This is a genomic window from Brevundimonas sp. S1H14 (assembly GCF_047716865.1).
Classification (GTDB): Bacteria; Pseudomonadota; Alphaproteobacteria; order Caulobacterales; family Caulobacteraceae; genus Brevundimonas; species Brevundimonas naejangsanensis.
In genome coordinates, this window is the sequence record NZ_CP136679.1 from 2,596,621 (window position 1) to 2,651,315 (window position 54,695).

General features: G+C 67.1%; 58 protein-coding genes and 1 pseudogene (2 of these 59 only partly in view). 33 read left to right on the forward strand and 26 right to left on the reverse strand.

What is annotated here, in order from left to right:
- The 12 genes in view from RSD66_RS12590 to RSD66_RS12645 are tightly spaced (at most 28 nt apart) and all read left to right on the forward strand, a layout consistent with a single transcriptional unit that may run on beyond the window.
- Positions 1–993, forward strand: the 3' portion of a protein-coding gene (locus RSD66_RS12590; RefSeq protein ID WP_017504272.1) for a VirB4 family type IV secretion/conjugal transfer ATPase. The gene continues 1,383 nt to the left of window position 1, outside the view; the window shows 993 of its 2,376 coding nt (coding positions 1,384–2,376); the start codon falls outside the window, past its left edge; it ends in the stop codon at positions 991–993.
- Complete coding sequence (locus tag RSD66_RS12595) at positions 990–1,718, forward strand: type IV secretion system protein (protein WP_017504273.1); 729 nt, start codon at positions 990–992, stop codon at positions 1,716–1,718. Before RSD66_RS12590 ends, RSD66_RS12595 begins: the two co-directional genes overlap by 4 nt.
- Positions 1,715–1,939 (forward strand): hypothetical protein, encoded by a 225-nt coding sequence (locus RSD66_RS12600; protein ID WP_017504274.1) that lies wholly within the window; start codon positions 1,715–1,717, stop codon positions 1,937–1,939. Before RSD66_RS12595 ends, RSD66_RS12600 begins: the two co-directional genes overlap by 4 nt.
- 2 nt (positions 1,940–1,941) lie before the next feature.
- The gene (locus RSD66_RS12605) at positions 1,942–2,862 is read left to right on the forward strand and encodes a type IV secretion system protein (RefSeq protein ID WP_017504275.1); all 921 of its coding nucleotides are present in this window, start codon (positions 1,942–1,944) and stop codon (positions 2,860–2,862) included.
- A 1-nt stretch (position 2,863) separates the two neighbouring features.
- Positions 2,864–3,070, forward strand: a complete 207-nt coding sequence (locus RSD66_RS12610) for a hypothetical protein (protein WP_017504276.1) — start codon at positions 2,864–2,866, stop codon at positions 3,068–3,070.
- Positions 3,067–3,750, forward strand: a complete 684-nt coding sequence (locus RSD66_RS12615) for a VirB8/TrbF family protein (protein WP_017504277.1) — start codon at positions 3,067–3,069, stop codon at positions 3,748–3,750. The genes RSD66_RS12610 and RSD66_RS12615 overlap by 4 nt, the downstream gene beginning before the upstream one ends.
- Positions 3,747–4,568, forward strand: coding sequence for a TrbG/VirB9 family P-type conjugative transfer protein (locus tag RSD66_RS12620; protein WP_017504278.1), 822 nt, complete (start codon positions 3,747–3,749; stop codon positions 4,566–4,568). The genes RSD66_RS12615 and RSD66_RS12620 overlap by 4 nt, the downstream gene beginning before the upstream one ends.
- Positions 4,565–5,695: a type IV secretion system protein VirB10 gene (virB10, locus tag RSD66_RS12625; protein ID WP_155965850.1), complete on the forward strand. Its 1,131-nt coding sequence runs from the start codon at positions 4,565–4,567 to the stop codon at positions 5,693–5,695. The genes RSD66_RS12620 and virB10 overlap by 4 nt, the downstream gene beginning before the upstream one ends.
- The gene (virB11, locus tag RSD66_RS12630) at positions 5,695–6,699 is read left to right on the forward strand and encodes a P-type DNA transfer ATPase VirB11 (RefSeq protein WP_017504280.1); all 1,005 of its coding nucleotides are present in this window, start codon (positions 5,695–5,697) and stop codon (positions 6,697–6,699) included. The genes virB10 and virB11 overlap by 1 nt, the downstream gene beginning before the upstream one ends.
- Positions 6,665–8,515 carry a type IV secretory system conjugative DNA transfer family protein gene (locus tag RSD66_RS12635; RefSeq protein ID WP_017504281.1) on the forward strand — a complete coding sequence of 617 codons (1,851 nt, stop codon included), beginning with the start codon at positions 6,665–6,667 and terminating at the stop codon, positions 8,513–8,515. Before virB11 ends, RSD66_RS12635 begins: the two co-directional genes overlap by 35 nt.
- Complete coding sequence (locus RSD66_RS12640) at positions 8,512–9,153, forward strand: LPD7 domain-containing protein (protein ID WP_017504282.1); 642 nt, start codon at positions 8,512–8,514, stop codon at positions 9,151–9,153. Before RSD66_RS12635 ends, RSD66_RS12640 begins: the two co-directional genes overlap by 4 nt.
- A gap of 28 nt (positions 9,154–9,181) precedes the next feature.
- Positions 9,182–10,036: a hypothetical protein gene (locus RSD66_RS12645; protein ID WP_155965853.1), complete on the forward strand. Its 855-nt coding sequence runs from the start codon at positions 9,182–9,184 to the stop codon at positions 10,034–10,036.
- On the opposite strand, the gene RSD66_RS12650 is transcribed toward RSD66_RS12645, so the two are convergent.
- Positions 10,033–10,872, reverse strand: coding sequence for a relaxase/mobilization nuclease domain-containing protein (locus RSD66_RS12650; protein ID WP_336970935.1), 840 nt, complete (start codon positions 10,870–10,872; stop codon positions 10,033–10,035). The genes RSD66_RS12645 and RSD66_RS12650 overlap by 4 nt on opposite strands.
- 161 nt (positions 10,873–11,033) lie before the next feature.
- Positions 11,034–11,555 (reverse strand): plasmid mobilization relaxosome protein MobC, encoded by a 522-nt coding sequence (locus RSD66_RS12655; RefSeq protein WP_017504285.1) that lies wholly within the window; start codon positions 11,553–11,555, stop codon positions 11,034–11,036.
- A 199-nt stretch (positions 11,556–11,754) separates the two neighbouring features.
- On the opposite strand from RSD66_RS12655, the gene RSD66_RS12660 reads away from it, so the two are divergent.
- Entirely contained in the window at positions 11,755–12,912 is a 1,158-nt protein-coding gene (locus RSD66_RS12660) for a hypothetical protein (protein WP_017504286.1), read from the forward strand.
- Between the two features lie 3 nt (positions 12,913–12,915).
- Here RSD66_RS12660 and RSD66_RS12665 read toward each other — a convergent pair whose 3' ends face one another.
- The 3 genes from RSD66_RS12665 to RSD66_RS12675 all read right to left on the reverse strand — a co-directional run bounded on the left by RSD66_RS12665 (position 12,916) and on the right by RSD66_RS12675 (position 15,085).
- Positions 12,916–13,806 (reverse strand): ArdC family protein, encoded by an 891-nt coding sequence (locus tag RSD66_RS12665; protein WP_026108285.1) that lies wholly within the window; start codon positions 13,804–13,806, stop codon positions 12,916–12,918.
- Positions 13,807–13,878: 72 nt separating this feature from the next.
- Entirely contained in the window at positions 13,879–14,172 is a 294-nt protein-coding gene (locus RSD66_RS12670; protein ID WP_026108286.1) for a DUF736 domain-containing protein, read from the reverse strand.
- A gap of 334 nt (positions 14,173–14,506) precedes the next feature.
- Positions 14,507–15,085: an SOS response-associated peptidase gene (locus tag RSD66_RS12675; protein ID WP_017504289.1), complete on the reverse strand. Its 579-nt coding sequence runs from the start codon at positions 15,083–15,085 to the stop codon at positions 14,507–14,509.
- 152 nt (positions 15,086–15,237) lie between these two features.
- Between RSD66_RS12675 and RSD66_RS12680 the strand changes: the two genes are divergently transcribed.
- The 6 genes from RSD66_RS12680 (at position 15,238) to RSD66_RS12705 (ending at position 21,219) form a co-directional block, all read left to right on the forward strand.
- Positions 15,238–15,996, forward strand: coding sequence for an ImuA family protein (locus RSD66_RS12680; protein WP_017504290.1), 759 nt, complete (start codon positions 15,238–15,240; stop codon positions 15,994–15,996).
- Positions 15,911–17,431 (forward strand): Y-family DNA polymerase, encoded by a 1,521-nt coding sequence (locus tag RSD66_RS12685; RefSeq protein WP_026108287.1) that lies wholly within the window; start codon positions 15,911–15,913, stop codon positions 17,429–17,431. Before RSD66_RS12680 ends, RSD66_RS12685 begins: the two co-directional genes overlap by 86 nt.
- Positions 17,432–17,547: 116 nt before the next feature.
- Complete coding sequence (locus RSD66_RS12690) at positions 17,548–18,552, forward strand: ABC-three component system protein (protein WP_017504292.1); 1,005 nt, start codon at positions 17,548–17,550, stop codon at positions 18,550–18,552.
- The gene (locus RSD66_RS12695; protein WP_017504293.1) at positions 18,540–19,040 is read left to right on the forward strand and encodes an ABC-three component system middle component 2; all 501 of its coding nucleotides are present in this window, start codon (positions 18,540–18,542) and stop codon (positions 19,038–19,040) included. The genes RSD66_RS12690 and RSD66_RS12695 overlap by 13 nt, the downstream gene beginning before the upstream one ends.
- Before the next feature lie 50 nt (positions 19,041–19,090).
- Positions 19,091–20,884, forward strand: coding sequence for a hypothetical protein (locus RSD66_RS12700; RefSeq protein WP_038293500.1), 1,794 nt, complete (start codon positions 19,091–19,093; stop codon positions 20,882–20,884).
- 65 nt (positions 20,885–20,949) lie between these two features.
- Positions 20,950–21,219, forward strand: coding sequence for a PHP domain-containing protein (locus RSD66_RS12705; RefSeq protein ID WP_415288052.1), 270 nt, complete (start codon positions 20,950–20,952; stop codon positions 21,217–21,219).
- On the opposite strand, the pseudogene RSD66_RS12710 reads toward RSD66_RS12705, so the two are convergent.
- From RSD66_RS12710 to RSD66_RS12745, 8 genes and pseudogenes are all read right to left on the reverse strand, one after another.
- A pseudogene (locus RSD66_RS12710) lies at positions 21,165–22,100 on the reverse strand (IS3 family transposase); the annotation flags it as partial. The gene RSD66_RS12705 and the pseudogene RSD66_RS12710 sit on opposite strands and share 55 nt — an antisense overlap.
- Positions 22,085–22,351, reverse strand: a complete 267-nt coding sequence (locus RSD66_RS12715; protein ID WP_003170335.1) for an IS3 family transposase — start codon at positions 22,349–22,351, stop codon at positions 22,085–22,087. The gene RSD66_RS12715 and the pseudogene RSD66_RS12710, both read right to left, overlap by 16 nt.
- Before the next feature lie 27 nt (positions 22,352–22,378).
- A complete protein-coding gene (locus RSD66_RS12720; RefSeq protein WP_415288054.1) occupies positions 22,379–23,563 on the reverse strand; it encodes a DUF3800 domain-containing protein in 1,185 nt (394 codons plus the stop codon).
- Positions 23,564–23,765: 202 nt separating this feature from the next.
- Complete coding sequence (locus RSD66_RS12725) at positions 23,766–24,779, reverse strand: hypothetical protein (RefSeq protein ID WP_017504434.1); 1,014 nt, start codon at positions 24,777–24,779, stop codon at positions 23,766–23,768.
- Between the two features lie 12 nt (positions 24,780–24,791).
- Positions 24,792–25,016 (reverse strand): hypothetical protein, encoded by a 225-nt coding sequence (locus tag RSD66_RS12730; RefSeq protein ID WP_017504435.1) that lies wholly within the window; start codon positions 25,014–25,016, stop codon positions 24,792–24,794.
- Positions 25,013–25,351, reverse strand: coding sequence for a hypothetical protein (locus RSD66_RS12735; RefSeq protein ID WP_017504436.1), 339 nt, complete (start codon positions 25,349–25,351; stop codon positions 25,013–25,015). Before RSD66_RS12735 ends, RSD66_RS12730 begins: the two co-directional genes overlap by 4 nt.
- Entirely contained in the window at positions 25,344–26,258 is a 915-nt protein-coding gene (locus tag RSD66_RS12740) for a nucleotidyltransferase domain-containing protein (protein ID WP_017504437.1), read from the reverse strand. Before RSD66_RS12740 ends, RSD66_RS12735 begins: the two co-directional genes overlap by 8 nt.
- 90 nt (positions 26,259–26,348) lie before the next feature.
- A complete protein-coding gene (locus tag RSD66_RS12745; RefSeq protein WP_017504438.1) occupies positions 26,349–26,918 on the reverse strand; it encodes a hypothetical protein in 570 nt (189 codons plus the stop codon).
- Positions 26,919–27,234: 316 nt separating this feature from the next.
- Between RSD66_RS12745 and RSD66_RS12750 the strand changes: the two genes are divergently transcribed.
- A complete protein-coding gene (locus RSD66_RS12750; RefSeq protein ID WP_017504439.1) occupies positions 27,235–27,372 on the forward strand; it encodes a hypothetical protein in 138 nt (45 codons plus the stop codon).
- 69 nt (positions 27,373–27,441) lie between these two features.
- On the opposite strand, the gene RSD66_RS12755 is transcribed toward RSD66_RS12750, so the two are convergent.
- The 3 genes from RSD66_RS12755 to RSD66_RS12765 all read right to left on the reverse strand — a co-directional run bounded on the left by RSD66_RS12755 (position 27,442) and on the right by RSD66_RS12765 (position 33,767).
- A complete protein-coding gene (locus tag RSD66_RS12755; RefSeq protein WP_017504440.1) occupies positions 27,442–29,496 on the reverse strand; it encodes a ParB/RepB/Spo0J family partition protein in 2,055 nt (684 codons plus the stop codon).
- Between the two features lie 270 nt (positions 29,497–29,766).
- On the reverse strand, positions 29,767–32,748 hold the full coding sequence (locus tag RSD66_RS12760; protein ID WP_017504441.1) for a TrlF family AAA-like ATPase: 2,982 nt from the start codon (positions 32,746–32,748) through the stop codon (positions 29,767–29,769).
- A gap of 119 nt (positions 32,749–32,867) precedes the next feature.
- Positions 32,868–33,767: an endonuclease/exonuclease/phosphatase family protein gene (locus RSD66_RS12765; protein ID WP_017504442.1), complete on the reverse strand. Its 900-nt coding sequence runs from the start codon at positions 33,765–33,767 to the stop codon at positions 32,868–32,870.
- 321 nt (positions 33,768–34,088) lie between these two features.
- On the opposite strand from RSD66_RS12765, the gene RSD66_RS12770 reads away from it, so the two are divergent.
- Positions 34,089–34,367, forward strand: coding sequence for a hypothetical protein (locus RSD66_RS12770; protein WP_017504443.1), 279 nt, complete (start codon positions 34,089–34,091; stop codon positions 34,365–34,367).
- A gap of 13 nt (positions 34,368–34,380) precedes the next feature.
- On the opposite strand, the gene RSD66_RS12775 is transcribed toward RSD66_RS12770, so the two are convergent.
- Positions 34,381–34,686, reverse strand: a complete 306-nt coding sequence (locus tag RSD66_RS12775) for a hypothetical protein (RefSeq protein WP_155965908.1) — start codon at positions 34,684–34,686, stop codon at positions 34,381–34,383.
- 180 nt (positions 34,687–34,866) lie between these two features.
- Here RSD66_RS12775 and RSD66_RS12780 point away from each other — a divergent pair, with 180 nt between their 5' ends.
- From RSD66_RS12780 to RSD66_RS12795, 4 genes are all read left to right on the forward strand, one after another.
- Positions 34,867–36,681: a hypothetical protein gene (locus RSD66_RS12780; RefSeq protein ID WP_415288058.1), complete on the forward strand. Its 1,815-nt coding sequence runs from the start codon at positions 34,867–34,869 to the stop codon at positions 36,679–36,681.
- A gap of 165 nt (positions 36,682–36,846) precedes the next feature.
- Entirely contained in the window at positions 36,847–37,200 is a 354-nt protein-coding gene (locus RSD66_RS12785) for a helix-turn-helix domain-containing protein (RefSeq protein ID WP_017504446.1), read from the forward strand.
- A complete protein-coding gene (locus tag RSD66_RS12790; RefSeq protein ID WP_017504447.1) occupies positions 37,197–38,495 on the forward strand; it encodes a type II toxin-antitoxin system HipA family toxin in 1,299 nt (432 codons plus the stop codon). Before RSD66_RS12785 ends, RSD66_RS12790 begins: the two co-directional genes overlap by 4 nt.
- Positions 38,496–38,535: 40 nt before the next feature.
- Positions 38,536–39,945, forward strand: a complete 1,410-nt coding sequence (locus tag RSD66_RS12795; RefSeq protein ID WP_017504448.1) for an RES family NAD+ phosphorylase — start codon at positions 38,536–38,538, stop codon at positions 39,943–39,945.
- A 374-nt stretch (positions 39,946–40,319) separates the two neighbouring features.
- Here the strand turns inward: RSD66_RS12795 and RSD66_RS12800 are convergent, their stop codons facing one another.
- The 7 genes from RSD66_RS12800 to RSD66_RS12830 all read right to left on the reverse strand — a co-directional run bounded on the left by RSD66_RS12800 (position 40,320) and on the right by RSD66_RS12830 (position 46,940).
- Positions 40,320–41,603 (reverse strand): hypothetical protein, encoded by a 1,284-nt coding sequence (locus RSD66_RS12800; RefSeq protein ID WP_017504449.1) that lies wholly within the window; start codon positions 41,601–41,603, stop codon positions 40,320–40,322.
- 167 nt (positions 41,604–41,770) lie between these two features.
- Positions 41,771–43,177, reverse strand: a complete 1,407-nt coding sequence (locus RSD66_RS12805) for a M28 family peptidase (protein ID WP_415289595.1) — start codon at positions 43,175–43,177, stop codon at positions 41,771–41,773.
- 122 nt (positions 43,178–43,299) lie between these two features.
- The gene (locus RSD66_RS12810; protein ID WP_003169732.1) at positions 43,300–43,539 is read right to left on the reverse strand and encodes a DUF3297 family protein; all 240 of its coding nucleotides are present in this window, start codon (positions 43,537–43,539) and stop codon (positions 43,300–43,302) included.
- A gap of 100 nt (positions 43,540–43,639) precedes the next feature.
- Complete coding sequence (locus RSD66_RS12815) at positions 43,640–44,500, reverse strand: MotE family protein (protein ID WP_415288062.1); 861 nt, start codon at positions 44,498–44,500, stop codon at positions 43,640–43,642.
- Positions 44,501–44,585: 85 nt separating this feature from the next.
- A complete protein-coding gene (locus RSD66_RS12820; protein WP_415288064.1) occupies positions 44,586–45,206 on the reverse strand; it encodes a DUF6468 domain-containing protein in 621 nt (206 codons plus the stop codon).
- A gap of 1 nt (position 45,207) precedes the next feature.
- The gene (gene fliM / locus RSD66_RS12825) at positions 45,208–46,290 is read right to left on the reverse strand and encodes a flagellar motor switch protein FliM (RefSeq protein ID WP_415288067.1); all 1,083 of its coding nucleotides are present in this window, start codon (positions 46,288–46,290) and stop codon (positions 45,208–45,210) included.
- Complete coding sequence (locus RSD66_RS12830; protein ID WP_415288069.1) at positions 46,290–46,940, reverse strand: flagellar basal body-associated FliL family protein; 651 nt, start codon at positions 46,938–46,940, stop codon at positions 46,290–46,292. Before RSD66_RS12830 ends, fliM begins: the two co-directional genes overlap by 1 nt.
- Positions 46,941–47,118: 178 nt before the next feature.
- Between RSD66_RS12830 and flgF the strand changes: the two genes are divergently transcribed.
- The 8 genes from flgF to RSD66_RS12870 all read left to right on the forward strand — a co-directional run bounded on the left by flgF (position 47,119) and on the right by RSD66_RS12870 (position 53,690).
- On the forward strand, positions 47,119–47,856 hold the full coding sequence (gene flgF / locus RSD66_RS12835) for a flagellar basal-body rod protein FlgF (protein ID WP_415288071.1): 738 nt from the start codon (positions 47,119–47,121) through the stop codon (positions 47,854–47,856).
- 14 nt (positions 47,857–47,870) lie between these two features.
- The gene (gene flgG / locus RSD66_RS12840) at positions 47,871–48,659 is read left to right on the forward strand and encodes a flagellar basal-body rod protein FlgG (protein ID WP_024354814.1); all 789 of its coding nucleotides are present in this window, start codon (positions 47,871–47,873) and stop codon (positions 48,657–48,659) included.
- Positions 48,660–48,662: 3 nt separating this feature from the next.
- Entirely contained in the window at positions 48,663–49,454 is a 792-nt protein-coding gene (gene flgA, locus RSD66_RS12845) for a flagellar basal body P-ring formation chaperone FlgA (protein WP_415288072.1), read from the forward strand.
- 14 nt (positions 49,455–49,468) lie between these two features.
- Positions 49,469–50,191 carry a flagellar basal body L-ring protein FlgH gene (gene flgH, locus RSD66_RS12850; protein ID WP_024354816.1) on the forward strand — a complete coding sequence of 241 codons (723 nt, stop codon included), beginning with the start codon at positions 49,469–49,471 and terminating at the stop codon, positions 50,189–50,191.
- Between the two features lie 124 nt (positions 50,192–50,315).
- Positions 50,316–50,792, forward strand: coding sequence for a hypothetical protein (locus RSD66_RS12855; RefSeq protein WP_415288074.1), 477 nt, complete (start codon positions 50,316–50,318; stop codon positions 50,790–50,792).
- A gap of 37 nt (positions 50,793–50,829) precedes the next feature.
- On the forward strand, positions 50,830–51,333 hold the full coding sequence (locus tag RSD66_RS12860) for a hypothetical protein (RefSeq protein ID WP_415288076.1): 504 nt from the start codon (positions 50,830–50,832) through the stop codon (positions 51,331–51,333).
- 8 nt (positions 51,334–51,341) lie between these two features.
- Positions 51,342–51,842: a hypothetical protein gene (locus tag RSD66_RS12865; protein WP_415288078.1), complete on the forward strand. Its 501-nt coding sequence runs from the start codon at positions 51,342–51,344 to the stop codon at positions 51,840–51,842.
- 63 nt (positions 51,843–51,905) lie between these two features.
- Positions 51,906–53,690 (forward strand): DUF885 domain-containing protein, encoded by a 1,785-nt coding sequence (locus tag RSD66_RS12870; RefSeq protein WP_415288079.1) that lies wholly within the window; start codon positions 51,906–51,908, stop codon positions 53,688–53,690.
- Positions 53,691–53,709: 19 nt separating this feature from the next.
- Here RSD66_RS12870 and RSD66_RS12875 read toward each other — a convergent pair whose 3' ends face one another.
- A complete protein-coding gene (locus RSD66_RS12875) occupies positions 53,710–54,063 on the reverse strand; it encodes an MmcQ/YjbR family DNA-binding protein (protein WP_024354821.1) in 354 nt (117 codons plus the stop codon).
- Positions 54,063–54,695, reverse strand: the 3' portion of a protein-coding gene (gene msrA / locus RSD66_RS12880; RefSeq protein WP_415288080.1) for a peptide-methionine (S)-S-oxide reductase MsrA. Its footprint extends 18 nt past the window's final position; only the last 633 of its 651 coding nucleotides appear in the window; the start codon falls outside the window, past its right edge — the gene reads right to left on this strand; the stop codon is at positions 54,063–54,065. The genes RSD66_RS12875 and msrA overlap by 1 nt, the downstream gene beginning before the upstream one ends.

Consider the following 54,695-nt stretch of genomic DNA (forward strand, 5'->3'; position numbering starts at 1 on the left):
TTCGGCGCCCAGCAGATCTTCATCGACAAGGATCGCGGCGCCGAGATCTTCGTGCGGGCCAGCGGCGGAACCTACCTCGCCCTGCGCAACGGAGAGCCGACGGGTTTCGCGCCCTTCAAGGCGCTGTCTCCCTCACCCGCCAACCGCGCCTTCCTCGTCCGATTGGTTCGGACGCTGGTCGCCCGCGGCGACGACAGCCTCTCGGTCGCCCAGGCCCGGGCGATCGACGAGGGCGTTTCGGCGCTCGAGGCCCTGCCGCGCGAGCGGCGCTCCATCGCCGCCCTCCGCAGCCTATTGGGCCAGGCCGACGCCGGCGGGATCGGCGCGCGGCTGGAGCGCTGGCAGAAGGGCGGTCCACTCGGCTGGGTGCTCGACAACGACGAGGACGCGCTCCGTCTGGACGCTCGCTTCGCCGGTTTCGACATGACCCACGTTCTGGATCACGACGAGGTCCGGACCCCGGCGATGCTCTATCTGTTCCATCGCATCACCGAGCGTGTCGATGGTCAACGGTTGGTCCTCGATATCGACGAGTTCTGGAAGGTTCTGGGCGACCCGGCTTTCACCGATCTGGCCCAGGACGGTCTGAAGACCTGGCGAAAGCAGAACGCCTTCATGGTGTTCGGCACCCAGTCGCCGGCCGATGTCCTTCGCTCGCCGATCGCCCACGCCATCCTGGAGCAGTGCGCCACCCAGATCTTCCTGCCGAACGCCCACGGGCAGGCGCGGGACTATGTCGACGGCTTCGGCCTGACGCAGGAGGAGTTCCGCCTCGTGCGCGAGGAGCTTACGCCGGAGTCCCACCGCTTTCTGGTCAAGCAGGGCCACGACAGCGTGGTGGTGGAGCTCGATCTCGGCGGCATGGACGACGCCCTGGCGATCCTGTCCGGTCGCGCCTCCACGGTCGCCCTTCTGGACCGCATCCGCGCCGAGGTCGGCGACGACTACGCGCACTGGCGCGCCCCCTTCCATGCCCAAAGGAGAACGTCATGACCCTTCGTCATCTGGCGTCGGCCGCCTTGGCCGGCGCCCTGCTGCTCGCCGCCCCCGCCGCCCAGGCCCAGTATGTCGTGCACGATCCTCGCGCCCTGGTGCAGATGATCGAGGACGCCCGCACCAGCCTGCAGCAGTTGCAGGCCCTGCAGGCGCAGATCGAGGAACAACGCGCCCTCTTCGACAGCCTGAACGATCTGTCCGACGTCAACGGCCTGGCTCAGGCTCTGGGCCTGCCCGAGGTGCGCAATCCGATGCCGGATGCGCGCTCACTGCGCGCCGCCGCCGAAGGCGACCTGTCGGCTCTGGGGGCCCTGGCCGACCGGGCCGATGCGATCCGTCGCGAAACACGGCTGTTCACGCCGTCTGCCGGCGAGCTGTCCGAGGCCGATGCCTATTACCGCGACAGCCTGGAGCGGGCCGGCGCGCGCACGGCCCGTGATCTGGCCATCGGAGAGGCCGTCGGCGAAGCGTCCGACCGCCGACTGGAGGGGCTGGAGACGCTGCGCCGCGCCCTGGACACCGCACCCAATGCGCGGGCGGTGATGGACCTGGAAGCCCGCCTCGCCGCCGAACAGGCGCTGATCCAGAACGAGCAGTTGCGCCTTCAGGGCCTGGCCGTCACCCAGGCCGCAGAAGCGCGGCTGGAGGAGCAGAGAAGCCGCGAACGCGCCGAGGCCGCGCGGGCCGCGCGTCAGGCGACCTACGAACGGACCTTCCGGTGAGGCTCGGGTGTCTTCTCGGCGTTCTGGCCCTGGCGGCCTGTTCGCCCCCGGAGCGGGACGCCGCGGCCTTCGCGGCGGAGCCTGAGACGGCTCTCCGGGTGGTCGCCGACTGCGACGCCGGCGCCCGCAGGTCCGACTGCGCGGCGGCGCGAGAGGGGCTGGCGGACGCCCGCCGGCGCGATCGGATGGACGCCTACGCCCGGACGTTCCGCGAGCCCTGACCATGTCGTTCCGCGTCTTCGAGCCCAGCTACGACTTCATCGACGAGCGCCTCAATGTGTTCCTTGGCGAACGGTTGTCGTCGGTCATCGCCCAGGTGGACGGGCCGCTACGCGTCGCCCTGCTCCTCTATGTGGTCCTGTACGGGTACGCGATCCTGCGCGGCTCCATCACCGAGCCCATGCGGGACTTCGCGGTCCGCTCCATCAAGCTCGCCCTCCTCTATGCGCTGGCGACAACCCCCGCCTATTCCACCTTCGTCACCGGTCCGCTGTTCAGCGACATGCCGAATGCCCTGACCCGGGCGGTCAGCGGCTCGGAGACGCCGAGCGTGGGGGCCGCGTTCGACCAGTTCTTCGCCTATGCCGCCTGGCTGGGCGAGGACATTTCCCGGGACGCCTCGGCCTTCAATCCGGCCCCCTACATCGTCGCCGCCGGGGTCTTCATCATCGGGGCTCTGGCCGCCGCCCTCGGTTTCGGCGTGGTGCTGGTCGCCAAGCTGGCGCTCGCGCTTCTCGTCACCCTCGGCCCGATCTTTATCGCCTGCGCCCTGTTCGACGCGACACGCCGCTACTTCTTCGGGTGGCTGAGCCAGGCCGTGAACTATCTCGTCCTGTTCGCCCTGATCATCGTCATCTTCCAGCTCGTGCTGTCGCTGGTGCGCGACCAATGGGGCTCGATCCAGGGCTCCGATCCCATGATCGGCGGCCTGATCTTCATCGCCCTTTGCCTGCTGGGCGCGATCTTCTTCCTGCAGACGCCGGCCATCGCCGCAGGCATCGCCGGCGGCGCCAGCGCGGGCCTCGCCGACTTCGCCAATGCCGCCGCCCTCGGGTCGAGTCCTTCGGGACGCGCCAGAGGTCCGCAGGAGGCCAGCCGCCAGCCGCCGAAGGGCGGTGGAACCATCCGACCGAACGGAGCCTGACATGAGCCTTCGCCTGCTGTTGACCCTGTGCGTCCTCCTCGGCGGCTGCGCCACCGGACGGACGGAGACGCCGCCGATCTGCGACGGTCGCGAGCGGCGTCCCGCCAATCCCTACGGGTCGATCCTCGTCCCGTCGCCGTCCGCGACGCCGTCCGCGCCCCCGGTCGAACCGGTCGAAGGCGAGCCGTCGGCGGGAGGCTGCGCATGAGCGGCGTCCCTTCCGAGGAGCTGAAGCGCTATTTCACCGAGGCGCGGCGGTGGGACCAGGACCGACTGGCCAGCGCCCTGCAGTCCCGGCGATTGGCGTGGGCGGCGGCGGGCGTGGCGGCGGCGCTGGCGATCTCGGCGACCGCGGCCGTGACCTTCCTCACGCCCCTCAAGACGAGCGAACCCTTCGTCATTCGCGTCGACCGGACGACCGGATCGGTCGATGTCGTGCGCGGCCTCTCGGACGAGGACGGACCGATCCGATATGACGAGGCGGTCAGCAAATACTTCCTCGGCCAGTACGTCCGGGGTCGCGAAGGCTATCTTGACCCCGCCGCCGAAGACGCGTTCCGCCAGGTCTCGATCCTGTCCGCGCCCTCCGAGCAACGCCGCTGGGCCGACCTCTACCGCGGCTCCAATCCCGAAAGCCCCCAGAACCTCTACGGGCGCGACGGAGAGGCCGTGGTGTCGATCCGGGCGATCGGCTTCATCAATGACAGTGTGGCCAATGTGCGGTTTCGCCGGACGGTGCGGCAGGCCCAGCAGATCACCGAGAGCGACTGGATCGCCACGATCGCCTTCGCCTACACCCGGGCCCCGATGTCGGAGGCGGATCGTCTGCGCAATCCGCTCGGCTTCCAGGTGACATCCTACCGCGCCGACCCGGAGGTCATTCGATGAAAACCCCCGCGCTTGTTCTGGCCGTTGCTCTGGTGGCGACGGCGAGTCCCACCCTGGCCCAGACCGATCCGGGCGGCCGGATCCAGGAGCTGACCTATGCGCCGAACGGCGTCTATCCGATCTCCGGCGCCTTCCGCACGGCGACGCAGATCATCTTCTCGCCCGAAGAGACGATCCGACACGCCGCCATCGGCGACAGCGTGGCGTGGGAGGTCGCGGCGGAGGGGTCCGTCCTGTTCCTGAAACCACGCGAGCGCCACCAGTCCACCAATCTTCTGGTCGTCACCGAGCGGGCCGGCGTCGCCCGGCACTACGTCTTCGAACTCCTGGCTCAGGACCGGTCCGCAAGGACGGCGGCCTATCAGGTCCGCTTCCGGTATCCCGATGACGATCAGGCGCGAGCGGCCGCCGCCCTTGCCGTCTCGGCGCAGGCCGCGGAGGAACGCCTGATAGGCCTGGAGCTTCAGGCCGGCGCCATCGAGGGCCGGCGCAACCTCGCCTATTCCGTCCAAGGGGACCCCGGCCTCCAGCCAAGCGAGGTGACGGACAACGGCCGATTCACGGTGCTCCGCTTCCCCGGTAACCAGCCCGCGCCCGCCATCTTCGAGGTCGCCGGAGACGGATCCGAAAAGCTCGTGCCCTACGATGTCCGCGGCGAATTCGTGGTGATCCACGGCGTGGTCGCCGGCCTGCGCCTGCGCCACGGCGGGTCGGTCCTCTGCATCTTCAACGAGGCCTTCGATCCGCGCGGGCGCGCCACCGGGACCGGAACGGCGTCTCCGGCCGTCGATCGGACCGTGACGGGAGACCGGCCATGACCACCGCAGCCCCGCCCCCACCGACCGAGACCCCGGAGACGCCGACGACAGGACAGGACCGGGGCGTTTCACCGATCGCGGGCCGGCTCGGCGGCCGTCAGGGCCGGATGATCACCCTCGCGGCCCTCGCCGCCGGATGCGGGGTCTTTCTGTTCGCGACATGGGACCGGGGCGACGACCGCGACCGCGATCGGGCGACGGACGATACGCCCCCGCGCCAGCTGGCGCCGTTCGAGCCGGCGCGACGGGCCGAGCCGCCGATTCTGGAAACGGCGGAGACAGACCCGTTTGCGCCCACCCTTGTCGATGACGACGAGCGGATCCCCGCAATCGAACAGAGGTCTTCCGCCGGCTCGACATCTGGACCGACGCCAGGCGAGCAAAGGCGCGCGCTCGCGGATAGCGCCCAGCGGTCGCCGGTGCTCGCCTACAGCCGCCCCGGCGGCCCGGATCGAGCCGCCGCGGCCGCCGCCCCCCTGCTCGCCTCGGACCGGTCCGACCCGCCCGGTCATGAGCTCGACACCCTGAGACGGGTCAGTCCGATCGCCTCGGCCCGCGCCGGCCGTCTGCCGGATCGCAACCTTCTGATCACGGCGGGGTCCAGCGTGCCCTGTGTCCTGCAGACCGCGATGGACAGCTCGACGCCGGGCTACGTCAGCTGCCTGATCTCGCGGGACGTCTATTCGGACAACGGCGCGGTCGTGCTGTTGGAACGAGGGACCCGGGTGCTTGGCGAGTACCGCGGCGCCGTGGAGCCGGGTCGAGGCCGCCTGTTCGTTCTGTGGACCCGCGCCGTCACTCCGACCGGCGTCGCCGTCGCCCTGGCCTCGCCCGCCGCGGATTCGCTCGGGCGGGCGGGTTTCGACGGCGCCATCGACACCCGGTTCTGGGACCGGTTCGGCGGGGCGCTGCTGTTGTCGATCGTCGATGACGCCGCCTACGCGGCGGCCGGCGGCGGCCAGTCCCTTCAATCCACCGCGCGCGTGCCGTCGGACGCCGCCTCAGTCGCCCTGCAGGGCTCGGTCGGCATTCGGCCCACCCTGCGGAAGGCCCAGGGAGCGGAGGTCTCGATCTTCGTGGCTCAGGACCTCGACTTCGCGGACGTCTATCGCCTGCGGCCGAGGTGATGCGCGACACCTCCGTCATCGACCACTACCTTGCCCCGCTCCGTCCCTTCCTGGCGCCGCAGTCGGTGACCGAGGTCGTGGTCAACCGGCCGGGCGAGGTCGGGGTGGAGCATCCTGACGGCTGGCGCTGGCATGAGGTGCCCGAGCTGACGGAAACCTGGTTGCGCACCCTCGCCGTCGCGGCCGCCGCCTACACCGGGCAGGATGTCGATGCCGAGCGGCCGATCTGTTCGACGGTCCTTCCCGGCGACGCGCGGTGTCAGATCGTGCTGCCGCCGGTCGTCCCCGCCGGCGCCGTCTCCCTGACCATTCGCAAACCCTCCGGCGCGCGCATGGGTCTCGAGGACTTTCACGCCGCCGGCCTGTTCGCTGCAGCCAGGACCGTGCACGGCGGGCTCGATGAGACCGACACAGAGCTGGTCGGCCTGCGCGAGGCGGGCGACTGGGTGGGTTTCTTCCGGCTGGCGGTCGAGCGCCGCCGCAACATCCTCATCTCGGGTGCAACGGGCTCCGGCAAGACGACCTTCGCCAAGGGCCTGGTCGAACTCATTCCCGAGCATGAGCGGCTGCTGACGATCGAGGACACGCGCGAACTGGTCCTGCCTCAGCGCAATGTCGTCCATCTGCTCTATTCCAAGGACGGCCAGGGCCTGGCAAAGGTGGGCCCGAAAGCCCTTCTGGAGAGCGCGCTGCGGATGCGCCCGGACCGGATCCTGCTGCAGGAACTCCGTGACGGAACGGCCTTCTTCTTCCTGCGTAACGTCAACTCCGGCCATCCCGGATCGATCACGACGGTCCATGCCGATTCCGCCACCCTGGCCTTCGAACAGCTCACGCTGCTGGTCCGGGAGTCCGAGGGCGGTCGCGACCTGCCGCGCGACGACATCCGCACGATGCTGCACCTGATGGTCGATGTGGTGGTGCAGATGAAGAAGATCGACGGCCGGTTCCTGATGACGGAGGTCTGGCATGAGCCGCTTCGCAAGCGCCGCGCCGGCGACTAGGGCGGGCCTGATCGCGGTCGCCGTCCTGGCCGCCCTCGCCCTGTTCACGATCGGGACCCTGTCCCTCGCGCTGATCGGGCTGGGTCGCTTCTCCGGCGACATCGATCCTGCCCGGGTTCCGGGCTGGTTCCTCTACTACCGACAGGACCCCGAGGTCCGCCGTTGGCTGACGATCGGCGGCGCCGTCATGGGCCTGGTGCTTGTCGTGCTCGCGGCCGCCATAGCCCTGGGCATACGACGCCCGCTGCACGGTGCCGCACGCTGGTCGACGGCGGGTGAGCAGCGCCGGCACGGCCTGCGGGCGCGCAGCGGACTTCTGCTGGGCGAAGCGACCGGCGAGCTTCTCGTCAGCGACGGTCCCGAGCATGTGCTGCTCTACGCGCCGACCCGCACCGGCAAGGGCGTCGGGGTGGTGATCCCGAACCTGCTGGCCTGGCCGGACTCGGTTGTGGTCCTCGACATCAAGCGGGAGAATTTCAACGCCACCGCCGGCTTCCGCGCCGAAGCGGGGCAGACCGTCCACCTGTTCGACCCGCTCGCCGGCGACGGCCGAACGGCGAGGTTCAACCCGCTCGATCACATCGACCGCACAAAGCCGGTCGTCGTCCTCGATGAACTTCAGCGGATCGCGGGCATGCTGTTCCCCGCCCATAGCCATGCCGACCCCTTCTGGTCGGAAGCGGCCCGGACCGGCTTCATCGGGGTGGGCGCCTATGTGGCCACAACCCCCGATCTGCCGTTCACCCTTGGCGAGATCTACCGCCAGCTGACCGAGGGCGATCCGCGTGATCGCTTCCCCAGGCTGATCGAACAACGTCGCCTCGACGGCGATCCCCTCCCCCGAGGCGCGACGACGGCCCTGACCGATTTCTGCAGCTCCGGCGAGAACACCTTCGCCTCGATCCGTCAGTCGATCACCACCCGGATGGGCCTGTGGCTCAACCCCCTGGTGGATGCCGCGACCAGCGCCAGCGACTTCGATCTGCGGACGATCCGGAACGGCCGCCTGTCGCTCTATCTGGCAGCCTCGCCTGAGAATATGGATCGGGTCGCACCGCTCTACGCCCTCCTTTTTCAGCAACTGGTCGATCTCAACAGCCGGGACCTGCCCGCGCCAGACGCCCCCCGGACCCTGGTGCTGCTCGACGAGTTCGCCCGTCTCGGCCGCGCGCCGGTGCTGGCCCACGCCTTCGCCTGGGTCGCCGGCTACGGCCTGCGGCTGCTGCCGGTCGTGCAGAGCCCGTCCCAGCTCCGCGCCCTTTACGGCCCGGACGTGACCGAGGACATTCTGACCAACTGCGGCCTGGAGATCGTCTTCGCACCGAAGGAGTTGAAGGTGGCCCAGGAGCTGAGCGAGCGGCTCGGCTACTACACCTATCGGGCCCGCAGCCGCAGCCGTCCGATTGGCCTGGGACAGGGCCGACGCAGCCTGACCGACTCCGATCAGAAGCGGGCGCTGATGCTCCCGCAGGAGCTTATGCAGCTCTCCGGAAAGGCGCTGATCGTCCTCAAGGCGGGGCTGTCGCCGACCCGTGGACGCAAACTTGTCTTCTACCGTGACCGCCGCTTTACCGCCCGATTGCGGCCGCCGCCGGAAACCGCGCCCGCGCCGCCTCCGCCGTTGGCGGCTGTCATTCCCAAATCACCAGTGATCGAGGAGCCTGACATGGACTTCGACAGCATCGTCCGCCGCTTCGCCGCGGAAGGGCTCAGACCTCCGGCTCCGGGAGCCAGCGAAGCCGAGGTCCAGGCCTGGCTCGACCGCGTCGTGGCGGCCCCCGCCACCGCGCGCGCCCCTCTCGAGCGTAGGCCATGAGCCAGTCCGCCCCTCGGTCGGCTCCAGGCAACCGGCTGGCGCCGCAGCCCGGCGCTGCCCCGGAGCGCCGCTCGCTCGACAAGGGCGACGTGCCCGCCCAGTTGCTGGATCGCTATCTGATCGAGCGCGATCGCCAGGGCCGGCCGGAACGCTACTACCGCGACCACAAGAGCGCCGATCCCGTCTTCCGCGACCACGGCCGTGCGTTGTCATCGCTCCAGGCCTATCCGGACTCGGTCGCCTCCATGCTGCGGATCGCGCAGCACCGGGGATGGACGCACGTCAAGGTGTCGGGAGACGAGGCCTTCCGCCGCGAGGTCTGGGTCCAGGGTCGTAGCCTTGGCCTGGAGGTGGCCGGCCACAAGCCCACGGAACGCGACCGCCAGGCCGCTAACGATCAACCGGACCGCGTCGCGGGCGGGCGCCCCTCCAGGGATGCCGAAGCCAAGCCCACCACGCAGACCGTCAAACGGCGGCTGGACATGGCGGCCATCGTCGTCCGCACCCTGATCGCCGATCCGGCGGTCCAGGCGCGGCTGATGGAGCGGGCATGGTCCCGGGCAAGATCAGGAACGGAACAGACGCGCGGTCGCGATGCCGATGCGAAGCCGCGCGCGGAACGGCGGCGAGAACGCTAGGATCGTCCGATCCAGCGCCGGAGCCCACGTGACCGACCCCCTGATTGATGTCTGGGACATCGAAACCTTCGATCCCCCGATGCGCGAGCTCCTGGCGGGCCATACAGACCTCCTCAGCGCCTATCACGCGACCGCGCGTGAAAATCTGATCCTGCGCGAGTTGTCGGACCGCACGAGCCCCTACCCCACCAACCCGTTCGCCGAACCTTACTCCGACCTGACGGACATCGTGGCCTCGGCGATGGCCGATCGGACAATCAGAGGCTGGCACTACACCCGACTGACAGACGCAGAGGTAGACCGTCTGCGCGAGAGAGGCGTCGGCCTGTCTTCCATCGCTGCCATCCGCGCACGCTTGGACGCCCAAGTCGAGGCGGGCGCATTCACCGCAGAGACGGCCGACGCCCTGCACGCCGCCAGCCCGTTCTTGCGCGGGCAGAATCGGAATCGTTCTGGCCAGTTCTGGATGGTGTCGCATCCCCGAGACGTCGAGTCCCCCGACGTCAACCTGTTGCTGGGAAGCTGGGGCGGAGAAGGCGTCTACTTCTGGCTCGCCGACCCCGCCCATAAGGCCCTGGTCGCCTCGCTTGGCAGAGCACGCGTTATCGAGATCGCAGCGCCTCTGGCGGCGACCCAGCACGCCGACCTCGCGGCGAAGGCCGTCATGGCGACCTACAGCCGATCACTCGGATCTCGCCCCGCCTCCAATGCCTTTGATCTGTATGTGACCGAACCCCTGCCGGCCTCTGCGGTGCTGGCTGTCCACACAGAGGCTGAGCCGTCGTTCTCGCGCCTCGGGAGAGACTTCCCCGCGCGCTATACCGACGTGGACATCGGCGGGTGGGACGAGATGGCCGCCGAAATCGCGCGGCGTCGACGCTAGCGCGATCGCTGCCGGGTCGGCGACGTCCTCCCCGGTTCTGGCCCCAGCGCTCGGGCGAGGATTTCCCGTCGTGTCAGGACCGGCGGCAGCGTGCGGATGAACTGTTCAAGATCCTGGCCGAGGCGCCGATCTCCCTCGGCCGTCGATGTTTGAAGTCGCAACGCCTCGACCACGAGCGTGCGTCGGATGGCGGCCTGACGCTGACGAAGACGCGTCTCCCAGACCGGCTCGGCGGCCGAAGGGGTCGCGGCCGATTTCAGCGCGCCTTCCAGCGTCGTCGGCATCGGTCCTTCACCGCGCTCGAAGCGTTCGCGCAGCTTGCGTACAGGCGTGCGTTCGGCCTTGCGCACGACGCCGCGGGCACGACGGGGCGTCGCTTCGGCCTCGACGCCCCGATCCCGGAGAGCGGCCGCGAAGGTTTCCCGCCACAGCTGCAGGTCGGCTTTTCGGGGATTGAGGCGTTCGCCGTTCCGCCCAAGCGCGCGGACCGTCAGATGAACATGAGGGTGCCGATCGTCGGTGTGCAGGGCGAAAACATAGGGATGCCGGTCCGCGAACAGGCGCGACGCGAAGGCGCGCGACGCATCATGGACCCGGCCCTCGTCCGTGCCTGCCGGCATGCTCAGAACGATCGACAGGGACACTGGCGCGTCTCGTCGTTGCGCCACCACCGACAACTCGGACCGCCAGTCCTCGGCCAGCGCCCGGACGTCCGCCCGCCCGATCAGACGCTCGCCGTCCGGCCCCTCCAGGATCAGCTTTCCGTTGCGGGTGATGTAGTCCAGGTGGCGTTGCAGATGGCCGCCGTCCCGGGTCCGCCCGGTGATCTTGACCATCACCTCGGGCGCCCCGCGCACGACACGCTGGAGCTGGGCCCGGCCCGCATCGTCATCCCCCGATCGACCGACGCGCAGCACCGCGTGAGCGAGCCGCGCCCGTCGCATGCGGACGGGTGGACGCAGGGCTTCCTCAAATCCGGAGGGGATACGGAAGTCGTTCACGCCTCGACCGACCAGTAGGCGAGGTTCTCCTCGAAAGCGGCCCGAACGCCGGACAGGTGTCCCCGGATTTCCTCGGAGAAGGCGGCGAGTTGCGCCACCTCGAGGTCCAGCACGGTGCCTTCCATCACCGCCGTGTTCAGGGCCCGGGCGATCTGGTTGACGTTGACCCCGATGCGCCGGAGTTCGCGCTGCACCTCGATCAGGACCAGTGCCTCGGCGCGGTTGAGCTGCGGTCGACGATACAGTCGTGCCCGGATCAGGGCGACGGTCCACTGGGTGCGGGTCATGCCCCTGCGCGCCGCCTCGGCCTCCAGGACAGCGAGGTCCGCCGGCACGAGCCTGAGCCCCAGCTTGCCGGTCAGGCGCGCCGGCGAGGCATCCGGACCCTCGGGCAAAGCCGCATGCGCGGCCCCCTCCATCAGCTGTCGTAGCAGGCGCGAACGACCGCCTCGGGATGCCGCGGCGGCGTCGAACCGGCGGATCAGATCGGGCGTAGCGCGAAGCGTGAGGCGGTCCATGAGGGGGGTCGGTCTGTCAGACATTGCCGGCGCAAAGCCTATCCTGCCCTAGACCCTCCCCCCCTTCGCCCCGTAGGCCTACGGGTCTGCCCGCCCTCCCCTCGGCGGCCGAAACCGGCCGCTCGCCCGCCGCCCTGAAGGGCGCCCCAGCCAGGCGGACGATTTGCTTCAGCAGGGCTGTGCGCCATGATCCAACGGCATGATGGATCCAGCCAAGGCCCGCGCGGCGCTTCAGCTCATAGAGTACATCTCCGACCGTCTGACACAGACGCGCCTGCTGTTCGCCTCGGACGCCGAACACAAGAAAACCTTTCATGGCGAGGCTGCCCAAGCTGTCCGGGATTGGCGTCGTTCTTCGGTCTGCATGTTTCCGGGCTGCGACCAACGAACGATCACCGCCTCGCACACGCTGCAGCGGGCCGGGCCGATCTCCCCGTTGCTGGAAGATGATCACGTCCTCACGCCGCGGTCCTACAAGGGGCGTTTGTCGATGGTGAAAATCGGCGGCGCGGAAGCGTCCACATTTCCGGGGTACTGCGCCGGCCATGAGAGCGCCTTCTCGTCGTTCGAAAGGGCGCGCAGGATCAGGAGCGAAACCGATCTCGCCCTCCAGGTTTTCCGCAGCCTCTGCCGGGAGATCCGCCGCAAGGAGTTCGACCTGGCCCGCCTGGAGACGCGCGTCGCCGATCTCCATGCGCGCCTGTCTCGAGACGTAGAGCACGAGGCGCGCCGTCTGGGGGTGGAGTTCAGCACCTTCACCTACCAGGGGATGAACCTCAATCTCGCGGAGGACTACATCGAAGAGGCGGCTGGGACTCTTGCGGAACTTCAAGCGCTCCATGCCGCCCACTACCCGGCGGTCGAGCAATCCGGCCCGACCGCTCTGGAGGGTACCGCTTTCGAGATCGAACTCCCGTTTCCGGTGGCGTTGTCAGGAATGACCGATCTGCATCTGCCGGATCGCACCGTCATGTGCCTGCTCGGCGTCATCCCCCAAGACACCGGGACCCTCATCTTCATGGTTGGGCCGCCCGGGTCCCAAGACCGGATCAACGGCCATCTTGAACACAAGACCGCCCGGCTTCCGCTTATCGACATGATCGAGCGCTGGATGATCCGGGGCACGGACCACTGGTTCATCAAACCCTCTGTCTGGCGAGCGATACCCGCCGCGCGTCAGCGCGCACTGCTCGCCGAAATGCAGAAGACGAGCCACGGCATCGGGACCCCACTCACGCTGTCGATCTTCGATGACATGCGACGCGAGGCGGCGGCGGTCGCTTTCCCGCCACCGCCCACCGTTCGCAGCCCCGTAGTGGAGGCCTATGTCGCGGAACAGCTCAACCGGATGCGTTGACACTCACACCGGCGGCTGCAGGCCGTGGAGATGATCGACGGCCTTCTGCGCGTGGGAGGCGGCGGAGACGATGAACCGCTGGTCGTCCTTCAGGACCTGCAGCCAGCTCGCGATGTAGGCGGCGTGATCCTCGCGCGGCTCGAGGGCCAGACCGAGGTCCGCGCAGAGGAAGGCGGCGCCGAGCTCTGCGACCAGTTCTTCGCGAGCATAGCCGGCATCCCCGAAACACTGACGGCCGAAGTCCCGGTCCAGGCGCGAGGGATGGCGCGTCCAGTGCGTCATCTCATGCCCCAGGGTGCTGTAGTAGGCGTCGGCATGCTCGAAGCATTCGAAGGGCGGCATCTGCACGTGATCGGGACCGGGTGCGTAATAGGCGCTCCCGCCGCCGTGGCGGATGTCGGCGCCGCAGTTCCGGAAGAAGGCGTCGATGCGCGCAATCCGTTCGTCCGGATTGATATGCTGGACCTCGGGCGCGCCGTAGCGATCGGGTAGCCCCTCGATCTGATCCAGATTGAAGACGCTGTAGGCCTTCAGGAACGGAATGCGCTGCTCAATGCCCTCCCCGGCCTCGTCGGCAGCCTCGCGGATGATCTGGTTGGCGTAGACCACGGTCGCGCCCCGTTCTCCTTTTCGGACATGAGCGCCGAGGGCCAGCGCTTGCCGGAACGTCATCCAGGTTGGACGAGAAAAACCCCGACTGACGGCCTCTCCCCAGAGCAGGACGACGTTGATGCCGTTGTAGGGCGTGCCGTCGTGGCGCAGGGGCCGGCTTACGGATGCGGCGCTCTTCCAGGGCTGGGTCCAGGGGCGGACCCCAGCTTCGAGCTGGGCGAGGATCTGTTGGGTTATCCGGGTGTGGATGTCCGGGCGTGCAGGATCGGCGGGGCGCGTCATGGCGGCCTCCTCGAACTGGATTGTGGGAAGAAGGAGCGGCGGCGCGGTCCCCGCGCCGCCGCGGCTCTTGGGTCAGCGGGACCAGATTAGGCTGTGTCCGCCCTCGACCTCTACCAGGGAGGCGTAGATCGGCGCCGGGAAGCTGGGATCGTCGAGCTTGACCGAGAGGTATTCGCGGTTCTGCTGGCTCGTCTTCTTCCAGGCTGCGCCGAACTCGGTCTGGCCGGCGAAGATCCGGAAATCGGGGGCCTTGTCGTCGGTCTTTTCGTTGGGACGCAGAACCGCCGACTTGACGTTCAGGGTCAGGGTCTTGATCGAACCGGTGTAGCCGTCGCCTTGAGCGGTGAAGGTGCCGATGGTGGCCATGTCAGTCTCTCCTTTGCTTCGGGCCACGCCTGCCGCGGCCTCGATGGCGATCGGGAGACCGGGGACCGGGCGGCGCGCAGGGAGAGCGGAGCGAGCCCCCGCAGCGAAGCGGAGGACCGCGATGAGAGACTTTCTTGTTTCGCGAGGAAGGCCGTCAGGTCGGGGATGAAAGTCGCGGCAGCGGTTGCGCCAGCCGACCGGGTTTCGGTCAGATCCGCCTCATCGAGAGGCCGCGCTGGCTGGCGCGAGAACAGTGCGAGACAGGGCCGCCTCCCTCTCCGACACCGCAGCCGACGCCCCCACGGCCCTCAAAACCGCGCTGATGTCCAGAGGCTCAGACCGCGACCGGGAAGACCTTCTCGACGTCCAGGCTCCCGGCGGGCAACGCCCGCAACAGTTCGGCCTGCGGCTTCTGAAGATTGAGCCAGGCCGCACCGTCCTCGGGACGCAGAAGCACGATCTGCCGGTCGTGATAGGGGGCGATATCCGCCCCCGGCTCGGTGGTCAGCATGGCGAAGGCGCCGTCCTTGATCAGGCCCGCGACCCAGAAGAGCCGCTGACCGGTCAGGGTGAAGCGCCATTTGGTCTTTCGCTTCTGGCCCGGTTCGGGGTCTGTGAACTCGAAGAAGCCGTCCGCCGGGATCAGGCACCGGTTCGAGCCTTCGAAGGATCGGCCGTCGGATCGGAAGTTGAAGACCGGGCGCCCGCCCGGCCCCTTCCACGCCCAGGGCACCATCACCGCTTCAGGCCCTCCAGGCCCCATATGGATGACGGGCGCCCGATCTCCGATGCGGATGGACGCAATCGGACCGAAGTTTGGCATGCCCCCGGGGAACACCAGTCGGTTTCCACTGAGGTTGAACGCCTCGATGATGTCGTCGAACGGCAGGATGAGCTGGTACTCATTGCACATCGCGCGATCTCCTGTGGCCTCGGGCGGAGGATTTCACGGGTCCGGCGCCGCTGCAAATCGAAGGGGGATAAGGCGTCGATTGGATTGACTCCGCCGCTCGCTTCGAACCAGAACATTTCAGGAACATTATAGACGTCAGGAGGAGCTCGTCCATGCCGGCCGCCGGTTCGGCCCAACTCGAGGATTTGCACGCTCAGGTTCGCGCACTGGAGCAGGCCTACCGTAGATCGGTCGGCGTGCTTCCGTTCGAGGTGGAGGCCTTGGACGCCGCCCTCCCCGGCGGAGGCCTGGCCTTGGGCGCGCTTCACGAGGTGGCCGGCGGCGGCGACGACGCCGTGGGCGGCGCGGCCGCCGCCCTGTTCGCGGCCGGGATCGTCGCTCGCCTGCCCGGCCCAGTGCTCTGGTGTGTCACGCGGCCGGACCTGTTCGCCCCGGCGCTCTGCCACGCCGGGCTCGAGCCGGATCGTGTCATCTATGTCGAGGCCGGCGACGAGAAGGCCTTGATGGCGTGCTTCGAGGAAGGCCTTCGCCATGGCGGTCTGGCCGGGGTCGTCTGCGAGACATCGCGTTTGACCATGACCGCCTCGCGCCGGCTGCAGCTCGCCGCCGAGGCGTCGGGCGTGATCGGCGTGGCGGTCCGACGATGGCGGCGTGCCGCCGAGGCGGCCGATTTCGGCCAGCCGACCGCCGCCGTGACGCGCTGGCGGGTCAGCGCGGAGCCATCGGCGCCCCTGCCGGTCCCCGGCATCGGACGGGCGCGGTGGCGGATCGAACTCATGCGTTGCCGCGGCGCCGACGCGGCGGACTTCATTCTGGACGCTTGCGATGAGACGGGTCGTCTCGCTCTTCCTGCCGAACTGGCCCGTCGAACGGTTGCGCCGACGGCTGGGCGCAGACGCGCCGCCGCCTGATCGCGCCCTTGTCCTGACCGGTCGAGTCGGCCGCAAGCGGGTCGTCACGGCCTGCAACGCCGCCGCCGCCGCTTGCGGCGCGCGCGTCGGCATGGTCGCGACCCAGGCTCAGGCCCTCATTCCCGATCTTGACGTCAGGGACGCCGATCCGGCCGGAGACGCCGACGCCCTTGATCGCCTCGCCCTCTGGGCGATGCATCTCTACGCCCCGGTTTGCCAGGCCGATCCGCCGGACGGTCTGGCGATCGACATCACCGGCGCCGCCCATCTGAAGGGCGGCGAAGCGGCTCTGCTCAGCGATCTGACGGCGCGTCTGCAACGCGTCGGCCTGAGCGGCCGAGGCGTGGTCGCTCCAACCTACGGCGCCGCCCATGCGGCCGCCCGGTTCCGCGCCGAGTCGCAGATCATCCACGATGAAGGGATCGATGCGGCCCTCGCTCCGCTGCCGCTGGAAGCGCTGCGCCTTCCGGTGGATCTGCCGGCGGGGCTGAGGCGAATGGGGTTCGAACGCATCGGCGACATCGCCCACCGACCGCGGGCGCCGCTGCAACTGCGCTTCGGCGCCGAACTCGGGCGACGGCTCGACCAGGCCTATGGCCGGTCGGCCGAGCCCCTGATCCCGGTCGAGGTTCCCGAGACGCCCCGGGTCGAACGGGTCTTCGCCGAACCGATCGGCGCGCCGGAAACCCTGGCCCGCTATGCCGGGGCGCTCGTCGAGTCCTTGTGCGGCGTTCTGGAGGCGCGCGGCCTGGGCGCGCGTCGGCTCGATTGGCTGTGTTTTCGGGTCGATAACCGGATCGAGTCGGTCCGCGTCGGCCTGGCGCAGCCGGTGCGGGACATCCGCCGGTTGACTCGACTGCTGACGGACAGGATCGAGACCATCGAGCCGGGGTTCGGCATCGAGCGGATGACGCTCGCGGCCAGTTCGGCCGAACCGCTGGACTGGCGGCCAGCCGCCGCGCGCCTCGGCGCGGAGGCGGAACCGGACGTCTCCATTCTGATCGACACCCTAGCCAACCGGATCGGAGCCGAACGGCTGTACCGGCTGGCGCCGGTCGAGAGCGATGTGCCCGAGCGGTCGATCCGGAAGATCGCACCGCTTGCGGCGCCGACTGGGCTGGCATGGGCGCCGGACTGGCCGCGCCCCACCCGCCTGTTCCACCGACCCGAACCGATAGAGACCATGGCCTTGCTGCCGGACAATCCCCCGACCCACTTCACCTGGCGCAGCGTCCGACGCCGGATCCGCAGGGCCGACGGCCCGGAACGGATCTTCGGCGAGTGGGGCCGCCGGGATGCCGAGATGTGGGCGGTCCGGGACTATTTCCAGGTCGAGGACGACGTCGGTGAACGGTTCTGGCTGTTTCGCGCCGGCGACGGCGAGGACGCCACGACCGGCTCCCAAGCCTGGTTCATCCACGGAAAGTTCGGATGAGCACTCAGCGCTAACGGCAGTATCAGTAAAACGCCGACTCGCGCAAAGATTGCTCAAGCGATATCCGGTTGTTACCGTGATGCTTTCCGGGGGAGCACATATTACATGGGGCGTCGGTGACCAGTCTGGCCATTCGCCTCAGCGAGCTCGACGACGGGCAACTCGAAGAGTTCGTCGAAGTTTGGGTCGAGCGACGAGAGTCGAAGTACACTCAGGTTGAACGGATTGGCGGCCCCAACGACAAGGCACGGGACGTCATCGGGTTCTACACGGCTGACAGGCACGAAGGTGATTGGGACCTCTTTCAATGCAAGAGGAAGACCCTGGGATCGAAGCTCGGCCGGAACGAAGCCCTTCTCGAACTCGGGAAGATGTTCCACCACCACACTCAGGGCGCCTACACGACCTTGCCCGTGAATTTCACGTTTGTGTCTCCGCGAGGGATTGTCGGTCCTCTAATGGACCTGCTCAACAATCCCACCACTCTCAAGGCCGCTCTGCTGGCCGATTGGGATACCGCCTGCAAAGCCAAGATCACCGCAGGCAAAGAGACCCCGCTCACGGCGGAGTTGCGCGCCGCGATCACAGGATACGACTTTTCCAAGGTCACAGGCCTGACGGCGCCGCTCATCGTCAAAGACGAACATGCGAAACCCGCCTTGGTGCAGATACTCAAGGAAATGCCTGGCCACGCCCCGCAAGGCCAAGCACCAGACATCATTGAGTATGGAGAGACGGAGTATCTTGGCCAGCTTCGGGTTGTTTATGGTGAGGCTGCTGGAACCGATTTCACAGACAATGCTGCGGTCCTGGCTGACGCCACCTATGGCGACCAACTCAGGGACCAGCGCACGCGCTACTTCGAGGCCGAGGCGTTCAAGCGATTTCACCGCGACAACACAGACAAAAGCTTAGTCGTTCAGTTTCAGAATGACGTCTATCACGGGGTGATCGACGTTCATCGACAGACGACCGACACGCTTCTCGATCGACTGGGAAACGTGATGAAGCACGCTGCGGGTTTGAACGCCGCGATTGCTGGACGCGTCGCGCGAATTCCCGTCGTGCAGGGGATTTGCCACCATCTGGCGAATGATCGGCGATTGAAATGGACCAAGTAACGTCTGATGCGCCACCGCTATTTAACTCGCCCCTTGAGGCGGGGATAAGGGCCGTCACGGTTCTTGAGGCGGTTCGACCGCTGACTCTTGATTTGGCCGACCTCGTCGTTTTGGACCATGCCGTTGTGCATTCTGGCGATCTCGGGGGTCCGCCCAGCCTTCACCCCGCCGTTCCAGGTCGCAAGGGTGAGTTGCTCGTGAGGCGCGCGCTCGTCGAGGACAGTTTGGGATTGATGCGGAGATTTCACATGGTGCTGATCTGCGCATCGGACGATGGGATAGAATATCGCGCGTCTGATGAGGCTGCCGCCTATGTTGAGCTGCTGGAGAGCGGCTACTCGATGCGGCTGAAAACGGCAGCTGATTGGATCGCCCGTGAAGTCGCTTCGAAGGGAAAGTCGGAGTTCCTGAGCGAGCTCCGACTGAAGCTTGACACCTGGACCACGGCTTTCATCGGGCACAACGAGCAAGGAATGCTGCTGCTTTGACCTCTCGTATCATCATACGTGGGTTGGCGTTCACCGGGCCGAACGTACCCTTGGTCGACATCGCCTTCGCCGATGGCCTCAACGTGGTCTGGGGTGCCTCGAACACGGGGAAGTCGTTTCTTGTGAAATCGCTGGACTACATGACCGGCGCGGGCGTCGAGGGTATACCGGGTATCACAGAAAGAGACGGGTACGAAAAAGCCTGGCTTGATGTCGAGTTGGGGGCTGGAAACGACGTCCAGGTAGCTCGAAGCCTCCGTGGCGGAGACTTCGAGTATCGGGCGGGACGGCCATCACCTGATGCCGGCATTCCCGCAGACCGCACGCTCCAAGGCGAGCATCGAAGCGCGGAAAGCTGGTCCGCCTATCTTTTGGCTGCCATCGGCCTGAAGCCAGATTTGAAGATCGCCAGAACGCTTTCGGGAGAGAAAGTCACCTTCTCGTTCCGGTCCTTTGCGCCATACGTCTTCATCGAGGAAACGCCGATGCTCGGCGACCTCAGCATGATCGATGTCTCAGATGGGCGGAGCGTCACCCAAGACAAGAACACCCTAAAGTTCATTTTAACGGGGGTGGATGACGCCGCACAGATCAAGGCCCCAGGGGTCAAAGAGCAGCGGACAGGGAACCGAGGCAAAATCGAGCTTCTCGATGACATGCTGCGAATTGCTCGTGCAGAGCTGGGCGACGACGCGACCGAGGACCTCGACGAGGCCATCGAGGCGCATACGGAACAGATCCGTAGCATCCAAGCCGAAGCGTCCGAGGCCCAGGCCCAGCTCGACAAGGCGCGTATGACGCTTTCGACCGCTCAGGGAGATCTGGCGTCAATCGACGCCTCACTCGAAGAACTCGCCCTGACGATCGAACGGTTCGGCTTGCTTGATCGCGTTTTCCGAAGTGACCGCGAGCGACTGACGTCGCTCTTGGAGGGGAGCGATGCGCTGCTTGCGGGAGGAGACAGTCATTGTCCGCTGTGCGGGGCCGCTGAAGAACACCAGCATCACGGGCAAGGGCGGGAGGATGTGCAAGGCAGTCGCCGAGCCATCGCTGCCGAGCTAGCCAAGATCGACAGGGAGCAAGGCGAACTCCAAGCGACCTTGGCTGAGCTGTCGCAGCAGGTTTCTACCGCTGACGATGTGCGCGACGGCCTGCTCGCGAGTATCGGTGAACTGAAGAAGGAAATCGAGGTCGGCCTTCCCGCAGAAGCCGAGACGCGGCAGCGGTTTGAGTTCATCTCCGATGCCCGCGAAACGCTGCGGACCCGTGCTCGCCTCGTTGAGCGTGTGAGAGAGCTTGAGGAACATCGGCGCGTGCTTGATCGCTTTAAGGCGACGCGGAACCAAACGGGAGCGGTCGTCGGACTTTCGGGGGGAGCGGGTCTGGCGCTCGCAACGCACGTCCAAGGCGTGCTGGACGCTTGGGGCTTCCCGGGAAATCCCAAAGTTACGTTCGACCCTGCAAGCCACGAGATCCAGATCGATGGAAAGAGCCGATCGGCTAACGGCAAAGGCGTCAGGGCGCTCATGCACTCGGCATTTAAGATCGGGATTTTGAAGTTCTGCCGCGCGGAAGGCCTGCCTCACCCGGGTTTCATTGTTTTGGATAGCCCTCTTGTCAGTTACCGCGAACCGCACAGAAGCCGTCACGGAGCGCTCGGCGCAGACGAAGCTGTTGTGAAGGCAAGCGGGCTGAAAGACCGATTCTACGCCTATTTGGCGTCTCACAAGGGCGACGCTCAGTTTATCGTAATTGAGAACGATGCCCCGAGCGGAGCCACACCAGACACCATAGCCGTCTTCGCCGGCCCCGACTCTGATGGCCAACGCGAAGGGCTATTTTGAGCGCAGCACTCCCAATTGCTGAAGGCAATCTGGCCTCCATGTAAGATGGAACATATCATGAACATATGTCTCGCAGATATGCCGAATTGCAGTGTTCTTCCCACTTCTCCTTCCTGCGTGGCGCCAGCGGCTGTGACGAACTTTTTTCTCAGGCCGCTGTCTGCGGCCTCGAGGCGCTCGCCATCACAGACCTCAACAGCGTCGCCGGCATCGTGCGAGCGCACGAGGCCGCCAAGGCGACAGGCGTCCGCCTGATCGTCGGTGACGTGCCCCTGAGTTTTCATCCAGCGGCGACCAGAGTCCTTGGGTTAGTTACGCCTCGCAGCGTGGGGTGAGCAACAGGCCGGGCCGCGCAGCTTTCATCCTGCGCAGCGGGTCGGCCTGTTGCGGTCAGACTGGCGGCAAAAGCCTCCGGGGTGAGGTAGCCGATCGACGAGTGCGGCCGGCGGGTGTTGTAGTCCAGCGCCCAGGCGGCGACCTTCTGGCGGGCGTGATCCAGGCTGAAGAACAGGCTCTCGTTGAGCAGTTCGTCGCGCATCCGGCCGTTGAAGGATTCCACAAACCCGTTCTGGGTCGGCTTGCCCGGCGCGATGTAGTGCCAGTCGACGCCATGATCCTGCGCCCAGGCCAGGATGGCGGTGGACGTGAACTCCGTGCCGTTGTCGCTGACGATCATGGCGGGACGGCCCCGCCGAGCGATCAGCGCTGTCAGCTCTCGCGCGACGCGGCGTCCCGAGATCGAGGTGTCGGGGATCGCCGCCAGGCACTCGCGGGTGACGTCGTCGACCACGTTGAGAATGCGGAAGCGGCGGCCCGTGGCGAACTGGTCGTGCACAAAGTCCAGCGACCAGCGGGCGTTCGGCCTGGCCTCGACCAGGATCGGCGCGCGCGTGCCCATGGCGCGACGACGTGAGCGGCGCTTGCGCACCGTCAGGCCTTCCTCGCGATAGAGCCGGTAGATCCGGTTCTTGCCCGAGGGCTCTCCCTCACGCCGCAGCAGCACGAACAGCCGCCGATAGCCGAACCGTCGCCGCTCGACAGCCAGGGCGCGCAGCCGCTCCCGCAGCGCCGTGTCCGGCTGTCGGCAGGAGCGATAGCGCACCGACTTACGGTCCGCCTTGATGATGGAGCAGGCCCGTCGCTCGCTGACGCCGAACGCCGCCTTCAGATGGGCGACGGCCTGGCGCAGCGCCGCGGGCCCTACCACTTTTTTGACAGCAGATCGTTCAACGCGGCTTTGTCGAGCATGGCGTCGGCCAGCAGGCGCTTCAGCTTTCCGTTCTCGTCTTCCAGGGCCCGGAGGCGCTGGGCGTCCGACACGCTCATCCCGCCGAACTTGGCCTTCCAGGCGTAGATCGTGCCCTCCGACACGCCGTGCTTGCGCGCCAGCTCGCCCGCTTTGGCGCCGGCCTCGTTCTCCCGCAGGATCCCGATGATCTGCTCTTCCGTGAATCTCGCTCGTTTCATTCCGTCCGTCCTTTCAAGGGCCGGACTCTAGCTCCACGTGGAGGAAATTCTCAGGGGCACGTCAGCAGGACCGGAAGGCCGCACGAGCGGGTCACGGCTGGGCAACAGACCGCACCGAAGGACATCCCGGTTCGACATCATGAGGTTCATACCGAAGCCCGGAGCCACATCGAGGCAGTGCGCCAGACGACGGAACACCGCCCGGCTTTCGTCGTCTGTCGGGTGCCCAGCCAAGGCCTCACGTGCGTATCGCATGGCAAAACCGGCGATCAGGTCGGCGGCCTGCACGCCCGTCGAAGCCGTTGATGGCGTAAAGGTCAGGTCGCCTGATTCAACGAACCGATAGTCCGCCCGAGCGAGTTTAATCACGTCGTCGGTGTCAGCCAGGCCCTCGGCGGCGTGTTTTGATGAGCGGAGGATTTCAGCGAAGTAGGGTTGGTCGTCGTGAACGATCTGGACCTCCGCCATACGCCCGCCCCTCAGTTTGTTGATGCGGGCATAGAGATTGGTGAAGGCCGACAGGTGCGGCAGAATCCAGACGTCCTTGCCAGTGTGGCCCGGGTCGGGAAGCGGCAGGAAGCGGCGCTGGACCTCCGGCCGCCTCGCGCCCGCCTTCCGAAAGTCCTTCAGACTATCGAGTGCGAAGAAGCGAATGGCGCCGGCCGGCGCGTCGCGCGGCACCCCCGGGGGGAACGCGTCCAACACCGCGCGGTAAGCTCGTTTCAGAGTCGTCTCCCCAGGCTCGCGACACGCCGCGATGAAGGCGTCGAAGACGTCTGCCGGCGAGCTCTCGTGCAACTGCTCGGCCAGCTGAGCCCTGAACCATAGCGCCTTCGGTTCGTGATCAGCCGCTGACAAGGGGCGCAGCAGGAGGGTGTTGATCATCGTCGCCGCCAGGGTGAAGCGCTTGTCCATCACCTCAAGAAGCACACCGCCGCCCAACGCATCTATCGAGTCCAACAGCTCCGAAACGACAGCTGGCGTCGCATGGCCCTTGCTCGCTTTCAATTCCGAACTTTGAGGGAAGCGGCGTTCACGAATGGCGGCCAAACGCGCACCGAGCCCGTCCTCGTCATCGAGGCCCACGGCAGCGAGTACGAAGATGGGTTGGCGCTTGAAATCCAAGCCGGGCCCAGTCCTCGACAGGTCCCCGCTCGTACCGCTTTCATCGAAAAAGTAGCGCGAGGGGACGTCAGGGTCGGCTCGGGTCATCTCTGCGCCAGGCCTCGCGCGCGCGCACGGCTCACCTCTTGCGAACGGCGGTAATGAAGGTCGCGACAGCCGCGACGAGGGCGGCGATCCCGGTCAGCCAGTTGGGGTCCATGGGCGTCTTCCTTGCTTGGAGCCCCGGTCATCGACCAATCCGCAGCCTGTGACAGGTGCGACCCACTGATCGTCCCCCCCTGATCTGAGATCATCCCCCTCCCCCTTCGCCCGGATGGACCCATTCGGGCTTGGGCCGGTACTCGACCCGACCCTCGACTTGGTAGAATAGCTCGCGGATATGGCCCTTGATCCATTCCGGCTCCCGACCGAACGGCCAGTCGTTTGGAAGCCTGTCTGAGATCATCCGGGCGCAGCGGCCGAGGGACATCGCGGCATTGCCCTTGACGATAGCCTTCGCAAGATCGCGAAGTGGCTCTGTATCGCGAACGCTGGTCTCGTGGCGTGTCCGGCCTCCCCGGGCGCGATGGTCGGTCGCCTTCTGCTCGCGAAGCGCCAGGTCGAGCAGCTGCTGCTCGGCTTCCGCTCGGCCCATCAGGTAGCCGAAGGCGACGTAAGCCTTCTCGTCGTTCTCGTGAATGGCCTCATGCAGGGTGAGCACCGCCCGTCTGTAGGTCAGCGGCATCTCTGTGGCGGGACGGGGAAAGTCGGGCTCCAGCTTGTCCAGCCGATCTTCGAGATCCGTGCAGCCTAGCAACCGCTCGAGCCGCGCCACCAAGCCCTGGTAGGCGACGTCGAACTCTCCGAGATCGATCTGTGTGGCGGTGGCGGTGCGCGGGAAGAGGGCAAGCGGCGGTTCGACGGCTTTCACCTCGCCGTCTGGAGTGACGACAAACAGGTGCATCAGCTGGCACTCGCGGTTCTCGTCGACCTCAAGCCCCTCGTAGGAGCCTTCAAGCGGATGGGGACGGACGAGCGCCCTCTTGATGATGCTGCCCGCCGGCGCTTCGACGTAACCCCCGTTCTCACTCCAGTGCTCAATCCACTCGGCCGGTGTCCAGGAGAAGACGATCCGTGGCCCGAACCGGTAGGCCTGCCGACTGTAGGTTCCGATGGCGACCACGGGACGCCAGTGGTCCGTGTCAAGGTCCGCCCGAAGGTCGAAGGTCACTCCGTCGATGACGACCGGCTCCTTGGCGCGGAAGGCCTGGACGAGTTCGAGCCGGCGCATGAAACCATCCATGTCCGGATCAGGCGCGCTCATCGCGACCGCTGCCTAGAAGCCGGTCACGAGCTTGATCGCGTCGGGGGTGACGCCGGGCTTGATGCTCAGCCCCTGGTAGATGACTTCCACATCGTCGCCGCCGGCCTCAGCCGGCTGCGGCGTCAGTCCGGTCTCCCGGCAGAAGTCGTCCCAGAGCTCGAAGCCCACCGTGACGCCGTGCAGATCGTCTCCGTGGTAGCCGAAGATGGCGCGATCCACCTCATCCTTGACGCTCATGCCGCTCCCTTCCGAGTGAAATCCACAATCGCCGACGCGTCGCCCGCGAGGATCGGATCACCCCGGATCACGCCTCGGTTCGGCGTGCAGATCATGTAAACCGGCCCGGGGTTGTAGGTCTCGAGGATGGCGATCACCGTCTCGCCATCGATGTCGCGTTCGCCGACGGTCGCGACATGGTCGCGTCCATTGTGTTGATAGGCGACGCGATAGATCCGACGGTCTGTGGGCTGGAAAGCTTCTTGCGCCATGGTCGCCCGGATCGTGGCGTAGACCTCTTCGCCCATCTCGGGCGTCTCCGCGAAGGGAATGAAGAAGCCGGGCGCCTCAGACATCGTCAGCGGCCTCCAACCGCAGCTGCGCCAAACGCTCTTGGCACACTGTCGTGGTCAGCCCGCGCAGGACTTCGACCCGCTCCGTCAGCCAGGCCAGCTCCTCGCCGCTGATCTTGTAGTGCTTGGAGTAGCGGGCCTTCACGTACGCTTCGCGGAGAAGCTCGAAGCAGCGGCGCTCGAACTTGGTCTCACGAGGCCAAGCGTCAGCGAGGCGCGCGTCGATCGCCTCCGCCTTCTTGCGGAGGAAAGCGATATTATGAGCCTTCCCGCTGTAGAGCGCCACCACGAGGAGGACGCAGTGGTAGAGGTGTTCAGTCGCTTGATGCAGGCTGAACGCCGCGAGTTTCGGGTCATCTCCCTCGCCCATGTAGAACTTGGCACCCCGAGCGAAGCTCGCTGAGCTGGCCATCCATTCGGCGAAAAAGTCCCCCGCCTCTGCTAGCGCAGCCTTGGCCTTGATGGTCGCCGGCTTTTGCAGCTTCGCGCCGGGAGTGTCGTAGAGGATGACGCCGTCGCGCAGGATGTCGGCGAAGAAGTAGCGGCCGCGATCCAGCTGGTCGTTCACGTCGTCCAGACTGTGAACGATGATGCTGACGGGCGTGCGGATCTCGCCCTCGCCCGGCATGGTCCGGTTGTTGGCGTCGAACCAGAACTCGCCGTCGGTCAGATCCTCATGGTCGACGATGACTAACAAGTCGAAGTCCGAGAAGTAACGCCCGACAGGGTCGTGAACCCAATCGCCGCGCGCATATGACCCATACAGGATGACCTTCAGTATCTTGCCGTTCTTCAGGCGCTCGGCGCGCCGCGTGGCGATCGCTTCCTCGAAGGAGGCGCGGATCACATCGACGACGTGACGCAGCTCGGACTGCTTGGTGAGCGGCAGATGATCGAGGGTTTTCTTCACGGCGGGAGTCTCCCCGATGACCTGCGTCCGGGCAAGGCATGATTGTATCTTCTGCACAGGTCGGCGGGGTCTGGTTGCCAACCCTCAGCCTTATTGGGCCGAGGTGGTCTTCAGGTCGTCGAGCCGGTTCTCGACAATGGCGACGGCCGCGCTCCGGATGCCCTCCGCGCTCTCCGGTTCCTGATCGATGAGGTCGCACACCTGATCGAGCGCCATGCGGGCGAAGGACAGGCAGACGATAGCGCGCTTGTCCGCGACCGTGCGCGACCGAGTCGTGCCCATTAATCCGTCGATGAGCGCGGCCGTGCGCTTGTCGAGCTGATCGCGACCGTCGGACGTCCGGATGTCCGGCCGCCAAGCGTGGCGGGAGAGCATGTCGCCCTTGTAGCCCCATTCCAGACCGGCGAGTCCATCCCGCTCGACCTTGTCGGCAAGACCCCGCAGCAGCATCGCGGCGTCGGTGAGCGTAGCCTGGCTGCGCGTCTTGTAGGTGACGCCGCTGATAGCCGCCGCGATCATAGCCTCGGCAATATCCCAGCCAATATCAGCCTTCGGCGTTCCAAGGCTTTCAGCGTCGAAATCGCGGGTGCGGAAGAAGGCGTTCAAGGCCACGTCGTAGACTTGCGCCTTGTGCTTGGTGCGTTCCGATATCGCGCTCACGAATCCCTCTTTGCATGACCGATCCTCTGGGAATAGGCAGTCGCTCGCGTCATGCAACTCGCGCGGTAGAAGCGCGTTTCGATATCAACGCTCTCACCTTGAAATCATCTGGTGACGCCGCACAAGAACGTCTGAGCGTGACTACCGCGGCAGGTAATGGAACCCTCTCCAGTAACGGGTTCCGCGAGATATCCGTTCGTCCCCGGTGCAGATCGGTTGGAACGGCAGAGACCCCAACCGGTCTCGGATCTCTGCCTGCTGCTGCACCTGCAACACGCGACAGAGCCGAGGCCTTTTTAGAAAGGCTAGAGTTCGAATGACGACCAACGATCCTGAAAAGCACCGCTTCGACTTCGAAGCCCCTGGTTGGCGACTTTCCGCCAGCGGCCTCGGACTCGCCGTGGTGGTGGTGCTCGCCCTCGTGGCCACCATCTACTTCACTTTCGCCGGCTAGCCGGCGCTCACAACAAAAAAGCCGCGCGCCCCCAAAGGGCGCGCGGCGAGTTTTCACACCTGACGCCGTCTATTCGGCGGCGAACCGGTAGGCGTCGTCATCGGACGGCGGCGGCTCCGTCGCCTCGCCTTCCGGCTCCGGAGCGCCCGGATCGACCGCCGGGGCCGTGCGCAGCACCACCGGCAACCAGCCCTTGCCCTCGACCAGCCGTTCGGCGGCCTCGGCCATGTCGCCCTTCTTGAACCCGGCGATCCGCCCGGCTTCCTCGGAGGTGGTCGCCTCGGTCACGGCCTCCAGAACCCGCACCTTGGACACCCGCGAGAAATACGACGACGCGGTCGCGGACCACGTCCCGGTCATGTCCAGACCGGTCGCCGTCGCCAGCGTCTCGGCATGCGCCAGCGCATCGGGCTTCCGGTCGTGCGGATCGCGCACGGCATAGAGGCCGACGCCCGCGCAACAGGCCATCAGGTCCAGCAGGTCGGACGGCGGCATGACCGCCAGCGCGGCCCACAGGTCGCGGGCTTCCTCCGGAAGCCGCGCGCCCCACGCCTCCAGCCGGTCGGCCACCCGCCGCCCCGCCGGGCCGTCGCTGACGCCGGGGGCCAGACGCTCCAGCCCGGTCACGCTCAGCCGCAGTTGCAGCGGCGTCCATGTCCCCCACGCCGGGTAGAAGACCTGCAAGGCCAGCGCATGGACCACGACGGTCAGGGCGATGGTCTCGTCGGCCTGAACCGCGTCGCGGAGGCCCATGGTCCGGTGGGCCGTGAGGTCGATCACCAACCGCTCGGACAGAGGCGCCAGCCCTTCGTCCGCCTCGGCGTCCTGTACGGGGGGCGTCTCGTCTTCCCGCTCGGACTCCGTCCAGCTTTCCGGCGCCTCGGGATCGGGGCGACGGTCTTCCACCGCATCCTCGGCCCGAACCAGTCCGCGCTCGAACCGGGCCAGACCGTCGTGGCCCAGAAGGACCATGACCCCTGCCCGCGCCTTGACCGCGGCTGTGTAGTCGAAGTCCGGCCCGAAGGCTTGGAGGGCCTTGTCGATCTCCTCCAGCCGGGCGTCCACCTCGGGCGGCAGGGTGTCCGCCGCGTCCGTTTCTGAAACGAGGCGGTCGTATTCGTCGGACAGCGCCGCGATCTGGGCGGCGTCGGCCTCGGAGCGGACCACCTCGACCGGATAGACCCGGCCCAGGGCGGCGGCGTCCTGATAGTCCGACCCGGCCTCGGCCCATTTCCAGCCCTCGCGCTGGCGCGCATCTTCGGCCAGCCCCGCCAGCTTCTCGCTGACCAGACGATCCAGCAGCGCCGGATCGTCCAGCCAGCCGCCGCCGTCCTCGGTGAACAGGTCGCACAGCACCGTCCCGCCCTCGGCCTCATAGACCTCGACGCCGACGAAGCGGACCCGCTTGTCACCAGCGGCGACCTTGGATTCGGTCATGGCGCGCCGGATCGCATAGACCGGCATGTGCTGGCCCATCTGCTCGAACACCTGACGCTGGCGGTCCTGATCGTCGCTGACGCAGAAGGCCATCAGCTGGTCCAGCGCCAACGCCCCCTCCCGATAGGCGGACATCAACTCCGGCGCCGCCGCGCCGAGCCGAAGCCGCTGGCGCACAGTCTGGGCCGAAACCCCGAATCGGGCGCCGATCTCCTCGGGGCCGTAGCCACGCTCGTCCGCGAGCCGCTTGAACGCCTCGAACTGGTCGGCGGGGTGCATGGCTTCACGGGTGATGTTCTCGTCCAGACTGATCTCGTGCGCGTCGTTCTCGGTATCGACCGTCACCTTGACCGGATGGTTCCGCTTGATGGCCTTGCGCTTGACCAGCATCCGAAGGGCCAGCCGCCGCCCCTCCCCGATGGTTACGAGATAGGCGCCGGTGGGGGCGCCGTCCTCGCCGCGCTCGATCTCGACGACGGGCGGCTGCAACACCCCCTTCGCCTTTATCGACGCCGCCAGCCCCTCAAGGGTGGCCTCGGAATGCTTCACCTTCCGCGCGTTCTTCGGGGACGGCTTCAACAGATTGAGCGGCACGAAGATTTCCGCGCCGTGTTTCGGCTCCGCCGCTCCGGTCGCGGCGGCGTCAGCCGCCGCCGGGATACGGGCTTGGGTGGATTGAGCAGTCATGTCTGCCTCCTTTGGGCAAGGGTTGCAGGCACGCGGAAGGCGCGCCTGAAAGCCTGCCCGTCGGCGAGACCGGGGTAGCAAGGGCCAGGGCGGATCGGCCGGAGGGGGATCGCCCGGCCTGCACAAGCCTCAAGGTCATCAGTGACGGTCGCCAGTCGCCGGCGCGGAAGGCCGGGGAGACCGGCCGATCCGGCGGCGAAGCCGCTTTACCCTGGCCCGCGCGAGGGCGGAGCCCTTAGCGGCTGGACTGTCGTGACTTGAGCGGCTGCCCTATCGCCGGAGCCTCACGCGGAGGCGACGGGCGCGCTCCTTGAAAGCGAACTCGCCGCCTTCGAGGATGTCACAGACCGTCTTGCGGATTGTCTGGTTCTCGAGGCCGCCGCTCATGTAGGTGATCGGGGGAAGGCTCCCGGCCGGATGAGGTCCCGACTCCGCGACGATGATCTGATCCGCATCGGTGTTGATCACCAGGTTCGCGTTGTGCGTGACCATGATGACCTGCCGTTTCCGTTTGGCGGAAATGAAGAGTCCGACGAGCTCCTCGAACACCGACTTGGGATCCAGGTTTTCCTCGGGCTGATCGATGATCAAGGGACGATCATCCCCTTCGTCGAGCGCCAGATAGAGCAGCAGAAGGACGATACCGCGCGTTCCCGGAGACAGTTTCCGGATGTCGATTCCGTCGTAGGCGATGCCGTAGCGGATCTCGAGGTGGTCGGTGCTGAAGAGCCAGAGGGCGAACCGCTTCAACCACGCACGCATCTCGACGGGATCGTTGGTCGGCACCGGCGAATGCTGGAGCAAATCCTTCTGGTAGGCGTCGCGGAACGTGATCATCGCCGCCGCCACGTCCTCGGCGCTTCCACTCTCCCAGGCAGGCCCCAGCTGAGCCTTGGCGGCGTCGATCAGGGCGCCGCGGCCGCGGAACGGCCCCTGTTTGCGGAGGTCGAGAAGCCCCTCTTCGGCGGCACTGGCCCAACGCTCGACGTCGGCGACCCGCGAGACGGAGAAGGTGAGCTTCTTCAGGGTGCCGGGCGAGCTCGCCAGACGCTCCATCAGCGGGCGATAGAGGTCTTCGAGCACCGTCTGTTCGGCGACGAGCGCGGCAAAAGCGCGTTGGTAGGCGGCGTCCCGTTCAAGGTCGAGGGCCTTGATCCGGTCGGCTGCGCCTTGCGCTTCCTTGAGCCGTTCTTTCGCCGCCTCGAGCGCTGCGGTCTCGATCGTGATCTTCTGCGTGAGCTCGCTATAGCGCCGCTGGATGTCGCGGTCTGCGCTGATCAGGCCCTCGAGCCGGGTCATCTCGGCCTCGAGCAGAAGCAGCGGCAAGGCAGAGAGGTCTGCATCCGCCGCGATCAAGGGGGTCCCCGGATCCTGTTGAGGGGGCGGCGGGGCGCCACGCAGCCGGGCGATCTCGGCATCGGCCCACTTCACATAGCCGACCAGATTGTCATCGACCTTGCCCTTGTAGTCGAGCAGGAAGGCGGCCCATTGGTCGGGGGTCATGAAGCCTTCGCGGTGGCGCGCCATCATCGCCCTCAGCGCTTCCGGCGCGCCCGTCGCCCGCATTGCGCCCACCTCGGACTGCACCGCCAGGAAGGCCTGGCGCTGGGCGACCAGGGTCCGGTTCTTCGTCCGCAGCGCCTCAGCCGCGCCGAACAGTGCGGTGTGCCGCGCGACGTTGGTCTCACTGTCCTTGGCGACCAGCTTGGCGCGATCGGTCGTGTAGGCGTTAATGAGGTTGGTCTTCTGGAGGATATGGGCTTCATACGCGCCCCGGAGCTTGTCCTTCTCATGCTCGAGGCCGATGCGCTCGGACATGGCGGCGATGGCCTCCACCTCTCTCGCTCTTGCGAGGCTGTGGAGCCTGGTCCGCCCCTCCCGCAGCTCAGCGAAATCGACCGCGCCTTCGCGTGTTGAATACGGGTGCGCCTCGAAGATAACCCGTTCGATCTCTCGCAGGAGGGCGTCCGTCATCCCGCTCGACGAGCAGAGCTCCTCGACGAACTGCTGCGACAGGTAGCGTGCGCGCGGATAGTTCAGGGGATCGTTCGCGTCTCGCCCGTCGAGGAAACGGTTTGCGCTGTCGCCGCCCGCCCATTCAACGGTGATCGTCTCCTCGCCGATCAGCGGCCGTGCTCGGGCAAGGAAGGAGGCACTCACGCCTTTCTGGTCCTGCCAGACGACTGGGGAGACCGCGTCGCATCCTGCAGCGATCATGTCCGCCAAGGCCGTCTTGCCGGAGCCTCGCGCACCGATGATGGCGACCAATCCGGGGTTCAACTGGATCTCGGGGGTGACAATCCAGTCCGCACCCGCCGTTCGCACCGACGAGATGACCTGTGACGGCGTCGCGGCGGCTGGTGGTTCGGCGCCGACATGGGCGCGACCACCTGGGTCGATGCACGCCTGGCGAAGCGCGTCGAATTCAAGGCCGCCCTTGATCCAGGAGAAGCGATCTCCGAAGGGGGCTCCCACGTCATCGGCCTTGTGCGCGTCACTGCCGTGGAGACAGGGTTTGAGGCCATTGTAGCGAGATCGGAGCGCCGCTTCGTCCAACGCCTTTCGTCCCAGCCAGAAGTCGCGCTGAGCGTCACTGCTGGCGAAGATCACATGGGCGAAGCGTTCGATCTCCTGGCGGGTGACCTGATCGGCCGCTTCCCGAACGCCCGCAGTGCCGTCCCCGGAGCCGCCGGCGACGGCGATGAGAACATTGGCCCGAGCCCAGGCGTCCTCGTCCCAGACCGTGCGAAGCTGGTCGAAACTGACCTTGAACTGTGTCGCTCCATGCTCGAGAGCTGCGCGCTCCTCCAACTGCGGGCCCTTGTCCCGACGCCCCAGTCGAATGAGCTCTGACCGGGTGCAGTCGAAGCGGTCATCGAACGCTCTGAACTCCAGCCGGGCCAGGAAGCGCTGGATACGCTCTACGTGATCGTCGTCCTCGGGACTGACGAGCAGATGCATGTTGACGAAGCCGGTCTTCGCCGCGACGTGCAGACGCAACTCGACGTTCGGAAAAACAAGCTGGACGTTTGGCAGACGCCCCTCGTCCCGACGCCTGCGAAGCACTTCCTCATACGTGTCCGTGACGTAGTAGTCCGTAACGGCCACAGCTTCGATGAGAGGCGTGGCCGCTTCCAGCGCCGTGAGATAGTCCTCCCAAGCGGTTGGCCCACTGAACTGATTGTTGAGCACCGTCCCCGGCGCGTGGATATGCGGCTCCCATCGCCGCCATTCCGAACCCCGACCCAGCATTGCCCCTCCAGCTGTGTTTTCCTCAATCTAATGCGTTTCTACGGGACAGGCGCAAGTTGAGAAGCCGCCGATGGCCACAACCACCACCAGGAAAACTGACGCGCGGCTCTCGGTCGTGATTACCCGGCGATCAGCACCGAGATCGGACAGTGATCCGACGGGTGTTCGTCTTCTGGCAGGCCGCCGTACCGGTACTCATGAAACGATCCCGGCGCGACCCGCGCGGACGCGCGAACGCCGGTAGCGATGAAGTCGATATACTCGCGATAGCGCACCTTGCAGCCCGCCGGTCGATTTCCGGATGTCAGCGTCAACATCGAGCCCGCAGGCTCGCCGTCGTTCAGGTCCGCGAGGAAAGCGTCTCCGGCTCCGGCCAGACGGCGGTTCCAGTCGCCGAGGACGACGAAGGCCGCGCCTTCGCGAGCCCGCGCCTCGGTCCAGCCTTCCAGGATAGGGAGTTGGTCGAAGAGCACCGGGCAGTCCGGGTCGGCGGGATCGCGACCGGCGTTGCATCCTGATTTCAGATGCACGGCCAAGAGGCGGACCGGCCGTCCCCTCGAGACGGTGATGTCCACGCCCCACCGCAAGTCCGGATTGCCCAGCGCCAGGGCGCTAAGGTCCGGGTTGCGTGTCCAGGGGATGCCCTTGCGGATGGCGAAGCCCACGGCCTGGTTCTGGATGAAGAGACCGGGCCGTCCCCGGCATTCGCCGCTGCGCGTACTCGGTGACCGACCAGACATCACCACGTCGTAGAGCGCGGGATCGAAGACCCGCTCGGCTGCGGCGCGGTTCTGGACCTCCTGGAAGGCGACGACATCGGCGCCCAGCGCGATCGCGTGCTCACGAAGACGGGCGTAATCAGCCTCAGTGCGCGGTGCGCACCCTTCCCCATCCCGTTCGGCCAGATGCTCCAGGTTCCAGCTCGCGACCTTCAGCGCGTCGCTCCCGCGCGACGGCGTCCAACCAGCGCAGCCCGCCAGTAGGGCGGCTGAAAGAGAGAGCGCGATCAAGGATTTCATCGCCGGGATCCTTTCTGGAAAGGGTGCGGCCCGGCCGACGGCGGGTCGGCGCAGGGCCGCAGCCGGCGGCGAGGTCGGTCGCCAACCGGCGATCCCGCGTAGAGCATCAGACCGATTCTCGCGATCTCGCAGGCCCATCCGCGTCGTCACATTGCGCCCGGTCGGCGAGACTGTAGGCTAGGGGGCGACGGGTTCCGGGATGATAGGAGCCGATCTGGAGCCGGGGGACGTCCAGACGTCGGCGGCGGCCGGTTCCGAAACACCGGGCTTCTTCACAGAAGTTCCAGGCCCGTCCCCCATTCATCCTGCACGAGGATTGTTGTGGCCGAAGAGTTCTCCAGCGAGGAAGCGGAGGTCTATGCCGACCTAGCCGAACGGGCCGGCGTCGTGGCCCGCCGCATCCTCGCGGAACGCGGCCTCGTCTATCTCGACGATCTCGATCCTGAAGCGGCTCGTGAGGTTCTGAGGACGGCCTGGCGCTGCGCCGCCGAAGACCGCTTACCCGGTCAGGACATCGCCGAGCTGCACGAGGAGATCGACGCCATGGTCGAGAGCCTGATCATGACCCCGGCCAAGCCCGAGGGCGTGGCGCTGCACTGAACATCGTCGTTCGTCAGGCGTCCGTCGATTTCGACAGCAGCTCGCGATAGGGTTCGCCGCGTCCGCCGGCCTCCGCCCGTGACAGCACCCGGGTCTCGAACTGCGAAGAGACCTGAACCTGGACCTCCCGGTAGCGCATCCCGTCCTGAAGGGAGGCGCATTTCACCTTTACCCCCGACAGGCTGCCGAGCCAGTCGTCCGTCTGGACCGTGACGAGGCCAGGCTGCAACTCTGGCGCCGTGGCTTCGGCGGCCATCCGGTCGAGCGTCTGATCGAGATCGTCACGGGTCATGCGACGGCCATAAGCGGAGTCGGTCACGGTCATCCACCTCGAGCCCGGCCGCGAGATACGTCAGTTTTGGTCGCACCCCGTCCAGGCCCACCTTGTCGCCGGAGGCGAAGCGGCGTCAGGTTCGGCGTGATGTCGCGGCGAAAGGATCACAGCGAGTTTCTGGGGTTCCGCAAGGAGCTGGCCTATGGCCTGCGCGATGGCGTCCAGGTGTCCATCCGCGATGTCGAGCGCGGCGCGGCTTGCCGTTGTATCTGCCCGGCCTGTGGCGGCGAACTCGTAGCGCACAAGGGGGACATCCTCGTCCACCACTTCGCTCACGCCGGCTCCGGCGAAAGCTGCGGAACCGGTCTGGAGACCAACGCGCACCTCTGGGCCAAACAGGCCCTGGGCGCCCATCTCTGGATACGGCTGCCGCCGTTGGTGGCCCAGGGCGGCGGCCTCGCCAGACAGGTCCACAGAGGTCAGGACTTCACCTTCCTCAAGGCCGAGCTGGAGAAGCGTGCCGGCGAGATCGTCCCCGACGTCGAGCTTACGGCGCGGGATGGAAGGCGTCTGATCGTCGAGGTGTTGGTGACCCACGCCTGCGGACCGGAGAAGATCGCACGGATCCGCGCCGGAGGCGTTTCCGCGATCGAGGTGGACCTGTCGGCCTGGAAGGATTGCGACGACGCCGAAGAGGTCGCCCAGGCCTTGCTGACCAAGGCGCCGCGAGTCTGGCTCTTCAATCCCAAGCTCGACGAGGTCGGGGCCCTGCTCGCCAGCGAAGCCGAAGCGCGGGTGCGAGCGGAGGCGGCACGGCAAAAGGAGGCCGGCCGACGGCTGGTCGCCCGCATCCGCAAAGCCCCCGTCCGCCGGCCGCGTGAGCTGGAGCCGATGCGCGCCGAGCTGGTCCGTCTGGGCTATGGGCGGCTGGTCGGCGGCGCCAGGCCCGGCGACGGCTTCGTCGTGCCGGCGCATCTGTGGAAGGCCGCCGCCCTGTCCCGGCTCGTCGCGCGCGCGCTCGATGGCCGGCCGGTCGATCAGGTGACCCCGGAAATGCTTCTGGGTCTGATCCGGGACTGCCTCTGGAGCGATGATCGTCCGCCCCGGCAAAGAGCGAGCCTGGACGCGCTGAGGTCAGCTGTGCCCGGCTTCCGACCGCCCAGCGAAGCGATGCAGGCCTTTATGGACGACCTGCAGAGCGAAGGGCTCCTGTTGTATCGCAAGGGCGATCATCGCCTGTCGCCCGCGCTCATCGAACGGGTTCGATCCGACCGGGAAGCTCGCCGCGCCGCCGCAGCGGCCGAGGCGGCGCGGCTGCGGCGGGAGATGGATGTCCAGGCCGGATTGGAACGCCTGTTCGCTCTGGCTGAGCGGCCGACGGAGGACGACGCCTTCTCCCTGGCGGCGTGGACTCGCAATTCGCCGGTCGCCCCCGGACGGAGTCTGGCCGATCTTGTGATGGCCGGCGACGCCGACTGGCGGGCGCTTCTCTCCGGCCTCTCGGCCATCGAGCGGATGCTGGAGGGGGGGGCGCTGACGGATGAGCTCCTCGGCCTGCCGTTCGAGGAGCGGCTCGAGGAGGCCCGGCGGCAGGCAGCGTGGATCGTGGCCCAGGAACGGGCGGCCCAGGAAGAGGCCGAACGTCGCGCCAGAGCTGGGCGGATGGTCGCTATTCGAGAGGCGGCCTGGGCCGCCCTGAACGGCGAGGCCGAATACTGGCTCTCATCCCCTTTGGCGCCGGGTGCCGCCTGCGCGATCAGGACGTCCGAGCAATCCGACGAGGGCCTGGGCGCCGCGCTGGGCGCCCTCAGGCGCCATGTCGCGGAACTGGAGGAGGCCGCCCGCAAGGCCGTGGTCATCGAGGGCTTTCAGGCTCGGCTTCGGCAGGCCGCCGGGGCAAGCTTCGAGCCCGCCCGCGCCGAGTTCTTCCTCAACAACCGCCGCCCCGAACTCGGCATGGCGACCCCGCTGGCGTACTGTGTCGATGAGCGCAGCCTGCGGGAGGCGATGAGCCTTCTCGGAAGTCGGTCCAAACGATAGGAAGCCGCACCCCCATAAGTCGTCAAAGTTGACGACTTAGTCGAGAAATTCGCGATAACTCGTCACCTATGACGAATTATCACGCTAAACCTACCCGCTCATAATTCGTCATTGTTGACGAATTAACCCTCAGAGTGGTAGATAACTCGTCGAAAGTGACGAATTATGAAGATCACCAATCTCACCACGGATCAGACGGTTCTGGCCGAACTCGGCCGAAGAACGGCCGACTATCGACTGCAACGTCATATGACCCAATCGCAGTTCGCCGAAGCCGCGGGCGTTTCCAAGAGCACCGTTGAGCGTCTCGAAGCGGGCGAGTCCGTCCAGCTCATCAATCTCATCCGGGCCCTGCGCGTCCTCGACAAGCTTGAGGCCTTCGATCGCTTCCTGCCGGAGGCTCCGGCCAATCCCGTCGATCTTCTGGAGCGCCACGGCAAGACCCGACAGCGCGCCCGGCCGGACGCCCGACCGGACGAAGACGTCGGTCAGCCCTGGCGTTGGGGAGACGACGCATGACCCTCGCCGCCGTCAATCTGTGGGGGCGCCGCATCGGCGCCGTCTCGCTGGCCGAGGGCGCCGACGTCGCGACCTTCGCCTATGAACCGGCTTTCGTGCGCTCCCAGATCGAGGTGGCGCCGCTGTTCATGCCGCTCGGCGACCGCATCTACAGCTTTCCGGGCCTGAACCCCGAGAGCTTCTACGGCCTGCCGGGCCTGCTCGCCGACGCCCTGCCCGACCGCTACGGCCACACCCTGATCGACGCCTGGCTGGCGACCCAGGGCCGGACGCCAGACAGCTTCGATGCCGTGGAGCGGCTCTGCTACATGGGCGCGCGCGGCATGGGCGCACTGGAGTTCACACCGGCGGCGGGGCCGCGGACCCGCAAGTCGGAACGGATCCATATCGAGAGCCTTGTTCAGTTGGCCTCGGAAGTGCTCAGCAATCGCAACACCCTGCAGGTGTCCTTCGCCGACCCAGACAAGGCCGCCGCCCTGCATGAAATCCTGCAGGTCGGCACCTCGGCCGGCGGCGCCCGCGCCAAGGCGGTGATCGCCTGGAACCCGGAGACGAACGAGGTCCGCTCCGGCCAGGTCGAGGCCGGAGATGGTTTCGGCTACTGGCTCCTCAAGTTCGACGGGGTCAGCAACAACAAGGACCGGGGATTGGCCGACCCCCAGGGCTACGGCGCCGTGGAGTTCGCCTATTCCGAGATGGCCAAGGCGGCCGGGATCTCGATGACGGACTGCCGGCTCCTTCCCGAGGGCGGACGCCGTCACTTCATGACCCGACGGTTCGACCGCACGGAGGCCGGCGGCAAGCTGCACATGCAATCGCTCGCGGCCCTTGCCCACTACGACTACTGCAGCCCCGACAGCTACACCTATGAGCAGGCCTTCCAGGTCATGCGGCGGCTGGGTCTGCCGATGGACCAGATGGAGGAGCTGTTCCGACGCATGACGTTCAACGTCGTAGCCCGGAACCAGGACGACCATGTCAAGAACATCGCCTTCCTGATGGATCGCGAAGGCGTCTGGTCGCTCGCCCCCGCCTATGACGTGACCTGGGCGATGGATCCGACGAACAAGTGGCTCCGGCAGCACCAGATGTCGGTCAATGGCCGCCGCGACGACTTCACCCGCGCCGACCTCGAGGCCTGCGCGGCCACGGCGTCGATCAACGCGGCCCGCGCCCGCGCCATCATCGACGAGGTGGTGGCGACCGTGACCGACTGGCCGGGCTTCGCGGAGGCCGCCGAGGTCGATGAGGCCATGCGCGCCTCGATCGACCCCAGCTTGCGCGTCAACCTCTGACACCCTCGCGAACCCGCGTTACAGCGCCTATGTCCGGATCATGACCGACGCGGACGACCCCGAGGATACGGACGACAAGCGCCTGTGCGTCCAGTGCATCGGCGACGAATTTCTAACCGCCGAGATCCTGAAAACCGGGCAGACCGCCGTCTGCGGCTATTGCGGCAAGACCGACAAGACCGAGACCATCAGCGAGCTGGCAGATCGGTTCCACGACGTCTTCGAAGAGCACTACGAGCGCGCCGGCGAAGTGGGCTGGGAAAACGAGCGGGGCGACCCTGTCGACTATCTGGTCGCGGACATCGGACGTCTGCCGGAGACCGCCGCCAGCGATATCCAGGAGGTCATGGCCGATCGGCACGAAGACCGGGAACTCTCGGAGATGGGCGACAAGAGCCCCTACGACGCCGAGCTGACCTATGTGGAGAGCAACGTCGACATCCGGGAATTCGAGGAGGCCTGGGAACACCTGGAAGCCGATCTGCGGACCCGCCATCGCTTCTTCAGTCGAGAGGCCGAGGAAGTGTTCTCCCGGGTGTTCGCGGACCTGCGCACCCAGAAGACCTGGGAAGGACGCCCGGTCATCAGAACGATTGGACCGGGGACCGACATCACGGCCCTGTACCGTGCGCGGGCGTTCCAGTCCGAAGCCCGGTTCGACGAGGCCATGATTGATCCGGAGCAGTACGTCGGCACGCCGGCGACCATCTATGCCCAGGGCGGCCGAATGAATCCCAAGGGCGTGCCGTTCTTCTACGGCGCGACGAAGGAGAAGTTGGCGCTCACGGAAGTTCGCCCACCGGTCGCCAGCAAGGTACTGGTGGGACGGTTCGATCTGCAGCACGAACTCCGTGTGCTGGACGTCGAGGCGCTGGAGAATGTCCTGGAGCGCGGCAGTCTGTTCGATCCCGGGTTCAGCCAGCGCCTCGCACGGGCAAAATTCCTCGGCCGTCTGGCGCGTCGGATTCGGATGCCCGTCCTGCCCGACGACGAGGCGACCGACTACCTGATCACCCAGGTGATGGCGGACTTCCTCGCGATGCGGCTGGCCCCCGAGATTCACGGAGTGATCTACGGCTCGGCGCAGGGCACGGCGGACGCGTTCAACGTCGCCCTGTTCAACGCGTCCTCACGGGTGCGTGCAGCCGAGGTGGTGAAGAACGCGTCCTACGAGGTGCGGTTCTCCGGGAACGATGAAGAGATCGACGCCTGCGTGGTCACGACCACAATCACCCCATCGCCGCCGGAACCGCCGAAGACCACAAAGCGGGGCATAATCTTCGAGTACGTTCCCCCGGACCCGGCGACGTCCGACCTGCGCCCGGAGACGCTGGTGCTGGATCGCGACAGCCTGCGCCTTCACCTCGTGAAAGAGATCTGCGTCGATACGGATACGCTCTCGATCCATCGCTTCACGCACGACGACAGCGACTCGGACACGCCCTTCTGAGTGAGGCGGCTGGATTGGTGCGGGCGGCCGGGGTCGAACCGGCATGGGCAATGCCCGACGGATTTTCATACCACTTCGACTTTCGCCGCCGCCCCGCTCCGGAGAGCGAGGACGTTCGTGGTCTGGACTATCCCTTCGTCATAGCCCGAAGGCCTTAGACGCCGCCCGTCTAGTCTCTACACCTTCCCGTCCGGAGACGGGCTTGGCTCGGGATCGCCATCTGACAGGGTTCCCCGACTTTGAGCGGTTCTACGTCCGGGATTTCCCCCAGCGCACTCAATCCTCAGCTTAAGTCCGTTGCGTCTACCAGTTTCGCCACGCCCGCGAGCCGAGCCAGCTCTATAGCCGTGTTCGTGCCATAGAGCCAAGCAGGCTCACGCGACGTCCGTCGCCTCCGCCTTCTTCGCCCGCCGTTTCGCGGGCTTTGGCTTGCGGACGTTGATCGCCGAGGCGTCCAGCACATTCTTGATGTGTGAGGCGTAGTATTTCTCGATCATCTCCACGCTGGTCCGACAGTTCTTGGCGACCTGATAGATGTCGGCCCCTTCCATCAAACGCATCGAGATGTAGGTGTGGCGCAGGCTGTAGGCGGTCCTCGGTCGACCATCTCGATCCTTCTTGAGTCCCAGTTCGTCGAGAACGGCATTCAACAGCTCGCGCTGCACGAGCCCGAAGACCAGATCGGTGGGCTGACCATTCTTCCGCTTGAGCACCCGTTCGAACGGCCGCACCGCGCCGGGCATGCTCTTGCAGTAGCCGACCCCGCGTTTGCCGCGCACCTCGATCTCCAGGATGCGTTCCCCGGTCGCGTCGTCCTCGACGATCGATACGTCCCGGAACTCCAGGCGCTGAGCCTCGTCGGGGCGTAGACCCGTGTTGACCATGAACAGCACGAAGTCGTGGAACTGCTCGCACTCCTCCCGCCAGCGCTCCTTCTTCGGGTTTTTCGCACGCTCGCGCGTCGCCTCGTAAAGGCACTTGTACTCCTCCGGCGAAAACCACGCGCGGTGGCTCACCTTCCCCGACGCACGATAGGGATTGCTCATATCCGGGAGCGCCGAAATCCAGCCCTTCCGGTTCGCCGCCTTCAGGATTTGGCGCAGGCAGACCATCTCGTTGTGCAGGGTTTGGCGGCTGGGCCGTTTCCACGCTTTGGCCTTGCCTATGCGTTCCCGCCCGTCAGCAACGTAGCGCACCCGCTCCGGCTCGTCGGGCGGAGTGACCCGGTGAAGGCGATAGTCCTGGATGCGCCCGGCCGTGACCTCGGAAACCGGCAGGTCGCCGAAAAAGGGGTCGAGGTAGAGACGGATCACCCTCCCCTTGCCGGCGACGTAGTGGGCGTTCCGCTCTCCGAGCGTCATCGCCTCGAACTCTTTCACGAACGCGGCGGCGGCTTCGCGGAAGGTCTTCTCTCCCGGCTTCTTCGGCTTGGTTCGCTCGGGGATGACAACCGGCGCATCGGGCGCCGATGGCAGCGCGCCCCGCCGCCTCAACCGGTCCTCTGCGACGCGGTCCAGATACCAATCCTGCGCGAACTCGCGTGCGTAGGCGACGTTGGTTTCCTTGGTCGACTGACGATGATTGCGACCGCTCAGATAGGTCGCGCACTGCCAGTACCGGCTGTTCTCCCGTCGATAGACGTGGAGCCGGCCGTCCATGAGCGTGTGAGACTCCGCCACATGACCTCCTTGCCGCGAACGGCAACTGTGTAAGGCATGTGTAAGTCTGTAACTCCGCTAATTCGTTGATTTATATACGTAAATCTACGGTAGTGGGTTTTAAGTCGCTTGCGTCTACCAGTTCCGCCACGCTCGCAGGGCGCGCCTCAGCGCTTCGCCTCCTGTGCCGCACGAGCGGCCCGGAAGTCCACATCTGAATCAGCGATCAGGCGCACCAGCGCCGCCCAGGCGGCGACGTTCTGGGTCATCTGGGCCGGGTCGATCTTGTCCAGCGTATCGTCGGCGGTGTGGTGCAGGTCGAAATAGCGCGTGCCGTCCTGGCGCAGGCCGAAGACCGGAACGCCCGCCTTGGCCAACGGGCCGATATCGACGCCGCCATACAGTTCCGGCTCGCCCGGCAGCACGCCCAGCGGGCGCAGGATTCGCTCGGCGATGCGGGCGAAGTCGGATCCCTGCGAGCCGGGCGGCAGACCCAGGGCGTAGACGCGGTCGGCGCCGAAGTCGCTTTCGCCGGCGATGACGTGCTTCTCGACGCCCGCGCCGATGTTGCGGACATAGGCGCCGCCGCCGTTGCCGTGATCGGTCGGCTGGGCGACCTCTTCAGAGCCGTACAGGACCACGCGGACGGTGCGCTCCGGACGGGCCTGCTCGGCGATCAGCTTGGCCGCCGCCAGAGTGATGGCGCCGCCCGCCGCGTCGTCGATGGCCCCGGTGCCCAGGTCCCAGCTGTCCATGTGCGAACCCAGGACGATGATCTCGTTCGGACGCGAGGCGCCGACGATGTCGCCGATGACGTTCTGGCTGACCGTCTCATAGGTATGGGCGGTGGATTTCAGGCGCAGACGCAACGTCTCGCCCATGCCGACCAGACGCGCCACCTGATCGGCGTCCGGCGCGCTGAGGGCGAAGGACGGCAGCGGCACCTTGCCGTCGACATAGCGGGTGGTGCCGGTGTGCGGCATCCGGTGTTCATCCGACCCGGCCGAGCGCATGACGAAGGCGACAGCGCCGCGCTTGGCCGCCTCGGTCGGCCCTTGGCTGCGCAGCCGCGACAGGGGGCCATAGCCCGAGCCGTCCTGCATCCGCACCATCTGGCCGCCGTCGACCACGGCGATCTTGCCGGTCAGCGACCCGGCGGGCGCGGCCGCCAACGCGTCCAGGCCGTCGAAGAAGACGATGTCCGCTTCGACGCCCTCGGCGGGGGTGGCGATGGAGTGGCCGAGCGCCGCCACGACCAGCTTCTGCGGACGGGCGCCCAGAATCTCGGCGCTTTCCTCGCCCCGCTCCCAGCCGATCAGGGGGAAGGTCTCGATGCGGACGTTCTGGAAGCCGTGGGCCCGCATGTAGTCGGCGGCCCAGGCGGCGGCGTCCTGCTCGGCGCGCGAGCCCGCCGGGCGCGGGCCGAAACGGGTGGTGATCTGGGTGACGTAGTCGAGGGCGATATTGCCCTTCAGCGCCTGGTCGCGCACCTGCTCAGCGGCGCGGATGGTGCGGGCGTCCTGCGCCAGAACCGGCGTGGCGATCAGGCCGAGCGCCACGGCGCTGGCCGCCATCAGACGGATATTGAACGACAAGAGCGCCTCCCAGACTCAATGACAGGCGCGGACCCTAGCGGGCGAAGCCTGCGACCGAAAGTCTCAGCTTCGCCGCCAGAGCGGAAATCGAAGGCTCTCGATCACTCGCCCTTGATGAAGGGCTCGACCGGGCCCTGCAGTTTGACGGTCAGGGCCTTGCCGCGGCGGTCGACGCGGTTGCCGACGGCCAGACGGACCCAGCCTTCCGAGACGCAGTATTCCTCGACATTGGTTTTTTCCTCGCCCTTGAAGCGAATGCCCACGCCGCGCGCCAGCAGGTCGGCGTCGTGGAAGGGGCTGTCGGGATCGACCGAAAGGCGGTCAGGCAGGGCGTCGGACATGGCAGGTCTCATGAAAAGGCGAAGCGGGCTGAATAGCCGCGCGGACGGATCGCGACAACCATTCTCCCCCCTCCCCTCAATAGCGGAGGAGCCAGGGCGCTTACTGCACCGACTGGCGCGGACCGGTCGGGGCGTCAGCCGCCGCCGCATAGGGGCGCGGGCCGGTTTCGGCGGGCGCAGCCGCCTTTTGGGCAGGCTGGGCGGCGGGGCGGGCCGCCGGACGGCGCGGCGTCGTTTGGGCAGCCTGAGCGGGCGCAGGCGCGGCTGCGGCGGGTTGAGCGGCTGGGGTCGGAGCCGGAGCGGCAGCGGCGGGCGCGGCCACGGCGGCGGCGCGGGCGGCGTACTGCTCGGCCTGGAAGCGTTTGGCCAGCTTCTCGGTCAATTCACGCGCGGCGGCGGGCGGCATCTGAGCCATGATGGCGGCCAGGGTCCGGGGGCGCATGGCCGAGGCGACCGGCAGGCGCACCCCGTCGTCCAGGGTGGCGAAGACCGCCGCCGCCTCCTTGGGCCGCATGGCGGAGTAGACGGCGACCAGGCGGTCCTCTTCCGCCTTTTCCTTTTCGTCGACCTGACCGACCAGGGCGCCGATCTCGCTCTTGAGGGCCTCCAGAGCCTGCAGTTTGGCGTCCAGCTTCTGCTCTGCGGCCACCATCAGCGGCAGGGTGGTGGCGAAGTCGGCGTCGCGCGCATCCAGGGCGTCGCGGCGTTTGGACAGGGACTGGATGATGCGCAGCTCGGCCGGAGAAATCCCCGCCTGCTGGGCCAGTTGTTCGGGCGTCAGAGCGCAGACAGCGGCGGGCTTGGGCTCGGGCTTGGCCCCCTCGCCTTCCTTGACGACGGCTTCCTGAGCCCATGCGGTCGCGCCCTGAAACAGATCCGGCGCCACGCCCGCAGCGCGCACGGCCACGACGCCGCCGATGGCGACGGCGATCAGGGGCAGAAGGCGGGGCAGCTTGCTCATCGGTCAAACTCAGGAAAAAAGCGGCGTAACATCATCGCCCCTCAAGTCGCCTGACGCCGCGCGTCAGGCATAGGGGCTCTTAGAATCAAGCAGCGAACAGGTCGTCATCCAGACTACGGCGGGCGCGGTTTAGGCTCTGTTGCGCAGCATGGTTAGCGGCCAGGGCCTGCATCATCGGCGAGGCGCGCTCAGGCGCAGGCGCGGGCTTGGGGGACGACTTGGGCGATGGGGCCTTCATGACCGCGCGAGCGCCTTCGATGCGTTCCATCAGGGCGGCCATTCGACGGGCGCGGGTCTCGTCATCCAGCAGGGGCGAGACCGCAGAGGCGCGGGCTGGTTCAGCCTCGGCCGTCGCCTCGATCTCGGCCAGAGCCCTGGCGGAGGCGCGGCGCTCGTCCTCGCGCGTTTCGATGCGGCTGTCGGCCGGGCGGGCCGGGGCGCGGGCGATCAGCACCTCCAGTTCCTGCTTCACGGCGCGGGCCTTGATGATGCGGTCGTGCAGCAGGTCCGTCTCCTGGCCCGAGGCGCGCAGGGTGGCCAGGGCCTGTTCGGCGCGTCCGGCGGCGCTGTTCAGCTCGGTCACGGCGGAGGCGAAGGCCAGCTGGCCCTCGCGCAGCGTCTTCAGCTTGCGCTCCAGCTTGATGCCGTAGCCGATGGCCGCAACCAACAGCAGCATGAGGATGGAGTCGAGGATGATGCCGGTCATGTCAGCTGTTCTCCCTGGCGAGGCGGGCGGCGGCGTCGGTGCTGATGGGGCCTTCGACGCGGACGGCGATGTGCTGGCCCTTGCGGCCCATCTTGCCTGTCGTCAGCGGGATGGATCCTGCGCGCACCGAGACTTCGGACTCAGGCGTCACGTTCAGCATCAGGGTGTCGCCGACCTTCAGATCCAGCACCTTGGACAGGGGCATCTGCTGCTCGTCCAGCACGCAGCGCACCTCGGTTTCGGTGGTCCAGAGTTCGGTGGCCAGGTGGCCTTCCCAGATGTTGTCGCGGCCGAACTTCTCGCCCATGAACTGCTGCAGCAGCATCTTGCGGATCGGCTCCAGCGTCGAATAGGGCAGCAGCAGCTCGACCCGGCCGCCGCGATCTTCCATGTCGATGCGCAGCTTGACCAGAATGGCGGCGTTGGCGGGGCGCGCGATGGCGGCGAAACGGGGGTTGGTTTCCAGCCGGTCCAGATTGAAGTGGACGGGAGTCAGGGGTTCGAACGCCTGGCGCGCGTCGTTGAGGATGACCTCGACCATCCGCTGCACCAGCACCCGTTCGATGGTGGTGTAGGGCCGTCCCTCGATGCGCAGGGCCGCCGTGCCGCGACGCCCGCCCAGCAGGACGTCGACGATGGAGTAGATCAGGTTGGAGTCGACCGTCAGCAGGCCGTAGTTGTCCAGTTCCTCCGCCCGGAACACCGCCAGAATGGCCGGAAGCGGGATGGAGTTCAGATAGTCGCCGAAGCGGATGGAGCTGATGGTGTCGAGGCTGACCTCGACGTTGTCGGAGGTGAAGTTGCGAAGGCTGGTCGTCATCAGCCGCACCAGGCGGTCGAAGACGATTTCGAGCATCGGCAGGCGCTCATAGGAGACCAGGGCCGAGTTGATGATGGCGCGGATGCCGCTGCGCTCATCATCGTCGCCGCCGCCCATGTCGAAGCCCAGCAGGCTGTCGATCTCATCCTGGTTCAGCACACGCTCGGACAGACCCGCGCCCAGGTCGGCGCCCAAGTCCGCGCCCAAGTCGGCTTCGCCGCCGAAGGGATCCAGTTCGTTGTCGGGGGCCAGGGTGTCGCTCATTACTGCACGAGCATTTCTTCGATCAGCACGGCGTCGACCTTGCCGGGAGCGGCGATCAGGTTGACCCGGCGCAGGATCTCGGCGCGCAGCTGATACGACCCGGCCGACCCGGCCAGATCCTCGGGGCGCAGTTCGCGCAGGAAGCCCTGGAACATGTCCTGCATCCGCGGCGCCTCGGCCTGAAGATGCGAGGCGACCGAGGCTTCCTTCATCTCGAGCGTCAGCCGCAGCTTCAGATAGGTCGGGCGCCCGTCCACGGACTGAATGTTCACGATCATGTCCGGCAGGGTGTAGAAGGTCACGCCGTCAGGACCGGCCGCCACCTTGCCTGCGCCGGCGGGCGCCTCGCCCTCCTTGCCGCCGCCGTGACCGCCGCCCTTCTTCTCTTCCTTGGCCGGAGCCGCGTGCCCGCCCGCCGCCTCGGCGGACTTGGGCTTCATCAGCATGAAGGCGGTCGCGCCGCCCCCGCCCAGCACCACCAGCGCGGCAGGAATGATGATGAACAGCAGCGGGATCTTCTTCTTGCCCGAGGCCTCGGCGGCGCCGTCTTCGCCCTCGGCGCCGGGCGCAGCCTCGCTTACGGCGGGCAGGTTGGCGTCGTCGCCGACCGGCGCCTCGCTCTTCTTCTTGCCCAGCTTCAGTTTCAGCATGCCCAAGCCGCCCCGATCCTCACATGCCGGGTGTGGCCTGTTTTGGTTAACGAGGCGTTTACGATCGGCAAATCCTGCCGGGCGCCGCAGGGCCTGAAACCCCTCAAACCCCCATTCTACGGGCGTTAACCCTGTTGGCACGGTCGTTGCGACGGGAAAGGGCGAAAGGAGCCCGCTCGTGGAAAACGCCGCCTATATCGGATTGTCACGCCAGATGACGCTTCGCCGCGAGCTGGACATCGTGGCCAACAACGTCGCCAACGCCGACACCACCGGCTTCAAGGTCGAGCAGCTGATGGTCGGGACCGAGATCGGCGAGCGCGCCCGCAACGACGCCATCCGCCCCTCAGCCAGCTTCGTCCTGGACAAGGGCGTCGGCCGCGACTTCGGCCAGGGCGCACTGAAGCAGACCGGCCGCGACCTGGACTTCGCCATCGAGGGCGAAGGCGCCTTCTTCACGGTGCAGACTCCGACCGGCCCCGCCTATACCCGCGACGGCTCCTTCGTCACCGATCCCGAGGGACGGCTGACGACCAAACAGGGCCTGTTGGTCATGGCCGACGGCGCCGAGCTGGACCTGGACCCGCAGCGCGGCCCCGTCAGCGTCGCCCACGACGGCACGGTCAGCCAGATGGGCCAGCCGCTGGGCCGCCTGACCGTGGTGCGTTTCGACGACCTGTCGGTGCTGCAGAAATCGGGCGACGGTCTTTACCGCAACACGTCCGGCGCCGAGCCGATGGAGGCGACCGACGCCCAGGTTCGTCAGGGAACGCTGGAAGGGTCGAACGTCAACACCCTGATGGAAATCACCAACCTCATCGAGATCAACCGCGCCTATGAGCGCGTGACCAAGATGATCGAAAACACCAACGACCTGTCGCGCCGCTCGATCGAGCGGCTGGGCCGGGTTTCGTAAGGGAGAGCTGAGACATGCGCGCGCTTCGCACCGCCGCCACCGGCATGGCCGCCCAGCAGCTGAACGTGGAGGTCATCTCCAACAACATCGCCAACATGAACACGGTCGGCTTCAAGCGTCAGCGGGCCGAGTTCCAGGACCTGCTGTACCAGAACGTCGAGCGCATGGGGGCCCAGTCCTCGTCGCAGGGAACCGTGGTGCCGACCGGCATCCAGATCGGTTCGGGCGTGAAGGCGGGCAGCGTCTACCGCATCACCGAACAGGGCAGCCCCAACCGCACCGGCAACACCTACGACATCGCCATTCAGGGCAAGGGCTACTTCCAGATCACCCTGCCCTCAGGCGAGCTGGCCTATACCCGCGCGGGGAACTTCACCATCAACGGCGAAGGCCAGCTGGTGACGGACGACGGCTATGCGGTCGAGCCCGCCATCGCCATTCCGCAGGATGCGCTGGACGTCACCATCTCCAAGTCGGGCCAGGTCCAGGTGACCACCCAGGGCGAGCCTGAGCCGCAGGTCGTGGGCCAGCTGGAGCTGGCGACCTTCTTCAACGAAGCGGGTCTGGAAGCCATCGGCGACAACCTGCTGCTGGAGACGGCGGCCTCGGGCCCCGCCACGGTCGGCGTACCGGGAGAGGTCGGCTACGGCAATCTGCTGCAGCACTATACCGAAGCCTCCAACGTCGACGCGGTCAGCGAAATCACCGCCCTGATCGTGGCCCAGCGGGCCTATGAGATGAACTCCAAGGTCATCACCACCGCCGATGACATGCTGGCCGTCACAGCCCAGGTGAAGAGCTAAGTCATGAAGCGCGCCCTGATCCTCGCCCCCGTCCTGACAATCGCCGTCGCCGCACTGGCTGCCCCCGCATGGGCCGGGCCGGTCAGCCTTCTGCCCGATCCGGTCGACGATGACGGCCGCATCACCCTGGGCGAGTTGTTCGACAACGCGGGCGAGGCGGCCAGTGTCGTGGTCGGCCGCCGCGTCGGCCCCACCGCCGTGCTGGAAGCCTCTCAGGTGCAGATCGCGGCGCGCCGCGCCGGGCTGGAATGGAACAACCCCAACGGCCTGCGTCGCATCGTGGTGCGTGAAGGCGGCGCCGCTGCGGCCGAAACCTCTGCCCGTCCCGCCGCCGCCAGCGTGGGCGCGTCCTCGCGAGCGAGCGCCAGCGTCGAGGTCCTGACCTACGCCCGCAGTCTGGCCGCCGGCGAGGTGGTGCAGCCCGAAGACGTGATCTGGGCCTCGGTCCAGTCGCACCTGGCCCCGACGGGCGCGCCCCAGGACGCCGAAGTCGTGATCGGGCTTCAGACCAAACGCGCCCTGCGCGCCGGTTCGCCCGTGGCCCAGCGCGACCTGGCCTCGCCCCAGGTCATCGCGCGCAACGACATGGTCGAAGTGGCCTATCTGAGCGACGGCGTCGAACTGACCGTCACCGGCAAGGCGACGCGCAACGCCTCGGCGGGCGAGGCCGTGCCGATCCTGAACGTCCAGTCCAACCGCACCATCGACGCCGTGGCCGTAGCGCCCGGCCGGGCCGTCGCCGGTCCCGCCGCCCAGATGGCTCGCCGCAACCCGCAACAGTTCGCCTCCCGTTGAGCGAGAGAGACATCATGCGCACCCTGCCCCTCATCGCCCTGTCCGTGTCGGCCCTTTCGCTGGCCGCCTGCTCCACCGCCATCGAGGCGGTGAAGGGCCCGGAACTGGCGCCCATCGGCTATCCGGCCGCCCTGGTTCCGGTCGAGCAGGCCTATCTGCCCGAGCCGACCTCGGCCAGCGCCAACAGCCTGTGGCGCACCGGCGCGCGCAGCTTCTTCGGCGACCAGCGGGCCCGCCGCGTCGGCGACATCCTGACCGTCGCCATCGACATCAACGACCGCGCCCAGACCCAGAATTCGACCCAGCGCAACCGCACCAACAGCGCCTCGGGCGGCGTCACCAACTTCTTCGGGCTGGAGAACAGCCTGGGCCGCGCCTTCCCCGGCGGCTTCGACGCCGCCAACATGATCGGCACGCAGGGCGCGGCGAACGCCAACGGCTCGGGCAGCGTCAACCGCTCGGAGCGGGTCAACCTGACGGTGGCCGCCGTGGTCACCGCCGTCATGCCGAACGGCAATCTGGTCATCCAGGGTCGGCAAGAAGTGCGCACCAACCGTGAAGTGCGCGAACTGACCGTCGCCGGCATCGTCCGGCCCGAGGACATCTCCAGCGCCAACACCATCCGCCACAGCCAGATCGCCGAGGCGCGCATCAGCTATGGCGGGCGCGGCGACATCAGCCGGATGCAGGCGACGCCCGCCGCCCAGTCCCTGGTCGAGCGTTTCAGCCCGTTCTGACCTGCGTTCACCGAAACGTGTGATTCCAGCCGCACCGCATCACTGAATCGCGCGCGGCCCAGCGGAGCCGTGAACTCTTAACAAGCGACCCGCGTTTGCTCTGTCGAACGCGAGTGAGCTTGTCATGCGTAAGAGCCTCTTTCCGATCCTGGCCGCCGTGGGCCTGGCCGCCGTTGCGGCCCATGCGGCGACCCATGCGCCTTCGGCGCCGCGCGGCGGAACCGAGCCCGCGGCCGGCTGGCATATGCTGCGCGAGGGCGCGATGGCGAAACTGGCCTATGGCCTGCCGGATTCGGACCAGCTGGCCCTGATGCTGACCTGTGCGCCGGGCGAGAACTCGGCCGTGGTCTACGGCGACGTTCAGCCGCGAAGCGCAGGCCTGATCCTGGCGTCGCACGGGCCTCAGCCCGTCGATCCCCTGTCGAACGGAGAGGCCTTTGAAGCGCGCCTGCCGCTGGGCGATGCTGCCCTGACGGGACTGGCGCGCGGCGGGCGCATGACCGTGCAGACCGAGGCCGGCGACCGTCAGCTGACCGCCACTCGCGCCGAGCGGCGTCTGGTTCAGGGGTTTCTTAGCTATTGCGCTTCGGGACACGCGTGATCACAGTCCCCCGGTTTTCCTCAGCGGGGGCTGAAACATGACCTCACTGCTCGGCCTGTCCCAGGCCATGCTCTTCGCCCTGGCCGTGCAGACGGCGCCTCAGAGCGGAGTCCAGCCGCCGGCCGAACGGCCTCAGGCAGCGACGCCCGCGCGAACGCCGCGCCCGTCGGAGGGGTGGACCTGGACCCTCTACAGCGGCGACGGCCCTCTGGTCCTGGCCAATGAGATCCCGGATACGCCGCGTCTGCGCACGACGCTGGAATGCGCGCCGGGCACAAGCATCGTGCGGCTGGCCTTCCATGACGCGCCGGGAGCCGACGGTTTCGCGGTCATCCGCTCGGGCGCCGCTTCGGCCGAGGTCGAGGCCCGCGCGCGACGCGGCCGACTGGAGGCGGTGCTGCGCGCCGATCACCCGGTCTTCGCCGCCTTCCTGGCCTCCGGGCGGCTGACGCTCACGCTGGGCGATCAGGCCGAGGCCATAGAGATCGATCGGGCGAATCTGCCCAAACTGCGCCGCTTCGCCGAACTGTGCACCGGATAGGGATCAGGATGCGCCTCTCTTTCTGGCTGACCGCCGCAGCCGTCGCCGCCGTGTCCGCCCTCGGCGCCTGCGCGCCCACAGTCGCGCCTATGGCGACCAGCGCCGCACCTCTGCCTGTGGCCGGGTACGACTGGTTCCTGAACGAGGATCCGGACGAACCGCGCCTGTCCTATGGACTGGCCCAGTCCGACGACGTGCCGCTCAGCCTCATGTGCGCCCCCGGATCGGGCAAGATCGGCCTGTCGCTGGCCGCCGACCGGACGCCGCAGCGCCTCGCCGTGACGCTGGAATCGGGCGGCGACACCGAGACCTTCCCCGCCCGCGTCGAAGAAGCGGTTATCCACGACGGCGTTCATCTGGTCGCTACGGCGCCCGCATCCCATCCGGTGTTTCAGCGCTTTTATCGCCTCGGATGGCTGGCCGTATGGAACGGCGACCAGCGGTCGATGATGGCCGCCCAGCCGGGGTCGGAAGGACGCGCCGCCCGCTTTCTGGAGCGGTGCCGCTAAAGACTTGACCGCAGCGGCGTCGTCCGCTCCCTTCCCCGCCTGCTCGTGGGAGGGCTTCAAGTCATGCGTCATCTTCTTCTCGTCGCCGGTATCGGCCTGTCCGGCCTTGCAGCCGCAACCGCCCTGCCTGCGCAGGCGGCCGTTGTTCAAAGCCAATCCAGCGCCGCCGCGCTCGACGCCCTGCTGGTCGATTACGAGGCCTACCTGCGCCAGAACGACCCGATCGGCTCGGGCATGGACGGCGACCGCGCCGCCCTGTCGCGCCTGCCCGACGCCAGCCGCGCGGGCGAACTGGCCCGCCGCGCCCCGCTGAACGCCCTGAAGGCGCGGCTGGACGCCATCGACCCCGCCTCGCTGGACGAAGCCCACCGCCTGAACCACGCCTTCGTAGGCTATCTGATCGGCCGCGAGCTGGAACAGATCGAACTGGATCTGCACCGTCTTGCCTTCGATTCCGAAGGCGGCCCCGGCCAGCTCATGGCCTATCTGGCCCCCGCTGCGCGCATCGCCACGGCCGCCGACGCCGAGGCCTGGCTGAAGCGTCTTGAAGCAGCGCCCGCCTATTACGACGCCGGGATCGCCAACACCCGACGCGGGCTGGAGACCGGCCTGATCCAGGCCCGTTCGGTCGTCGACAGCGCCCTGGCCCAGGCCGAGCGCGACCTGACGCCGGGCGAGACGGGCGACGTCCTGCTGCGCCCGTTCGACGCCCTGCCCGCCTCCATCCCCGCCGCGCAGCAGGAACAGTTCCGCGCCCGCGCCCGCGCCATTGTCGAGGGGCCGATCACCGCCCGCCGCACCGCCTGGCGCGACCTGCTGCGCGACGAGTATGCGCCGAAGGCCCCGCAAGAGCCGGGTCTGGTCCACCGCCCCGGCGGCCGAGACATCTACGCCTTCCTGGTACGCAGCAATACGACCACCGACCTGACGCCCGATCAGGTGCACCAGATCGGCGTTGAGGAAGTCGCCCGCATCCGCGCCCGCATGGAGACTGAGATGCGCGCCGCGGGTTGGACCGGCGACTTCGCCGGTTTCCTGAACTTCCTGCGCACTGACCCGCAATTCTACGCCCAGTCGCGCGAGGAACTGCTGGAGAAGGCGTCGGAGATCGCCAAACGCTCGGACGACCGCCTGCCGTCCCTGTTCGCGACCCTGCCGCGCCTGCCTTACGGCGTGCGTCCGGTTCCGATCGAGATGGAGGAGACCTACACCACCGGCCGCTACAACGCCGGTTCGATGGCGATGGGCGTTGCGGGCGGCTACATCGTCAACACCGGCAAGCTGGACCAGCGGCCCCTGTATGAACTGCCCGCCCTGACGGTGCACGAGGCCGTGCCGGGCCATCACCTGCAGATCGCCCTGCAGCAGGAAGCCGCCGACCAGCCCTATTACCGCCGCGACGCCTCGGTCATCGCCTTCAGCGAAGGATGGGGCCTGTATTCCGAATTCCTGGGCGAGGAAATGGGCATCTATCGCACGCCCTATGAGCGGTTCGGCCGCCTCAGCTATGAGATGTGGCGCGCCTGCCGCCTGGTGGCCGACACCGGCCTGCACTGGCTGGGCTGGACCGAGGAACAGGCCCGCGCCTGCTTCCGCGACAACTCCGCCCTGTCGCCGCACAACATCGAAACCGAACTGCAGCGCTACATCGGCGATCCCGGTCAGGCCACGGCCTATAAAATCGGCGAGATTCGCCTGCGCGAGATCCGCAGCCGGGCCGAGCGCGAATTGGGCGACCGCTTCGACGTGCGGACCTTCCACGACGCCCTGCTGGTCGACGGCGCCCTGCCGCTGGCCCTGCTGGACGCCCGCATGGACCGCTGGATCGCCGAACAGAAGGCGAAGTAACGCCCGCCTCTCCTCCCCATCACATGGGGAGGAGAAGACCCAACTCTGCCCGGGCCTTCTTCGTCAGCCTGGCGGCGATCAGGGCGTGGGCCGATTTCAGATGGTCGGCAAGCTCGTCGTCCGGCCAGTCGCCCGGATCGGCCAGATGCACCCATTTCGCCCGCGCCAGATAGGGCGCCGGCGCCGCCCGCCCCTCCTCGGTCAACACCTCATAGGCGATGTCGGAGACCTTGAACGACAGCCCGCCTTCGGCCCCGATCAGGGCGAACATCTTGCCGCCGACCTTATAGGCGTCATGACCCGGCCCGAACGGATGATCCATCGTCGCCCCCGGCATCGCCAGGCAGACCTTGCCGACGCCCGCCCGATCCATCAGGCGCCGACACCCAGACCGATGGGACAAACCACGCCCGTCCCGCCGATGCCGCAATAGCCCGCCGGGTTCTTGGCCAGATAACCCTGATGATAATCCTCGGCGAAATAATACGGCCCCGCCGGTTCGATCTCGGTCGTGATGGCCCCTCGCCCCGCCGCGCTGAGCGCCGCCTGATAGGCGTCGCGCGAAGCTTCCGCCTCCGCCTGCTGCTCATCATTCAGCGTATAGATGGCCGAGCGATACTGGGTGCCCAGGTCATTGCCCTGACGCATGCCCTGCGTCGGGTCGTGGTTCTCCCAGAAGGACTTCAGCAGATCGCCGTAGGTGATCTTGGTCGGATCGAAGACCACCTGCACCACCTCCGTATGGCCGGTGCGGCCCGAACAGACCTCTTCATAGGTCGGATTGGGCGTGATGCCGCCCGCATAACCCGCCGACGTGACCCATACGCCCGGTAACTGCCAGAACACCCGCTCCACGCCCCAGAAACAGCCCATGCCGAACACGGCCGTCTGCATCCCCGCGGGGTGCGGCCCCTTCAACGCATGGCCGAGAACGAAGTGAGTCTCATCCGTCGTCAGCGCCTCAGCCCGGCCCGGCAAAGCGGTCTCAGGCGTGGGCAGTTCAGC

Coding starts and splice junctions, on each gene's coding strand:
- RSD66_RS12715 (WP_003170335.1), bottom strand. CDS start 22,351: ATGAAACGAGCGAGATTCACGGAAGAGCAGATCATCGGGATCCTGCGG.
- RSD66_RS12805 (WP_415289595.1), bottom strand. CDS start 43,177: ATGGCGGCCAGCGCCGTGGCGCTCGGCCTGATCGCCACGCCGGTTCTG.
- RSD66_RS12730 (WP_017504435.1), bottom strand. CDS start 25,016: ATGAGCGTCAAGGATGAGGTGGATCGCGCCATCTTCGGCTACCACGGA.
- RSD66_RS12870 (WP_415288079.1), top strand. CDS start 51,906: ATGCGTCATCTTCTTCTCGTCGCCGGTATCGGCCTGTCCGGCCTTGCA.
- RSD66_RS12695 (WP_017504293.1), top strand. CDS start 18,540: ATGGACCAAGTAACGTCTGATGCGCCACCGCTATTTAACTCGCCCCTT.
- RSD66_RS12820 (WP_415288064.1), bottom strand. CDS start 45,206: ATGACCGGCATCATCCTCGACTCCATCCTCATGCTGCTGTTGGTTGCG.
- RSD66_RS12865 (WP_415288078.1), top strand. CDS start 51,342: ATGCGCCTCTCTTTCTGGCTGACCGCCGCAGCCGTCGCCGCCGTGTCC.
- virB11 (WP_017504280.1), top strand. CDS start 5,695: ATGCGCGACACCTCCGTCATCGACCACTACCTTGCCCCGCTCCGTCCC.
- RSD66_RS12685 (WP_026108287.1), top strand. CDS start 15,911: ATGAGACGGGTCGTCTCGCTCTTCCTGCCGAACTGGCCCGTCGAACGG.
- RSD66_RS12640 (WP_017504282.1), top strand. CDS start 8,512: ATGAGCCAGTCCGCCCCTCGGTCGGCTCCAGGCAACCGGCTGGCGCCG.
- fliM (WP_415288067.1), bottom strand. CDS start 46,290: ATGAGCGACACCCTGGCCCCCGACAACGAACTGGATCCCTTCGGCGGC.
- RSD66_RS12750 (WP_017504439.1), top strand. CDS start 27,235: ATGACGACCAACGATCCTGAAAAGCACCGCTTCGACTTCGAAGCCCCT.
- RSD66_RS12650 (WP_336970935.1), bottom strand. CDS start 10,872: ATGGTCAAGATCACCGGGCGGACCCGGGACGGCGGCCATCTGCAACGC.
- RSD66_RS12720 (WP_415288054.1), bottom strand. CDS start 23,563: ATGACCCGAGCCGACCCTGACGTCCCCTCGCGCTACTTTTTCGATGAA.
- RSD66_RS12675 (WP_017504289.1), bottom strand. CDS start 15,085: ATGTGCAATGAGTACCAGCTCATCCTGCCGTTCGACGACATCATCGAG.
- flgG (WP_024354814.1), top strand. CDS start 47,871: ATGCGCGCGCTTCGCACCGCCGCCACCGGCATGGCCGCCCAGCAGCTG.
- RSD66_RS12670 (WP_026108286.1), bottom strand. CDS start 14,172: ATGGCCACCATCGGCACCTTCACCGCTCAAGGCGACGGCTACACCGGT.
- RSD66_RS12635 (WP_017504281.1), top strand. CDS start 6,665: ATGAGCCGCTTCGCAAGCGCCGCGCCGGCGACTAGGGCGGGCCTGATC.
- virB10 (WP_155965850.1), top strand. CDS start 4,565: ATGACCACCGCAGCCCCGCCCCCACCGACCGAGACCCCGGAGACGCCG.
- RSD66_RS12790 (WP_017504447.1), top strand. CDS start 37,197: ATGACCCTCGCCGCCGTCAATCTGTGGGGGCGCCGCATCGGCGCCGTC.
- RSD66_RS12660 (WP_017504286.1), top strand. CDS start 11,755: ATGATGGATCCAGCCAAGGCCCGCGCGGCGCTTCAGCTCATAGAGTAC.
- RSD66_RS12735 (WP_017504436.1), bottom strand. CDS start 25,351: ATGTCTGAGGCGCCCGGCTTCTTCATTCCCTTCGCGGAGACGCCCGAG.
- RSD66_RS12705 (WP_415288052.1), top strand. CDS start 20,950: ATGTCTCGCAGATATGCCGAATTGCAGTGTTCTTCCCACTTCTCCTTC.
- RSD66_RS12615 (WP_017504277.1), top strand. CDS start 3,067: ATGAGCGGCGTCCCTTCCGAGGAGCTGAAGCGCTATTTCACCGAGGCG.
- RSD66_RS12760 (WP_017504441.1), bottom strand. CDS start 32,748: ATGCTGGGTCGGGGTTCGGAATGGCGGCGATGGGAGCCGCATATCCAC.
- RSD66_RS12855 (WP_415288074.1), top strand. CDS start 50,316: ATGCGTAAGAGCCTCTTTCCGATCCTGGCCGCCGTGGGCCTGGCCGCC.
- RSD66_RS12795 (WP_017504448.1), top strand. CDS start 38,536: ATGACCGACGCGGACGACCCCGAGGATACGGACGACAAGCGCCTGTGC.
- RSD66_RS12860 (WP_415288076.1), top strand. CDS start 50,830: ATGACCTCACTGCTCGGCCTGTCCCAGGCCATGCTCTTCGCCCTGGCC.
- RSD66_RS12755 (WP_017504440.1), bottom strand. CDS start 29,496: ATGACTGCTCAATCCACCCAAGCCCGTATCCCGGCGGCGGCTGACGCC.
- RSD66_RS12800 (WP_017504449.1), bottom strand. CDS start 41,603: ATGGACGGCCGGCTCCACGTCTATCGACGGGAGAACAGCCGGTACTGG.
- RSD66_RS12605 (WP_017504275.1), top strand. CDS start 1,942: ATGTCGTTCCGCGTCTTCGAGCCCAGCTACGACTTCATCGACGAGCGC.
- RSD66_RS12595 (WP_017504273.1), top strand. CDS start 990: ATGACCCTTCGTCATCTGGCGTCGGCCGCCTTGGCCGGCGCCCTGCTG.
- flgA (WP_415288072.1), top strand. CDS start 48,663: ATGAAGCGCGCCCTGATCCTCGCCCCCGTCCTGACAATCGCCGTCGCC.
- RSD66_RS12680 (WP_017504290.1), top strand. CDS start 15,238: ATGCCGGCCGCCGGTTCGGCCCAACTCGAGGATTTGCACGCTCAGGTT.
- RSD66_RS12810 (WP_003169732.1), bottom strand. CDS start 43,539: ATGTCCGACGCCCTGCCTGACCGCCTTTCGGTCGATCCCGACAGCCCC.
- RSD66_RS12665 (WP_026108285.1), bottom strand. CDS start 13,806: ATGACGCGCCCCGCCGATCCTGCACGCCCGGACATCCACACCCGGATA.
- RSD66_RS12725 (WP_017504434.1), bottom strand. CDS start 24,779: ATGAGCGCGCCTGATCCGGACATGGATGGTTTCATGCGCCGGCTCGAA.
- RSD66_RS12620 (WP_017504278.1), top strand. CDS start 3,747: ATGAAAACCCCCGCGCTTGTTCTGGCCGTTGCTCTGGTGGCGACGGCG.
- flgH (WP_024354816.1), top strand. CDS start 49,469: ATGCGCACCCTGCCCCTCATCGCCCTGTCCGTGTCGGCCCTTTCGCTG.
- RSD66_RS12815 (WP_415288062.1), bottom strand. CDS start 44,500: ATGAGCAAGCTGCCCCGCCTTCTGCCCCTGATCGCCGTCGCCATCGGC.
- RSD66_RS12785 (WP_017504446.1), top strand. CDS start 36,847: ATGAAGATCACCAATCTCACCACGGATCAGACGGTTCTGGCCGAACTC.
- RSD66_RS12765 (WP_017504442.1), bottom strand. CDS start 33,767: ATGAAATCCTTGATCGCGCTCTCTCTTTCAGCCGCCCTACTGGCGGGC.
- RSD66_RS12610 (WP_017504276.1), top strand. CDS start 2,864: ATGAGCCTTCGCCTGCTGTTGACCCTGTGCGTCCTCCTCGGCGGCTGC.
- RSD66_RS12875 (WP_024354821.1), bottom strand. CDS start 54,063: ATGGATCGGGCGGGCGTCGGCAAGGTCTGCCTGGCGATGCCGGGGGCG.
- RSD66_RS12830 (WP_415288069.1), bottom strand. CDS start 46,940: ATGCTGAAACTGAAGCTGGGCAAGAAGAAGAGCGAGGCGCCGGTCGGC.
- RSD66_RS12655 (WP_017504285.1), bottom strand. CDS start 11,555: ATGGACCGCCTCACGCTTCGCGCTACGCCCGATCTGATCCGCCGGTTC.